This is a genomic window from Vibrio ordalii ATCC 33509, from assembly GCA_000257205.1.
Taxonomy (GTDB): Bacteria; Pseudomonadota; Gammaproteobacteria; order Enterobacterales; family Vibrionaceae; genus Vibrio; species Vibrio ordalii.
In genome coordinates, this window is the sequence record AEZC01000055.1 from 1 (window position 1) to 56,525 (window position 56,525).

Here is a 56,525-nt window from a genome sequence, read left to right on the forward strand (position 1 = left end):
ACGTGAATGTGAGCGTGGCGATTGATAACGATACATGCGCAGTAAGTGATAGAGCTCATCACACAATAAAGTCACTAATTTATGATTACGGCTGGCTTTGATGATGCGGTAATGAAAGTCAAAATCACCGTGTTGATGAAAGTAGGAAGCCCCTTCGACTTGCTCAATATGATTAGAATGTGTCGACAATAATGCCTCTAACCCTTGTAATTCAGAGGGCGAAATGTTGCGCGCCGCTAACCTTGCCGCCATACCCTCTAGCGCTTCGCGTACTGCATAAAGCTCCACCAACTTACCGGGTGACAACTCAATGACTCGCGCGCCCACATGTGAAACACGCTCAATCAACCCCAAGCCTTCCACACGCATTATCGCTTCACGCAGTGGCCCACGGCTGACTTGAAAACGCTTGGCGAGTTCAGGTTCTGAAATTTTGCTGCCTGGAGCTATACGCCCTTCAACAATCGACTCAATCAAATACTCAGTGAGGTTTTCCGATTTGGTATTCTCTTTTTCTCGTTCAACAGCACGTAATTTTATATCGGAACTGTTTAGTGTTAATGCACTATCCATCTTGTCATCGCCCATAATTGTCAACAATCATAAGATACCATCGTTAAAATAGACGATATAAACATCAAAAATCAATCAAATTGTCGACAAATTAGACCAATGTATAAGAAACATAGCGGCTAAGCTTACGCAGTTGAAAATAAAACTCTGTGAGCTTGAAAAGAGAAAAGAGCTGATTTCATAGATAGAATGATCCGTGCAATCCACTACCCGAGACTTGCCGCCACTTATGAATCTTTACAAGAGAATCACTCACTCTCCTTTTGGTTACGCTCTCGCCTGCTCGTTGCTATTATCTGGATGCATTGCTTACAGCAGCAAACCGGAAAATCCACGCAGCTACCCATTATTGAGTGAGGCGACCTATTCTGAAGATGCGCTTTCATTAGCAGACAGCCCAAATATTATCCGCACGGCGATAGAGCAGAATCAATCGGTTACGATCAATGACCTCAACGCGCTAACAAGCCAGTTGCCTATCGTTTTTCCTGAATTAAATTTACACCTTGCGCAAGAACACTCATTTGATGTTCGTTTATTTCAAAGCGCAGTGCAGCAACTTGTTAGTCAATTTGCTTGTGAATTGTACAGCAGCCAGCAAATGCCTGATTCGGTTCAAATGTGTGCAAACGATGGCCGTATAACACCGAACAACTTGGGTTATTTGCCTTTCCAGCAAGGCAAGTATTTGGGGGAGCGTTTGACTGTTCACCGACATTCTCAGTCGCAAGGTGTGGCGTTAGAGCTCTATCTTAAAAGTGCATCGGAACGATCACTAAGCTCAGTATGGGGCGCGGCACATACACTAGGTCGATTCCGTGGATCACATTTTTCATCAGACAGTGTTGTACTCACCGTCTATTTCGAAGGACATGTGTTAGATGAGCGTCATCGATGGCAAGCACAGTACCCTGAACCGCTGATATTTTTCCTGCTACTGCCCAGCATAACGACCTTGACTCAGCAAAGTAATGACGCCTCTGCAGCGCAATTTGCCGTTAATAACAGTCAGTTGTTGCTAGTAAACAGTGAAACAAGACACTAACAGGGACTTATCACACAACGCAAAATAGCGCCGTGAACTTTATGAACATAAACATTTTTATGCCCTATATTGTTTTTATCTACGCATTAGAGACAAACCAGTAACAGGTTATTAACTTAACGTATCTGCATTAGATCATTGATGCAGTCATGATAACAACGATAAGCACCCTATCTCCGCCTGTAGCATTCAGTCACAAACGCTCCAAGGTAAAGATGAAGATGCGCCCTACATAAGGAACGTGAATATGTTTAAGCAGTTCAAACCGACCCTCACTGCATCCATTCTGGCTGCAACCTTTTCTTTTAGCAGCTTCGCCGCTGATATTGAGAAACTTCACATTCTAGTGCCCGGTGGTGCGGGTGGTGGTTGGGACATGACGGCTCGTGGTACAGGTGATGTACTGATGAAAACCGACATTGTCAGCAATGTGTCTTACCAAAACTTATCCGGTGGCGGTGGCGGTAAAGCGATTGCACACTTGATTGAAACAGCAGACCGCCAAGAAGATACCTTGATGGTCAACTCTACACCGATTGTGGTTCGTTCTTTATCCGGTATTTTTCCACAATCCTTCCGTGATTTAACACCGATTGCCGCCACCGTTTCTGATTATGGCGCTATCGTTGCGGCGGGCAATTCAAAATACAAAACGTGGGAAGATGCGGTTGCCGATTTCAAAGACAACCCGCGTAAAGTCAAAGTCGCTGGCGGTTCTGCTCGTGGCAGTATGGATCATTTAGTTGCCGCTGCGGCCTTCAAAGGGCAAGGGTTGAACCCTAAAGAAGTTCGCTACATCGCCTACGATGCAGGTGGTAAAGCCATGGCAGCACTGCTTTCTGGTGAAACACAACTGCTTTCAACAGGCTTAGGTGAAGTGCTTGAAATGTCCAAGTCCGGCCAAGTGAAAATTTTAGCGATAACAGCCCCTAAACGTTTAGAGTCTGCACCAAATATCCCAATTTTAGCCGATTACGGCAATCCAACCGTATTTGCTAACTGGCGCGGGTTTTTCGCAGCACCAGGGATCAGCCAAGAAAAAATTGATCAGTGGAACGCAGCATTAGCGAAAATGTACACCACTGATGAATGGAAAGTGGTCCGCGACCGCAATGGTTGGATCGATAATTATCAATCGGATAAAGAGTTTTACGCCTTCTTAGAAGCTCAAGAAAAAGAGATGGGTGATCTGATGCGTGAACTCGGTTTCCTTAAGTAAGCTCGCTAAGGGGACAGTTCCTTGCCTTGTCCCCGCTAGCAACACTTTTGCCGTGTGCAGTTATGCTCAATACTCCTTTGTTTATCAGGCAAATATGGATAGGAAAACCTTCATACACCTATCCCTTTGCCCTTAGTTAATCAATTCATTAACTTGCTGCTGCACGGCTCTTTCCTCCCCTATTTCTACCATGGAGTTGGATATGTCGGATCTGCCAACCAAATTTTTCAGCAAAGAATATTTACTGTGCCGCGATCGCGTTGGCGCGTTGATCTTCCTTGTTCTTAGCCTTTGTTACGGCTATCAAACGACTCAAATACCGATGTTTCCCGGTGATGAATATGAACCGTTTAACGCCCAAACCTTGCCGACTCTGCTGACTTACGCTGGAATTGGCCTCTCTTTGTTGATGCTGGTGTTAGGGCAGCCCGATAAACAAAGCGGCGCGGTATTGCACTTCAACTGGAAATTGTTGATTGGTTTTTTAGTGTTGATGGCGCTGTACGGACTTGGCCTAACCTATTTAGGCTTCGTACTGGCCACCAGTTTCTTTTTACTCGCTGGCTTTTATATTTTGGGAGAAAGACGCAAATCAGTGTTATTTGGCGCTTCTTTTCCCTTTGTCATCGCGTTTTATCTGCTGCTTACTCAAGGTTTGGACATCTACCTTGAGCCCGGCGTTATTTTCACACTCTGGTAGGAACTGATTATGTTAGATGGAATTTTACAAGGGCTTTCTACCGCCATGATGCCGATGAACATCTTCATGGTGATTGTGGGCTGTTTCGTTGGTACTTTTATCGGCATGTTACCCGGGCTTGGCCCTATTTCGGCCATCGCGTTAATGATCCCGATCACCTATGGCCTTGAGCCATCTTCAGGTTTGATTTTAATGGCCGGCGTTTATTACGGCGCTATTTTTGGCGGCTCCACTTCCTCCATTTTGATTAATGCTCCCGGATGCTCGGCAACCGTGGTCACCGCATTTGATGGCTACCCCATGGCGCAAAAAGGCCAAGCTGGTAAAGCCTTAGCCATCGCTGCTTACGCCTCTTTTACAGGCGGAACCTTGTCAGCGATTATGCTCTTGGTCGCAGCGCCTGCACTGGCCAGCGTGTCACTGAGTTTTCAATCCTCTGACTATTTTGCATTGATGCTACTCGGTCTATCGGCGGTCGCCGCCTTTGCTGGAAAAGGACAAATTCTTAAAGCATGGATGATGGTTGTTCTTGGCTTGATGCTCTCTACCGTTGGTATTGATAAAGGCGTAGGCGTGGAACGTTTTACCTTTGGCTTAACTGATTTAATGGACGGTTTTAGCTTCCTCTTGCTAGCGATGGCGACATTCGCATTAAGCGAGACATTAATGGGAATTTTAAAACCCGATAGTGATACGCGCTCTGATGAACAAAATAAACTCAGTAATTTAGGCAGTATGAAAATCACCAAGGCAGAATTTAAAGAAGCGGCTCCTGTTTCAATTCGTGCTTCTATTTTAGGTTTTTTCACCGGCGTATTACCCGGCGCGGGCGCAACCATCGCCGCGTTTTTGAGTTATGGTATGGAGCGCAGCTTAGCGCCCAAAGATAAAAAAGAAGAGTTCGGTAAAGGGTCTTTGCGTGGGCTTGTTGCGCCAGAGTCAGCCAATAACGCCGCCTCTAGCGGATCTTTTGTTCCGCTGTTGACACTCGGCATTCCCGGCTCTGGCACCACAGCGATCATGCTTGGAGCCCTGCTCTCTTACGGCATCCAACCTGGCCCTCGTTTATTTGTTGATCACCCCGATGTATTTTGGTCTGTCATCATCTCAATGTATCTCGGTAACATTGTACTTATCATCCTTAATTTGCCGCTTATTCCTTATATTTCAAGGCTATTGGCAGTACCCAGAACCGTATTGCTGTCGATGATTTTGTTCTTCTCAATCACCGGTGTTTATTTGGTTTCGTTTAACACTATGGATGTCTACGTGATGCTGCTTGTCGCGATGGGAGCCATTGCTCTGCGGTTAGCCAACTTCCCACTGGCACCGCTGCTGCTTGGCTTTATTTTGGGTGGATTAATGGAAGAGAACCTTCGCCGCGCGTTGATGATCAGCGATGGGGAGTTAAGCTTCTTGTGGGAACGTCCGATCACTTTTGTGTTTACCGTACTTGCCGTAGTGATGTTGACTAGCCCACTGATAGTGATGCTGGCGAAAAAACTTCGCTCCTCACCAACCAAAGTCGTTGAATAACGAGCGATTTGACCACACAATGCTCATCCAACCATACAAAGACCTAGCGAAAATGCTGGGTCTTTGCTTTACTATGCACTTCAAATCTTTCCAATGTCAGCGATTGTCATGTCGTTCATCGTATCTATCTAGGAGTCCCTATGGCTGATCAACACTCTTTAATCATTGTTGAAGATGATTTAAAACTAAGAGAAATGTTAACAGAATACTTTGAAAGTCAAGACATTAGCGTCATTGCCCTTGCTGACGGTGCCAAAGCAAGCGAAGTTATTTTAGAACAACAACCAGACATCGTATTACTCGATTTAATGTTGCCCGGTGAAGATGGGCTGACAATTTGTAGACAGATCCGCCCTACCTACAACGGTAAGATATTGATGCTAACTGCCAGTGACGATGATTTTGATCATGTTGCCGCATTGGAAATTGGTGCCGACGATTTTGTGACTAAGCCGATTAAACCACGCGTCTTGCTTGCAAGAATGCGCATGCTATTGCGCAGAGTCGACAACGAGCCAATTCAAACCGCGAAAACCGTACTTGAATTTGGGGCCTTGTCTCTCAATCGATCTCGACATCTGTGTGAACTGAATGGTGAGGCCGTGGCGATGACCGACAGCGAATTCGATTTGCTGTGGCTACTGGCATCAACACCAGATCAAGTCCTATCACGCGATGTATTAACCAAAGCATTACGTGGGATTGAATACGATGGACTTGACAGAACCGTCGATAACAAGATTGTCATTTTGCGCAAAAAACTTGGCGATGATTCTTCCACACCGAAACGCATTATTACGGTTCGAGGGAAAGGATACCTTTTTGTACCAGACACGTGGTAATGACCACGTCTTTTAGAAGAAACCTGTATGCGTCGTATCTATATTGAATCTTTTGTTGGTTTATTGCTCTTTTTTCTAGCGACACTTATTACCATCGAATTGGTCGTGTACCAACTTGGTACTGATTACGATTATGTACTTGAAGATTATCAAGCCGAAGCATTTCATGACTTGGTCACACATATTTATCAGCGTGAAGGTGAAGTCAGCACCTTAAATGTATTAAAAGAGTATGCCGATAAAACACGTCAAATTATGGGTGCACATACAGAAAAGACATTACCCTCAGATATTCGATCGTTTTTTTTTACCACTGCACCTAACGCACACACCTACTACGATAATGACCGTTTTTTATGGCTACTCCTCACACCTACATCACCAATTTACAGCTTTAAACCCGATGAAGAATCGTCACTGAGACAAGCTATTTTCTTTGCAGATAATCTCTCACTTTTTCTGCTTGTTGTCGGCTTTGCACTGTACTGTGTGTTACTGATCTGGTTCATCAGTCGGCGACTACGCGAATTGGAAAAAGTGACCTTAGCCTTTGCCGCAGGTGACCTAACCGTTCGAGCCTCTATCAAAAGTAGCAATAGCGTTGGCTCGTTAAACAAAAGCTTTAACTACATGGCGAGTAAAATTTCAGCCTTGGTGCTCAGCAATAAAGCGCTGAGTAATGCAGTAGCTCATGAGCTACGCACCCCCATTTTTCGGATCCAATGGCAAGCAGAAATGTTGGCCGATGAATCTCTGACACCCAAACAAGCGGCGAAAGTCGCCAGTATCATCGAAGATACCGAAGAGATGGAAACCATGGTCGATGAACTGCTTTACTACGCTAAAGTTGAAAGGCCAGAAAATGAACTCAATATGCAGACAATTCAGCTCAATTACTGGCTTGAATCGGTCCTAGATAAATGGCGCAGTAACAGTGTAATAGATATAAAACTACTACCATTAGCAAAAGAAGCCAGCTTGCAAGCCGATCCATACCTCCTCAAAAGAGTTCTCGATAATTTATTAGGCAATGCTCAAAAATACGCAAAAGGGAAGATCATCGTTGAAGCCTCAGTGAACAACGCAGGCCAAGCGGTGCAAATTGATATCCATGATGATGGCGAAGGTATAGATTCTGAGCACTGGCCCTTCATTTTTGATGCTTTTTACAGCGCCGACTTCTCACGTGGTGAGCGACAATCAGGCTTCGGATTAGGATTAGGATTAGCTATCGTTAAACAGATCGTTTTGCGCCATAACGGCGAAGTATCGGTGGCTAAAAGTGTGCTCGGGGGCGCTTGCTTTACTCTTGTACTACCCGTAGCGGGCGTTTAAAATCCTGCACTTAAGAGAATCGGTTAACCGACTTCACTGATTCTCTTTTTTAACGTGAGGGTCAAGGTGAAGCGATTTTACTTCTACACGTAATTCACTCATGCCCATTATCATAGTCATTCACTATTAGGTTGTTCATCTTATGAAACCAGGTCGTACCGGTATAAAGCGTCTGTTTTATGCCACAGGTTATTCAATACAAGGGCTGAAAGCCGCGTGGCGAAATGAAGCGGCTATTCGACAAGAAATTATCACTTCAATTTTGTTGATTACCATTACTTTCTTTTTGCCTGTCACTAAAGTTGAGCAAATCATGATGATTGGTTGCTTAGTCTTAGTGGTGATCGTTGAGTTGATGAATTCCGCCGTGGAAGCCGTGGTTGATCGCGTCGGTAGCGAATGGCACGAACTCAGTGGCCGCGCCAAAGACATAGGTTCGGCTGCCGTACTTATCGCGTTGCTATTTTCAGCATTTACCTGGATCTTCATCCTGTCGCCTTATTACTTTTAGCGCACTATCTGACCACAAGATTGAACCGACATCGCCTCTACTACCTCTCTTTTGATAATAAATCTACTGTGTTCAATTCAGATGATTTGACGCCATTGGGTTTGAAGCACGCATACGCCGCTTGACCACAAACACGACGAATTTTTTGGGTCTTGCTATTTTCTTCTCCTAATCATTTAAAAACAGTTTGGTGAACTGATGAACATTCAGCATCCCATACAACATTGACATTGTGAAGTTTATGTGAGAAGCCGAGTAGCCTGAGTGTTACAGCTATTAGTGTGCTGGCTTAGTGTAAACTTCGGTTGAGTCACGCTTTCATCCTCCTTATACTCACTCATCATTTCTTTATTATCTTTCGTTATGAAAATTATCGCAGTAACCGCTTGTCCAACAGGCATCGCGCACACCTATATGGCCGCAGACTCACTCAAAAAAGAAGCGAATAAGCGTAATATCTCAATTAAAGTCGAAACCCAAGGCGCAATGGGTGTCGAGAACCCACTGACGGTGGCAGATATTGTCAACGCGGATCTGATCCTCATCGCTTAAGATATCGACATTGAACAGCGTGAACGTTTTGTTGGTTGTAAAACGGTTCAGGTGTCCATTGAACGTTTCTTAGACGCCAAAACAGAGCAAGCAGCGCTAGATTTGTTGCTACAAAAAACCGAAAAAACAACCGATGTTGAAGCAAATAAAGGCTTTTTGATTGGCGTAACGGGCTGCCAAGCGGGTGTTGCACACACTTATCTTGCCGCTGAAGCGCTGGAAAAAGCGGCCGCCGCGATGGGTTATCAAATAAAAGTCGAAACCAACGGTTCGATTGGGGTGAAAAATAGCCCAACGGGTGAAGATATCGCTAAAGCTGATGCGATCATCGTGGCTTGCGACAAGCAAGTTGACATGGTGCGCTTTGCGGGTAAAAAACTGATTGAAACTGGCGTTAAAGCGCCGATTCGTGATGCAAAAGGGTTGATTGAAAAAGCCCTCAGCGCAGCAAAATATCAAGCCGATGCCAGTACCAAGACTTTAGATGGGAAAGGCAAAGCGGCGCAAGCTCGCTCCGATTTATACCGCTATTTGATGAATGGTGTATCGCATATGATCCCATTCGTTGTTACTGGCGGCTTGTTGATTGCTTTAGCACTCGCTATTGGCGGCGAGCCAACCGAAGCGGGCATGGCCATTCCTGACGGCAGTATGTGGAACCAAGTGCTGAACGTCGGTGTGGTTGCTTTTACATTGATGATCCCCATTCTTGCGGGTTACATCGCGTATGCGATCGCCGATCGCCCTGCTCTGACTCCTGGCTTAATTGGTGGTTGGATCGCTAACAACGGGTCATTCTACGGCGCAGATGCCGGTACAGGTTTTATCGGTGCCATTATTGCTGGCCTTTTAGTCGGTTATTTCATCAAATGGTTAACAAGCATCCATTTTCACAAGTTTATTCAACCACTTGTGCCTATCATGATTGCACCCATCGCAGGCTCACTCTTTATCTCTGGGCTCTTTATTTTTATTATCGGCGCGCCGATTGCAAGCTTGATGGATGGCTTAACCGCACTACTTACTAGCATGAGCTCAGGTAACGTGATACTGCTCGGTATTGTGCTCGGCGGCATGGCTGGCTTTGATATGGGTGGTCCATTTAACAAAGTGGCATTCCTCTTCTCTGTTGGTATGATTGCCAGCGGTCAAACTCAATTTATGGGTGCAATGGCGTGTGCCATTCCAGTCGCGCCACTCGGTATGGCTTTAGCAACCGTTTTGGGCCGTAAACTGAACTTGTTTGAAGCCTCTGAAATTGAAGCAGGGAAAGCTTCCGGTGCAATGGGCTTAGTTGGTATCTCTGAAGGGGCGATTCCATTTGCCGCGCAAGATCCGATGTCAGTCATTCCAGCAAACATCTTGGGGTCGATGGTTGCAGCGGTTATGGCGTTCACTTTTGGCATTACAAACAGTGTTGCCCACGGTGGTCATGTAGTAGCATTGCTCGGTGCCATGAATAAGCCTTTGCTAGCTTTGCTTTGCATGGCAACCGGTGCTGTAGTGACTGGTGTTGTTTGTATCACTCTGAAAAAAATGCGCCAAGCGAAATTACAACAAGCAACGGCTTAATGATCAGGCACTCTCCCCCGAGAGTGCTTGATGTTCATCAACGCTGAGCTTCTGACTTTATGTTGTACTCCCGCTTTAATTCGGGAGTTTTTTATTTCGCTTACTCGATACCCTTCCCACTTGAAGCTGCAGCGGTGTTGGCTACGTTCGCTCACCCCAATCACATAGTTTATCTATGCTCATGGGGATGAACTTACTTGCCGCCTACCTGCAACTTCAAGTTGTTTGGGTATATGTACTGCTGCTTTGTTTTTATTTTGATTTTTTGTGAGATGTACTATGACCAATAACAAACAACCTTTCTTTTTGATGGACAATGTCATCCAAAACTATGCGTGGGGAAGCACGACTTCGATTCAGCACTTGTTTGATATTGCTAACCCAACCAAGGCTCCACAAGCAGAAATTTGGATGGGAGCACACCCAAATGGATGCTCACAAATTCATGTGAATGGAGAACCTGTTTCGTTGCTTGAGATGATCAACCAAGATAAAACCGCGTTTCTTTCTGCGGCTACTGCAACAACCTTTGGTGAGTTACCTTATCTTTTCAAAGTACTTGCCGCAGCGAACGCCCTTTCGATTCAAGTTCACCCAAGTAAGCAAGAAGCAGAAATTGGCTTTGAGAAAGAAAACCAAGCAGGGATCCCACTCAACGCCGGACATCGCAACTATAAAGATCCTAACCACAAGCCGGAATTGGTTTACGCCCTTACCCCTTATCAAGCGATGAATGGGTTTCGCCCAATCACAGAGATTGTTGAACAATTTCAAACGCTGAATATCAATGCGATTTCAACCCTGGTCGATGCTTTTGCACACAACCCAACATCACAAGGTTTAAAAAGCTTTTTTAGTGCATTGCTATCATTAACTGGCGAGCAAAAAGAACATGCAGTGAATGCATTATTAGCGTATGCCCATCATCATTCAGATGATGATCTTTTTGAGCTCATTTTAGAGCTGGCACAACAGTACCCCGGTGATATTGGTCTATTTTCTCCGTTAATGCTCAATGTACTTACTTTAGCTCCGAGTGAGGCCATGTTTTTAGACGCCAGAACGCCACACGCCTATTTGAAAGGTACCTGGCTTGAAATCATGGCCAACTCAGACAACGTGTTGCGCGCTGGCCTAACACCCAAACATATGGATATTGAAGAGCTCGCATCATGCACGCTATTTGAAGAAAAACCCGCTTCAAGTCTTTTATTGAAACCAATTGAAGAAAATGGAGCGTTATTGTTCCCGGTCCCAGTCCGCGATTTTAAGTTTGCGATTTACCTCAATGCCACGCAAGTTAAGGTGAAAATCAACAGTGCCGAAATTATCTTTGCCATTGATGCTGATACGACCTTAACCCATGACAATGGTGAGTCTCTAACCGTGAAAAAAGGCCACTCAATCTTCATTCCCGCTTACGCTGAACATTATCAACTGTCATCACTTGGACGTGTCGCACGCGCGTACAATTAACAGCCGACGTAATAAACAAAAAAGCCAGCATCTGTTCTGCTGGCTTTTTTGTTTAGGATTGTTACGAAAATTTACGCTAATCAATCTGTGGGAAATTAGGTATTCTGCGACTGTTTCCAAACCGCCAGTTCAACCCACATTTGTGCTAGCTGTTGCAGCTCTTCTTCTGTTAACAGCGCTAAGGTCGTTTGAGATTCAGATGTCGGACCGTCTTTGAGAGAGCGAATCTGCGCATAAAAATCCTTCTTTAATTGCGATATCACAGGGTCCACAACCGATTCCTATAAAAATACTAAAATTCTCAAAAATAATACCATTTTTCATAGACATGTCTTATGCCGTGTTAAGTTATGGAATAGTTATCACATTTCTAGTATCTAAGCCTAAAGTATCAAAATTACAATTTAAAATTATTCACTAGGTTATCGAGTTGCTTGGAAACTTTTTTCAAATGTTCACTACTGGCAGTAAGCTCCTCAGCCACTGTTGTTGTTTCCATGGTGAGATGATTGATATCTTCAACGGTGCGATTGATCTCACTAACCACACTTGATTGTTCTTCCGTTGCCGTCGCGACTTGAATATTTTGATCGCTAATATTCTCTATATAAACGCAGATCTGTTTTAGCGAGCTATTGGCATTTTCAGCTTGTTCAACCACCAACAACCCCTGCTCGCGCCCTTGAGACATCGCCCCAACCGCCCGTTTCGATTCTTCTTGTAAGTTATTAATGACTCTTTGAATTTCTTCAGTTGATGCAGCAGAACGGCTTGCTAAATTTCGCACCTCATCAGCAACGACCGCAAAACCTCGACCTTGCTCTCCCGCTCGCGCCGCCTCAATCGCTGCGTTCAATGCAAGTAAGTTCGTTTGCTCGGAAATGCTACGAATAGTCTCAAGTATCGAGCTGATGTTAACCACTTGACCAGCCAAAGAGCCTACGACTTGTGCAGCTTGCTCTAATTCAGTGATCAAATCTGCAATTTGCACTTGTGCTTTCTCTACTACAGTGGTGCCATTTTCCGCCTGATGAGTGGCCTGTTTCGCAACGTCGGCAGCTTGAGCTGCGTTGTTTGCAATTTCGCCCACCGTTGCACCTAGCTCGTGAATAGCAGTGGCCACTTGGACTGTTCTATCACGCTGCGAAGTGCAGTTGTTTTTGGTTAATAGTGCCCGTGCTGAAACTTGGTTAGCCGTATTCGCTAATTCATAAGAACTCGAAGCCACTTGCTTGATCGCTACATGTACTTTCTCAATGAAGTCGTTAAAACTGTCGCTAATTTTCGATAACTCATCTTGACCACCTAAATCAATGCGAGCATCTAGCGCCATGTTTTCAGCTGCCAAAGCAATCGATTTTTGTAGGCTGGCCACTCGCGTTTTTAGGCCGATAACAATAAAGAATGAAGTGACAAACGAAATTAGCACACCAATACCAATAATGATAAACATGTGATTTTGCCCTTGGGCATAACTCTTTTGGCTATTGATGTTCTGCTGTTTGGCCTGCTCTAGTAGCGAATCGAGGATCACATTGGCTTTTTTACGCAGTTCACCATAGGTAAGCGCGTATTGATCTCGGTATATGTTGCGCGCCGTATCTAGATCGCCCTTTTCAAATGCCGCCAACATAGGATTAAGTTGAGTACTGACCATTTTTTCAAAGTCAGTCAACAGTTGCTGAACTTGTCTACGCTGTTCTGGATCCACTTGTGACTGAACCGCGTGCTCGACAGACTGCCTCATTTCAGGAATATCTTCGGCACGAGTCTCTTTCACGCGTGTGAGCACACCCTTTTTATCTCTTAACGACGTCTCTTGAAGTAACATCATATCGATACCAACTCGCATACGGGGAATTCGAGAGGCAACTTCAGCCATTGAACGCATTGGCGCGGCTGTATTGAGATAGAGCTGCTCTGCCTGTCGTTGAATCGTCGACATGCTATTGAAGCTCGCCATTCCAACAATAATCAACGCAACGCAAGGTAATAACACCGCAAAAATTAATCGCGATTGCAAGGTAAACCGATTAGCAAACATCTTTTATATCCTTTTTAGTTGTAGCGCTATTATGTTATGGAGACAAATCTTAACCAATGAATGGTTTCTTATTTATTAAAAAGTTATCTTTTCTAGAACGTTTTAAATTAAATTAATGACTTTTATGAAGTTAACTCAATCACTGAGTATAGGCAATTTTAGGTTGAATGGGAGAGGTGAAGTAGGCCGTATTTGTGGCACAGATGACCTTTTCAAAAAGGCCACCACGATTTCAACGCTGAATGAAAATCCTTCACTTGTCAGATGGGCTGCTCGCTAGAAGTAAAAAGCCGAAGCAATCAATGCTCCGGCTTTTATTCTTTATCAGCTTAGAATAAAGGTGGATATGTGAAACGATTACTCGTCTTCAGAATCGCTGCTCGGTTCAGAGTCAGTCTCTTCTGCGTCACTTTGTACTTCTAAAATTGCAACGCTCGCTTCACCTTCTGGCAATTCCTCACCTTCTGGTAACTCAACATCTTCAATTTCTTCAATACGTTGTAAACCTACGACGTTTTCATCTTCAGCGGTGCGAATCAAGGTCACACCTTGAGTATTGCGTCCCACTTGGCTCACTTCCGCGACGCGAGTACGAACGAGCGTACCGGCATCGGTGATCATCATGAACTCATCGCCTTCTTCAGTTTGCACTGCGCCGACAACTTGACCATTACGCTCAGACACCTTGATTGAAACAACGCCTTGAGTTGCACGACCTTTAGTTGGATATTCCCCTAAGGTTGTACGTTTACCATAGCCGTTTTGTGTCACTGTTAAGATGTCGCCGTCATTTGAAGGAACAATCAGCGATACCACTTGGTCGCCTTCTGCTAGCTTCATACCACGAACACCGGACGCGGTGCGTCCCATGGCGCGAACACCTTTGAACTTAATTTCTGGCTGGCCATGTTCATCAAGAACAGGCTGACCATTTTCATCCAATACTGGCGTTTCTTCTGATTCTTTAAAGCGAACCACCTTACCAAATTTAGAAAACAGCATAATTTCACTGTTGCCATCGGTAATGTCCACACCAATCAAAGAGTCATCTTCACGCAAGTTAACCGCGATCAAACCGTTAGAACGCACATTGGCAAAGCTTGAAAGTGATGTTTTCTTCACTGTACCGTCACCGGTCGCCATAAAGATAAACTTATCATCACTAAACTCAGTGACTGGTAAAATCGCAGTAATACGTTCCCCTTCTTCCAGAGGAAGAATATTAACGATAGGTTTACCACGCGCTGTACGGCTCGCTAGCGGTAATTGATAGACTTTCAAACGGTATGTCTTACCACGAGTCGAGAAGCAAAGAATGTGGTCATGAGTATTCGCCACAAGAAGACGCTCAATGTAGTCTTCTTCTTTCATCTTCGTCGCGCTCTTACCTTTACCACCACGGCGTTGTGCTTCGTAATCGCTGAGGATCTGGTATTTCACATAACCAGCATGAGAAAGTGTCACTACCACATCTTCACGAGCAATCAGCTCTTCCATGTCGATATCATGAGTTGCCGCGGTAATTTCAGTGCGTCGTGCGTCACCAAAAGCATCACGAACGGTTTCAAGCTCTTCGCGGATCACTTCCATCAAACGTTCAGTGCTGGCAAGGATATGCATTAGTTCAGCGATTTCTTCCAGAAGAGCTTTGTACTCATCAAGAATTTTTTCGTGCTCTAAACCTGTCAATCTGTGCAGACGAAGCTCAAGAATTGCTTGGGCTTGTTGCTCAGTTAAGAAATATTTGCCATCACGGATACCGTATTCTGGTTCAAGCCATTCAGGACGAGCGGCATCGGTTCCAGCACGTTCAAGCATTGACGCTACGTTGCCAAGATCCCAACCACGAGCAATCAAGCCTTCTTTTGCTTCTGCTGGCGTTGCCGCGCGGCGAATCAATTCGATGATTTCATCAATGTTGGCTAACGCGAGAGCCAGTGCTTCTAGAATATGGGCACGATCACGAGCTTTACGCAGTTCAAAAATAGTACGACGCGTCACCACTTCGCGGCGGTGATCAACAAAGCATTTCAACATTTCTTTCAAGTTGAATAGCTTAGGTTGACCATTATCCAGCGCAACCATGTTGATGCCGAATGTCGTTTGTAACTGTGTTTGAGCGTAAAGGTTGTTCAGAACCACTTCGCCAACCGCATCACGTTTACATTCGATAACAATACGCATGCCGTCTTTATCAGACTCATCACGCAGTGCACTGATGCCTTCGACTTTTTTCTCTTTAACCAATTCAGCAATTTTTTCAATCAAGCGTGCTTTGTTCACTTGATAAGGGATTTCTCTGACGATAATGGTCTCTTTACCATTCTTCTCGACTTCGATATCCGCTTTAGAGCGCATGTAGACTTTACCGCGCCCTGTTTTATAAGCGTCGATAATGCCTTTGCGGCCACTGATTAATGCTGCCGTTGGGAAATCTGGGCCCGGAATGTAGTCCATCAACTCATCAATGGTGATGTCTTCATTATTTATATAGGCCAAGCAACCATCAACCACTTCCGTTAGGTTATGAGGTGGAATGTTGGTTGCCATACCGACGGCAATACCGGATGAGCCATTGACCAGTAGGTTAGGAATTTTGGTAGGAAGAACCGCAGGGATCTGTTCTGTACCATCATAGTTCGGTACATAATCGACCGTTTCTTTGTCGAGATCGGCAAGCAGTTCGTGGGCAATTTTTGACATGCGTACTTCGGTGTAACGCATTGCTGCCGCAGAGTCACCGTCGATCGAGCCAAAGTTACCTTGGCCATCGACCAACATGTAACGCAATGAGAACGGCTGCGCCATACGAACAATCGTATCGTATACAGCACTATCACCATGCGGGTGATATTTACCAATCACATCGCCCACAACACGGGCAGATTTTTTATATGGTTTATTCCAATCGTTACCAAGCACATTCATCGCGAACAGAACGCGACGGTGTACTGGTTTTAGGCCATCACGCACATCTGGAAGAGCACGACCCACGATAACGGACATCGCGTAGTCTAGGTATGAACCTCTTAGCTCATCTTCAATGTTTACGGGCGTGATCTCTCTAGCTAGATCGCTCATAGAGCCATTATCCCTCTATCTTTTGATCGTATATTCGATACGTACAAGGCCGAAAAATATAACACATAATTCACTACTTCGGCATCCCTTTCCCTTTCCTTTTATCAGGTTGTGACCTTTGTTGTGTATCAAGTGCCGAGAAATTGCACATTCATTCCATACCCGGCTGATTAATGGCCAAATTTTAGCCAAAAATTAATGGAATAAAGATAAGCTGTAGCCTGTGATAATCAACTGGTTATAATACCCCACACAACTAAAGATGCCTATTTTGACAGCAAGAGCGAATCTAACATGACTAAAGCACAAAACGTTGATCTTAATGAAATTAAAAAGTTTGAAGAGATGGCGTCACGCTGGTGGGATCTGGATGGTGAATTTAAGCCACTTCATCAAATTAACCCGTTAAGATTGAACTATGTGTTGGCCAATGCCAACGGCCTATTTGGCAAGAAGGTGCTCGATGTCGGATGTGGTGGCGGAATTTTGGCCGAAAGCATGGCGCGAGAAGGTGCGCAAGTGACTGGCTTAGACATGGGCAAAGAACCGCTTGAAGTCGCTCGTTTACATGCTTTAGAAACCGGAACAAAGCTCACTTATATTCAAAGTACGATTGAAGATCACGCCGCTGACAACCCGCATACATATGATGTTGTCACTTGCATGGAAATGCTTGAGCATGTTCCAGACCCATTGTCCGTTGTTCAAGCCTGCTCTGCGTTGGTCAAACCTGGCGGTCATGTTTTCTTTTCTACGCTCAATCGTAATTTTAAGTCTTACCTGTTTGCCATCGTGGGCGCAGAGAAGTTGCTACGCATTGTTCCTGAAGGCACACATGATCATGAAAAATTCATCCGCCCCTCGGAACTGATTAAGATGATCGATAAAACAAACCTGCAAGAGCAAGGAATAACAGGCCTACTTTATAACCCGTTAACCGATACTTACCGTTTAGGGCGTAATGTTGATGTCAATTATATCGTTCATACTCAGCTTTTTTAAAGTCAGTGGTCATCCAATATGCCATTATCGATAATGTATTGCTCACGTTAAAAATTAAGCCAAATAGCTCATTTTTTCTCGGTATCTAGGCTGTTTTTTGTGCGCTAGATTCCATTTTAACCACATCGAAAATCGCTCCCTTTTTTCCTCAAAGATCAAGAAGTTTTTTTTTGATTGTGGTTACATCTAAACCAAACTCAAAACGGTAATTTTCTACAATCAAATCGGCTCTTTGATCATCAGTAAGTGGATACTAACTGTTTTTTTTGTTTTTGCTAGTTATCCACAAGCTGTCCCAGATCTGTAACTTGAAATGAGCTCCAGATAGCACTATCTTGTAACTCGCAAAGCAAAGAACCCCTATATGTTGTGTTTGCACTACAATATATGGATAGACTCAGATCACAAAGCCGCGATGAGATTTACAACAATTCTACAAAAATACGGCCTTAATCAGTTTTGTTAGGGAAATGAAGCAGAATGAACCAAAAACTTACTGTCACCAAGCGTGATGGACGCAAAGAAACGATTGATCTTGAAAAGATCCACCGTGTAATTACATGGGCTGCGGAAGGCCTATACAACGTCTCTGTATCGCAAGTCGAACTGAAGGCTCACATTCAGTTTTACGATGGTATTACGACCTCTGACATTCATGAGACTATCATCAAATCCGCTGCCGATTTGATTTCAGAAGAGACGCCAGATTACCAATATCTCGCGGCTCGTCTTTCGGTGTTCCATTTGCGTAAAAAAGCCTACGGACAATACGAACCACCAACGTTGTACAACCATGTCTCTCGTTTGGTTGAAATGGGCAAATACGATAAGCACCTTATCGAAGATTATACTCGCGCAGAATTTGAAGAACTCGACACTTATATCGATCACGCACGTGACCTTAATTTTTCTTACGCCGCGGTAAAACAGCTTGAAGGTAAGTACTTCGTGCAAAACCGTGTGACGAAGAAAATCTATGAGAGTGCCCAGTTTCTCTACATTTTGGTCGCCGCTTGCTTATTCGCGAAATATCCAAAAGAAAACCGTCTCGATTACATTAAGCGTTTTTACGATGCAACATCAATGTTCAAAATCTCGCTGCCAACGCCAATCATGTCGGGCGTGCGCACGCCTACCCGTCAGTTTAGCTCATGTGTGTTGATTGAATGTGGTGACAGCTTAGATTCAATCAATGCCACAGCAAGCTCTATCGTACGTTATGTATCACAACGTGCGGGTATTGGCATTAACGCGGGCCGCATTCGTGCATTAGGCTCGGAAATTCGTGGTGGTGAGGCATTCCACACGGGTTGTATTCCTTTTTATAAATATTTCCAAACCGCAGTGAAGTGCTGTTCTCAGGGTGGTGTTCGTGGTGGCGCAGCGACTGTCTTCTACCCTTTGTGGCACGGTGAAGTGCAGTCGCTACTGGTATTGAAAAATAACCGCGGCGTTGAGGAAAACCGTGTTCGTCATATGGACTATGGTGTTCAGCTCAATAAGTTGATGTATTCTCGCTTAGTCCAAGGCGGTAATATCACCCTCTTCTCCCCTTCTGATGTGCCTGGATTGTATGACGCATTCTTCGAAAACCAAGACGAATTCGAACGTTTGTATGTTCAATATGAAAATGACGCTTCGATTAAAAAAGAGACGGTGAAAGCGGTAGAACTGTTCTCCCTGTTGATGCAAGAGCGAGCTTCCACTGGCCGTATCTACATCCAGAACGTTGACCACTGCAATACGCACAGCCCATTTGATGCGTCTGTAGCGCCTGTTCGCCAATCCAATCTCTGTTTGGAGATCGCATTGCCGACGAAACCGCTGTCTAACGTTGAAGATAATGAAGGTGAGATTGCGCTATGTACGCTTTCGGCATTCAACTTAGGTTCAATTGAATCACTGGATGATTTCGAAGAGTTATCTGATCTTGTGGTTCGTGCGCTAGATGCACTGTTGGATTACCAAGATTACCCACTGCCTGCCGCTTATAAGTCAACCATGAATCGCCGTACCTTGGGTGTGGGCGTGATTAACTACGCTTACTATCTGGCGAAAAATGGCGTGAAATATTCGGACGGTAGCGCAAATGGTCTGACACATCGCACTTTTGAAGCAATGCAATATTACTTGTTGAAGGCTTCCGTCGCGTTAGCCAAAGAGCAAGGCAAATGTCCGCTATTCCATGAAACAAACTATGCTAAGGGCTTGCTACCTATCGACACCTATAAAAAAGATGTCGACCAAATTTGCGAGGAACCTTTGCATTATGATTGGGATGCGCTACGCGCAGAGATCATGGAATTTGGCTTACGCAATTCAACGTTAACGGCGCTAATGCCTTCAGAAACCTCTTCACAAATTTCCAATGCCACCAACGGTATTGAGCCTCCTCGCGGTTATGTTTCAGTAAAAGCCTCAAAAGATGGCATCTTGAAACAAGTTGTACCGGATTTCATTAATTTGAAAGAGAGCTATGAGTTATTGTGGAATATTGGTTCTAACAACGGTTATCTGCACCTGGTCGGTATCATGCAAAAATTTGTTGACCAAGCGATTTCTGCGAATACCAACTATGACCCAAGCACTTACGAAAGTGGTAAAGTGCCGATGAAACAATTGTTACAAGATCTACTGACGGCGTATAAATTTGGTGTGAAAACCTTGTACTATCACAACACTCGTGATGGCGCAAAAGATGATCAAAAAGACGCAGTACAGGCACAAGATGATGATTGTGCGGGCGGCGGTTGTAAGATCTAACTCTATTTCACTCAACGTATTCAATAATGCTCCCCACGCAGGGGAGCTTAAAAGGGATTGAGGCATTTATGGCTTACAGTACTTTTTCTCAAAAAAAGAATGATCAACTCAAAGAACCGATGTTTCTTGGCCAATCGGTCAACGTAGCTCGTTACGACCAGCAAAAATTTGAAATTTTTGAAAAACTGATAGAAAAACAGCTCTCGTTCTTCTGGCGTCCAGAAGAAGTCGACGTATCGAGTGATCGCATTGATTACAACAAGCTTCCAGATCATGAAAAGCACATTTTCATCTCGAACTTAAAATATCAAACGCTACTGGATTCAATCCAAGGTCGCAGCCCTAACGTGGCACTGCTACCGCTGGTTTCGCTTCCTGAAGTGGAAACATGGATTGAAACCTGGTCATTTTCAGAAACGATCCACTCACGCTCATACACTCATATTATTCGTAATATTGTGAATGATCCGGGTATTGTGTTTGATGACATCGTCGAAAATGAACACATATTGAAACGCGCAAAAGACATCGCGCACTATTACGATGATCTGATCCAACTGTCTAATGACTACCACCGTTTTGGTGAAGGAACTCATCAGATTAATGGTGAGAGCGTCAAAATTAGCTTGGGTGACCTGAAACGCAAACTTTATCTTTGCTTGATGTCAGTCAATGCGTTGGAAGCGATTCGTTTCTATGTCAGCTTCGCCTGCTCATTTGCCTTTGCAGAACGCGAATTGATGGAAGGTAACGCCAAAATCATCAAGTTGATTGCACGTGATGAAGCTTTGCACCTGACTGGTACACAACATATGATCAACTTGCTGCGTAATGGACAAGACGATTTCGCCTTCTTACAAATCGCCGAAGAGTGTAAGCAAGAGTGTTTTGATTTGTTCAAAGCCGCCGCTGAGCAAGAAAAAGAGTGGGCTGAATATCTGTTTAAAGATGGTTCGATGATTGGTTTGAACAAGGATATACTGTGCCAATACGTTGAATACATCACCAACGTTCGTATGCAAGCGGTTGGTTTAGATATCGCCTACCCCGGCGCGACATCAAACCCAATTCCTTGGATTAATGCTTGGCTATCTTCAGACAACGTGCAAGTTGCACCTCAAGAAGCAGAGATCAGCTCCTACCTTGTAGGCCAAATCGATAATGAAGTTCGTGCCAATGACTTCGAGGACTTTGAGCTGTAATGGCGACCATTAAAATCAACAAAGTTACAACCATAGAATCAAACTCTTCCAATACTTTATTGGAAAGTATGGAGAGTGCGGGGCTAGAGCCTGAGTATAACTGTCGCGATGGACACTGCGGTGCCTGTCGCTGCACGCTCGTTAAAGGTGACGTTGAATATGTTGGTTTTGCAATGGCTTACACCGAGCGTAATGAAATATTACCTTGTATTTGTAAAGCCAAAAGCCATGTTGAACTTGCTGGTGTTAATTATCGACCCAAAGCAAGGCGAGCCTAACCTCAACCAGCCAATTGTGCACTGATTAACTCATCACACATTGGCGCGTTAAAAAGATAAAGCCAGAGCTATGCTCTGGCTTTATACATTCCCAGAAGAATGCCATCAGCAGTACCCATTGATACAGATTTGTTAGCGATTTCTCTGCCACCCCCATCAAACAATGAAAGTCTATATCCTTGATAGCTGGGCGTCTCTAAGTCTGATGGTGCGTTGAGCCACAAAGAAACAACATCACTCATTTCATTACTCAATGCCTCACCTAAGATCACTTTTTGACTTGCAACTTTATACCAAACTAAAATTTTCGATTGGTTAAACATGTCAGCCTCCTGCTGAATTTCATCGATCGGACTGACAGTGTACAGCGAAAAGTTGTGCGAAAAAGGTCCAATCTTGAGACAATTTTATCTGTTGCGTGAAATCATCAGCTTAGTCTTTAGACGAAATAATCATAAGCTAAGCACCTCACCGAACCTACGGAATAAGCCAAAGAATCATGCAGTTACCACCCGACACGGTTCTAATATAAAACACTTATCTATCAACAATCTAGACTTAAAAAAACACTAACACATTGAGTTAATTAGCCAATAACGCTCGCAGGTAAAAACATCTCTTTGACTGAGATCAATGCCTCATACTGAGCAAAAACAGGCTTATTCGATAAATAACGACGTAACATGTCAGCCGCGATTGTCCCCATCAGCTCCCTCTGTTCATTGGCGCTGTAGCATCGCTTGAGTTTAAGAATCTGCCCCCACTCTCCCTGCGGAGCCGATAACGCTAGACTAAATTGATCATCATTTAATACGCCAGTCACAAGTGATAACGAAGTGGAACACTTTTCCTTGGTCGCGCCAGCAAGCGCTAATGAGGCCGCGAGTGGATCTTGATCGCCTAAACCCGATTCAACATGGCGGCTCAAAATCCAGCAGTGACCGCTCAACGCTTCCACTTGCTCGTTGCTTAACAACCAACTGGCGAGCCAACCTTTGGTCGCTTGTTCTGCAATAGAGATCGACAATCCTTTGTCCTGCATTAAATGACCGATATGTGTGAGCATAGGTTCATCGACACTCACCACATGTTGCTCCAAATGCTGGTAAATGATCTGTAGTAGTTTCACGCGGCGTTCTAAATCACTTTTCGGACCAAACAATTTCACCTCAATAAAAGGCAGATAAGAGCGATAACCCAGCATATACCCTTCCGGTAAGACTAATTTATCCAACTTATCTGAAATGGCCGATTCCGATGAACCCAGAGTGAATAAACGACTGCATTCTAATCCCATTTGTTGTGGGTATGTTGCTAGCAAGTCGGGTAAAATCTGTTCAGAGACCATCAACTTAAACTCTTTGGGTACTCCGGGGGTGAAATAACAAACACAATCATTAATCTGAACTTTAAAACCGCAAGCCGTCCCTATTGGGTTATCAATGATGTCAGAAAACTCCGGTAACATCGCTTGTTTAAGGTTACTTTCTGGCATCACAACGCCACGTTGCGCAAAAAATTCGTCCAGTTTTTGCTTCCACAGCACAGACAAAACTAACTTTTGGTCCGCCGCTTGAGCCGCTGCCGCCGCACTTAAATCATCAGATGTGGGTCCTAATCCTCCGTTTACGATCAGGACATCGTTATTGAAACTGAGCATCAATAGCTCTTCGACTAAAGCTTGTAAGCTATCACCTACCGTCGAGCGTTTAACTAATGAAAAGCCGCGCTGGAAAAATTCACTGGAGAGCCAAGCAGCATTGGTATCAACAATATCGCCATGGAGCACTTCTTCGCCCGTGCTTAGCATCGCTATTTTCAACATGTCAGGTGTCCTTTTATGCACGCATAAACGTGAGCTATCAATCAATAAGGCAGATAATAAAGTGCAATATATAACGCTTTGAACGTTATTTTTCTCATAAGTTTCTCTATTTATACAATTTGCTGTTTTCATCCCCGCAGCTTTGATAGATAATTGTGATTATGATCATCAAAAAACACACTTTGGAGCCCTCCGTGTCAAAGAAAAGCATCATTGCCTTGATGTTATCGTTTTCAGCTTGCAACAACGCTGCTGCCTACGATTTCAACCAACACATCGAGTTTTCCTATACGGTCGACTGCCATAAAAACGCTTGCTTTAATGACAATTCGAATACTTATCAATCGAACTCCCCATTTTTAACAAGCTTAGCAGAATCGCAACCGCTAAACCTTGAAGAACCGGCACTACCTAAATATCTTACCGTACAAGATACAAAAGACTGGGATTATCTAAAAGGCCAAACCTATACCATATTGGGATTGAGCGTAGCTACTGTTGGCTTAATGACATTTTTACCGTCATCGATTACCAAATGGGATGAAGAGGATCGCAGCTTAAGTGGCATAGGCAGCAAGTGGAAAGATAACGTATCATCTGGCCCCTCTTGGGATAGAGATGAGCATTATCTCAATTATATTATGCATCCCTACTTCGGTGGCGTTTATTATACCGCAGCAAGACATGCTGGTTTTAATGAGTTTGAATCTTTTCTTTACTCTGGTGTTATGTCGACTTTCTTTTGGGAGTATGGCGTAGAATCGTTTGCTGAAATACCCTCATGGCAAGACTTGTTTGTTACGCCCTTTTTCGGTGCAGTCGTCGGTGAGCTGATGTTTGAAGCGGAACAAGATATTGTTACCACGGGTGGTGAAGTGTTGGGTTCATCGACTCTGGGTGATGTCACACTTTTCTTCCTCAACCCTGTTGGACATATCCATGGCTGGGTAACCAATGCTTGGGGAGGCGATGCCGAAGTGGAATTTAATGGTACACCTTGGTTTGGCAACCAAGATGCCGCAAAGTTTGCTTTGGACTCAGGCGCTAGCTACGATTCGCAATTTTATGGCCTTAACCTCAAAGTCAGTTTCTAAGAAACAGGGCTAAACACAAGGCCAGTGTCTAAAGCCAAGGCTATTTTTGTGGCCCAAGTATGAATACTGACAATCAAGAGACTGCGTAAATGTAAAAAATTGACTCTCATCAAGTCTTATCTAAGATAGGCCTCTACACTGAAGTGAAAGGAATTCAAGATCAACGATTTATCTTTCGTTAGCTTGCTATGTGAGGCCTATTATGAACAGTACTTTTATCGTCAATTTCGTCGGCAGTGCAACGCCAGCCACAATTAAACATCTTGCCGCTATCACTCATGAAAATGGTGGTAAATGGTTAATAAGTAAAGTGAACTTTATTGAGAACCAAGTAGCTGCCGTCATTAAAATAGAGTTACCGACCTCAAATGCCGTTATCGTTCAACAAGCGTTTAGAGAGCAACCCGGTCTGCTGGTGCAAATTGTTGATTCAGACGTACATCAACACGAAAAAGAAACGATTTACCAACTGCGGATTGATGCAAACGACCGTGCAGGTATCGTCAACGAAATCACCCACCTTCTTGATAATCAAGGTATCAATATTTTAGATATGGATTGCCAACGAGTTTTTATTGCGGGTGGTGGAGGTGTCAGCTCAAGCTTATTTACCGCTAGCCTCGCCATTAAACTCCCTGCGGCGATACAAATTGAAGACGTAGCCGATGAGCTTGAAGCGCTCAGTGAAGATACGCGCGTGATATTAGAAGTGTAATCCCGTTTACGACCTCGAAAAAGGAAGCTGATGCTTCCTTTTTTATCGATCCCACCATCGATTCAGTAAAATAAAAGGGATGAAAAGCTTTAAACTCTAACGCGTGATTTTACAAAAATAGGCCTCGCCCACTGCATGGTGAGGCCGGCTGTCATCAGTTTATCGACCATTGAGATAATGAACGTTTAAAGTCTTCATAGCCAAATTCATTCAGTTTTTGGAGCTCTCCTGTACTGCGTTGACAATACACGGAAGGCATTTTAAGGCCATTAAACCAATTCAATTTCACCATGGTATAGCCCGCGCTATCCATGATATGCAACCGCTGACCAATCGATAATGGCTGTTCAAATGAAGCCACACAAAATTGATCACCCGCTAAGCAAGAACACGAGCCAATAACATACTCATGTTCACCGTTCGCACTCGCTTCTAAGATAGCCGCAGGCTCTTTGTAAATCAGTGTGTCTAAACGATGCGCTTCAGTTGCCGAATCAACAATCGCTGTTTTCATGCCATTTTCAACGATATCGACGACAGTCACCACTAAATCAGCCGTTTTCGTGATGATCGCCTCACCCGGTTCAAGATAAAGCTGAACCTGATGCTTTTCTGAAAAGGCCTTAAGCGCTAATGCTAATTTTTCTAGCGGATAACCAGGCCAAGTAAAGAACACACCACCGCCTAGGCTGACCCAATCTAACTTATCCAGATATTGACCAAAACGCTCAGAGATCGAATCTAATAACGCAATGAACGCATCAGCATCTTTGTTCTCACAATTCATATGGAACATCACGCCATTGATGGTATCGAACACTGAGTTATCAATATGGTCTGTTTGAACACCTAAACGAGAAAACTGACGTGCTGGATTGGCAAGATCTTGCCCAGCGTAACTCACGCCGGGGTTTAAACGTAAACCCAATGACGCCTTGCCTTCAACTAAATGACGGTAAGCGGCCAACTGGGATTGCGAATTAAAAATCATTTTGTCGCAAATATCGGCCACTTCTTTAACATCAGCTTCACTGTAGCCAACGCTATAGGCGTGTGTTTCACCACCAAACGTTTCGTAACCTAATTTTACTTCAAATGGGCCACTGCTGGTGGTGCCATCTAAGTAAGGTTTGATGATGTCAAACACTCCCCAAGTAGAGAAGCATTTTAAAGCCAAGACGAGTTTGACGCCCGACATATCTTTGAGCTGCTTCGCGATTTCTAGGTTCGCGATCAACTGTGATTCATCAATCATAAAATAGGGCGTTTGGAGTTCGCTTTTTTGCATCTATTTATCACTCTCAAATTGAAGAAAGCCGACACATCTGCATCGGCTTAACTATCGAAAACTCTTATTTTAGAATTTTAATCTCTGGTTGCCCGATATCGAGCTCTTGAACATGCCAATCCAAACCTAATTTCGGCATCGTTTCTAAAAACAGATCAGGGTCAAGCTGCTCTAGGTTAAACACACCCGCTTGTGCCCAATGCCCTTGGAAATACTACAATGCCGCAGTAATGGCAGGAACGCCCGTGGTGTAAGCGATGGCTTGGTGCTCTACATCATGGTATGCCACTTCATGGTCTGCATTATTGTAGATAAAGACACTGCGCTGTTTACCATCCTTCCAACCTTGCACCCAAGTACCAATACAAGTCAGGCCTTTGTAGCCAGGAGCCAAAGAGGTTGGGTCTGGCAGCATCGCTTTAAGCACTTGAAGTGGTTGAACCACAGTACCATCTTGCAGCGTCAATGGGTTTGGACTCAATAAACCAATATCACGCATGCAATTGAAATAGTTGAGGTAACGATCGCCAAAACCCATCCAAAATTCAATTCGTTTGGCCGGAATAAACTCTTTCATAGAACGCACTTCATCGTGCGACATGGAGTACACCTTGTGTGGGCCGCACTGAGGAAAATCAAATTCTAGTATTCGCGAATGGCAAGGAACACACTGCCACTGCCCTTCTTCCCAATAGAAAGAGTCACCTTGAATCTCTAACATATTGGTTTCTGCATCAAAGTTAGTCGCAAATTTCTTGCCGTGATCGCCGGCATTAATGTCCATCACATCAATACTGTCGATTTCGTCAAAGAGGTGTTTCACTGCGTACGCGGCAAACACACTGACCACGCCAGGGTCAAAACCAGCACCGAGGATAGCGGTAATGCCAGCTTGCTTAAATTTTTCACGAAATGCCCATTGAGGATCATACGCTTCAGGTACTTGTTGACCTTCAGAGCAAAGGTCAACAGCAACCGATGTATCTAGATAGGAAACCTTGGCTTGATAACATGCTTCCATGATTGGCACGTTTACCCAAGGAGGACCAGCGTTGATCACAAGATCAGGCTGGACTTCTTTAATTAATGCAACTAACGAGGCTACGTCATCCGCCTTGACGGTGCGTGCCTCAAGTTTTTTAGTTGGATCTTTAAGGTTATTTTTTCCTTTGATCGATTCAATGATCTTCTCGCACTTTTCAAGAGTACGAGAAGCAAGAACAATATCACCGAGTATGTCGTTGTTTTGAGCCGCCTTATGTGCGACAACCCAGCCAACGCCTCCCGCGCCAATTTGTAAAATAGACATGGTTGTTTGTATTCCTTTATGCCTTGGCTAGCTCAGAGGCTAGTACTTCAATCTTATTAAGTAATGCTTTGAAATCTGACAATTGTAAGCATGGGTTTAAAATGGTGAATTTAAGCGCTGTTTTGCCATCCACAATCGTCTCGCCCAACACCGCGACACCACGTGTCAATGCTTCTAAACGCAGCACTTTGTTCAACTCATCAAAATCTACCGCTTGTTTATTCACTGAACGGAATAACACGGTGGAGAGCGCAGGCTCAGCCAAGAGTTCAAAAGCATCGTGATGCTGAACTAAATCTGCCACTTGCAGTGTTTGTTCTAGCAGATGATCGTACATCTCACCCAAAGCCTTAGGGCCTACGTTTTGCATTGTCATAAACACTTTCAATGCATCAAAACGCTTGGTCGTAGAAATAGATTTATCCACCAAATTTGGCAGTTCATCATGTTCACGGTTAAGGTAATCCGCATGATGCAGTAGATACTTGAAGTGACTTTTATCTTTGAGCAACACCGCGCCACAGCTGATCGTTTGGAAGAACAATTTATGGAAGTCGACGCTGACAGAATGCGCACGCTCAACACCTTGCAAACGTGCTTTATGGCTACTTAGAACCAATGCGCCGCCGTATGCTCCATCCACATGCATCCATAGATCATGCTGTTGCGCTACATCCGCGATCGTCGACAGATCATCAATCGCGCCGTGATCCGTTGTGCCTGCTGTTCCAACAATAGCAAAAGGAATAAGACCTTCCGCTTTCGCTTGTGCAACAACCGCTTCCAGTTTGGTGACATCCATTGTGCCGTTTGGATTCGCATCAACCGCCAAAATGGCTTTCTCGCCCAACCCCATCCAAGAGGCCGATTTTTGCACGGTGAAATGCGATTTTTTCGAGCACACAATACGCAGCTTATCGGCATACTCAGGTAAGCCCAGCTTTTGAATAGAATGACCACTTAATTTATCGGCAATCCAGTCACGGGCTAACATTAAACCCATTTGGTTGCTTTGCGTGCCACCACTGGTGAAAATACCATCCGACTGAGCGCCGAGTTCGTATTTTTCACACATCCAATCAATCACTTTCTGTTCAACATAGGTAGCAGAAGACGATTGATCCCATGAGTCCATGGACTGGTTTAATGCACCAATCATCGCTTCAGCCACTACTGATGGCATCAAGGGTGGCGTGTGCAGGTGAGCAATACAATCTGGGTGTTGAACGATAATGGAATTTTTGGCTACCAGATCTGCCATTTCAGAGATCACATCCTTCAATGGCGCATTTTTGTTATCCAAATCTACCGCGTAAATCTCTTCTTCAAGCTGCTTTGGATCCAAACCTGAATAAGGCGCTTTGGCTTGTTCAAAAACAGCTTTCATCGCAGAAGTGGCATGGTTCATCACAGCGGCAAATTCATTACTACCCATTTCACCGGTTTGGATAAAATGCTTCTTCCACGCTTGATTTTCTGGCTCTGGATCTTTCTCGCCGCCACCTGCAGCTAAAATCGCCGCTTCAAGAGTGCGCAGGGCAAAATCGATCTGCTCGAATGAGATGATAATCGGTGGTAAGAAACGAATAACGGATCCTTCACGGCCACCTTTTTCAACCATCAACCCACGCTCAAGTGCTGCGCGTTGGATAGCGAGTGTTAATTGGCCATCGGCCATTGGCTCGCCAAATTTATTTATTTCACCGTTTGGTTTACGAATTTCAAGGCCGAGCATCAAACCTTTACCACGAACTTCAGCAATACAATTCACTCGACGTTGAATGGCTTCAAGACCTTGGCGTAGGTACTGACCCGCGACATTAGCGTGTTCAACGAGGTTATCACGTAAAATAATTTCTAACGCTTTCGCACCAGAAACCATGGCCAATTGGTTACCACGGAACGTGCCTGTGTGCTCACCCGGTTTCCAAGTATCGATCTCTTTCTTGAACACAAGAATAGACATTGGTAGACCACCACCAATGGCTTTAGATAAGCAAAGAATATCAGGACAAATGCCAGACTCTTCAAATGCAAAGCGGTAACCCGATTTACCTACACCACATTGAATTTCATCGAAAACTAATAAAATACCGTGTTCATCGCAGATACGGCGTAGCTCACGCAGCCAGAATGCTGGAGCTGGAATGACGCCACCTTCACCTTGAACAGGTTCAACAATAATGGCCGCCGGTTTCATGATACCTGCTTCGTCATCGTTCAGCAGACGTTCGATGTAGCGAATGCTCGCTTTGGCACCTTCATCGCCCCCTAAACCAAACGGACAGCGCAAGTTGTATGGGAATGGCATAAAATGCACATCCGACATTAATCCTGTGCGACGAGCTTTGGTATTCAGGTTGCCCATCATGCCCATCGTACCGTTGGTCATACCGTGGTAAGCACCGCGAAACGCAAACATGGTGTTACGACCCGTTGTCTGCTTCACTAGCTTGATAGCCGCTTCAACGGCATCCGCACCAGAAGGTCCACAAAATTGAATCGCGGAATTTTTTGCAAACTCTTCAGGCAAAAATGCTTTTACTTGCTTGATGAATTTGTCTTTAGCGTGCGTTGTCATATCCAATGTCTGATATGGCAGACCTGAATCTAACTGCTCTTTCAGTGCTTGGTTGATCTCTGGATGGTTATACCCAAGCGCCAACGTTCCCGCGCCCGCTAAGCAGTCGAGGAAAATTTGTCCGCGCGTATCTTCTACTAACGCACCATAAGCTTGCTTGATGGCAATCGGTAGACGGCGTGGGTATGAACGAACTTCAGATTCATGCTCAATTTGATCGAGTAGAATTTGGTCCGGTGTGAGATCATAAATACCTTCAACAACAGGTACCTGAGATGAAAAAATGTTTGCGATAGTGTTATCGACTTCAAAGGCTGTGCTCATTTCCCTTCCCCTTGAATGTGAAAATTTCCGCCTATTTCCTTGGTTTGGTTTGAATATAAGGAAATATGACATAGCAATAAGCTCCGTATTAGCCAAAAGGCAAAAACGGAAATTGGTTCATCGTCTTCGATGAAAGATTACTAAATCAGAGAATCAAGGTTCGGTGATAGAACTGTCTTCAAGCACAGGGCATAGAGGAAGTACAAAGCTGATTAACGTCAGTGTGTTAAGTGATGATGAGTTCAATGTTGGGTTTCCCATTCACATGCAGCTCCCGCTGCAAGAGTATCCCGTCTATCAACAAAAGGACTTGCTGATACCTACCCTACGTAATGTCACAATCAGCCTGAATGGTCATTACGCGTGTCCCCCAGAAGCTACTGTCCGAGATTGGTGCGAAAAATATCAAAAAATAATTACGCTGGCAATAATTTTCAATAAATCGATAAAAACTTAAGTTTGCTATTGATTAATAATATTGATAAATCAAATAGTTAGTTTGTAAAATGAATCAGCCCTCACATGTCCGAGGGCTGATTATATTCTTATGCGTTTTTTGGCAAAGATAAACGGAGCAATGTATAACCGACAATCGCAGCAGTGGTTGAGCCCATTAATATACCGAGCCGTGCAAACGTATCAAATTCAGCATTGGTTGGTCCAAAAGCTAAAGACGATATAAAAATCGACATTGTAAAACCAATACCACATAGCACTGACACGGCAAAGATATGCTTGAAATTGATCCCTTCAGGCAATTTAGCGACACCGAGTTTCACCGCAGCCCAACTGAAGGTAAAAATACCCAATGGCTTACCAATAAATAAGCCAAGAGCCACACCTAAAGGCAACATTGACGTGAGGCTAGATACGGAGATCCCTTCCAATGAAATCCCGGCATTGGCAAATGCGAACAGTGGCAGAATACCAAAAGCGACGTACGGGTGTAATGCATGCTCTAGATGCTTTAGCGGAGAATATTCGCCTTTATCACCTTTCAGGGGAATAGCAAAACCAATCACTACACCAGCCAAGGTTGCATGAACACCAGATTTAAGTACGGCAAACCATAAAATTGCACCGACAATTAAATAGAGGCTGATTTTAGTAACATGCTTGTTGTTTAGTACAAAAAGCACACCAGTCGTTAAGAACCCGACGGTTAACGCAATGGTCGAAAGATCACCGCTATAAAATAGCGCAATAATGACCACAACCCCTAAGTCATCAATAATCGCGAGCGCCAGTAAGAACACTTTTAAGCTGACCGGAACACGTTTACCTAATAGCGCCATAATACCTAGCGCAAACGCAATATCAGTGGCCGCTGGGATCGCCCAACCTTGAATCGCTTGTGCATCACCAGCCGTAAACAGCACGTAAATTAACGCCGGAGCAAGCATACCGCCGACGGCAGCAATAGCAGGGAAAATAGCCGTTTCTTTGGATTTAAGAGCACCTTCCAACAATTCACGTTTGACTTCTAAACCAATCAACAAAAAGAATACGGCCATTAAGCCATCATTGATCCAATGCGACACTGACATTCCAAACACGTAGGAATGTAAAAAAGATTGGTACACATCATTTAACGGTGAGTTAGCAATCATCATTGCAATTGCAGCAGCAATAACCAGCAAAATACCACCTGCTGATTCCATCTTGAAAAAGTCGCGAATCACATCACTCATGATGTCGTCCTTATAATTATGTATGCTGATAAATACTTAATAAATTAATGTGGTAGAGCCTATACATTATATAGCAGAAGTGAAAATCGCTTGTTCAGATGTTAATTGTCGGGATTCCCGAACAAACTATAACAATATAACGTATATTCCTTACATTTGGTCGTTTTTTATGCTGTTGATTAACTTTCATCGCATTACAATTTTATAACAAAAAAAAAGCAGAGCACAAAAATGTAAAATGCTAAGCTTAATTGAATATTGAAATCCATCAGTACTTATGTTCCGTCCCCAGTGATTTGCATAAACCCTGTCACCTTGTGGCTACCATCTGTAATGATTGGGCCTTCCCAATAAGGGATCAGAAAGGATGACCACAGATCGCGATTCACCGCTGTCGTCACCAGATGAATATTATATTTAGGGATGTTTACCACCCATTGCAACGGGATCTCACGTCTATTCTCCGACGCGACAGGAACCAAATCAATCTCATCAGCAGATAGTGCAATCGTGGTGCCCGAATCTTGCACAATTGCTCCAAACAAATAGGGCTCTTGCTGAAAATAACGATAACGATTAACCAATAAGGTTGTTTTGCTATCGAGTTTAACGAACAGCTTATCCCATCCCTGTTTAGCGTTAGGTAGTAGATTATTACCCCACTCCTTGCTCAGCAATGCATTACCTGTGACTTGAATGGGTTGAGAGTTAACGCCTAAGTTGAGCACACCTTTGACCTGCAAAAAAGGTGCTTGGAGACTATATGAGGCTAAAGAGAGTGAATCATGCTTTTTTTGGTATCCCTGCTGACCAGGCAATAAAAATGGCCCAGAGAGGTTATTTTTCAATGAGAGTGAAAACGTGTCCGTCGCGACATTCAACGCCCCAGGAAGTGGTGTCGTCCCCGGTGCGCGCCAGTTCCAATTATCAATCCACATTTTAAACGGCTTTAACTCTAAGCCGGCTTGACCAATTCCGCCCCGCGCAATCCGCTGTTCACGCCAGACTTCGTTGTTTGAAGAGATCACCACATAAGCAAGATAAAGCTGAGGGCTAAGCCATCCATTGGCATCTCGAGCTTCATTAGCGAGACGAAAATAACTCCACTGGATCCCATATTGCTGTCCATGTTCATCACTAACATTCGCAAAGTAATGCCACCACTCATGTTCAAAACCTTGATGGAAATTGAAATCTTGAGGAAGTCTTACCGGGCGATTAGGGAGCACGGACTCGAACGTATGCTCCTTCGATATTAATGATGTACCAATTTGCTTAGAGGCACGCTTAGCAGCGGTTTCAGAAACGGCATGCTCTGAAACCGTTTGCTGCGTCTGCCAATACTGGTGCCACGAATAGAGACCGAACAATACAGCAATCAACAAAGAGAAAAAAAGTACGAGGTATCGTTTCATCATTTATAACGCGTCTCTAAATGAGCTAATCGGTGGCCTTCTGACCAAACGAATAACCGAGATTGCACCTGCGCACATCAAGGTCACCATCGCCCATGCGACGGTTTTCAAATACTCCCCTGGGATCAACTGCAATTGGATTGACCAACCAAAGGATTGTTTAATCACGATATCCACCACGAGGCGAGCAAGTGCAAGCCCTAACGGCATCGCAATCACAAGCGCTATCGCCCCAAACACACACAACTGCAAGCTGCCAATCACCACCAGCTCTTTACCAGATACGCCCAAACAACGCAGTAGCGAAACGTGTCGCTGGCGAGAAACCTCTCCGGCTAACGTAGCAAAGAAAATACCACACACGGCAATCAACAAAGTAATACGTCCGAGCGTATCGGCGATGGAAAAGGTTCGGTCAAATACTCGCATCGCTTGATTGTGGATGTGGTTGTTATCAAATACTCGTTCATCACCAAGCCTAAATACCGACTCTAAGCGATTTTTCAAGCCTTGATCATTCACACCATCACGCAAAATGACCCCTAGCGCCACATTCCCTTTCCCTGCAAATGCAAATAGCCAATTTTGATGTGACAATAAAACTTGATGGTAAGGGTTACCATAATCGTAATAAACCCCCGCGACTTGCCACTTTTGGCCTAAAGGCTCAGAAAGGTCGATAAAATCACCAGGCTTAATGCCTAATTTAAGCGCCATCGATTCACTGATCATCAAACTCTTTGAATGGTGTAAATCATACCAATAGTTAGGAACAGCGAGTTTAACCGTCAACGAGTCTAACTCACCATCGGAGATACCGGTGCTGACTACTTGCAATGCACCTTTGTCGGTGACGAAATCTTTTTCCCAACGCCACCAAACATCACTGACATCAGGTTGCGCTTTCAACCAACTGCTCATTCTTGATGCAGAGCTATTAGTAGGATAAACATATATGTCCGCGGCCAAACGTTGATTTAACCATTTTTCAGTAGTATCGCGAAAGCTACCAACCATGGTTTCAATGCCAATATTCGCCGCCATAGCAATCATAAATGCCATCGTTGCGACACCGCGATAGCTCATACTGGCAGCTGCATCGGCAAAGAACCACCGCGCTTTTACCCAAGCGAGTGAGTAGGAAAAACTGTTGAACAGCGTCCAAATAAGATAAGGCGTAAACAGCGCAACACTGAGTAACATCAACGCAATAATTGCAAAACCAGAAAGTTGCGTTTGTGGAACTTGATACACGGCAATCGCCGCGACAGTCAATGCGCAAGCAACAAGAGCTTGCAGGCGAAATTCTGTGCCAGCAAATCGAAGCAAAGAGAGACGAGCCGAAAGACGAATAGGTTGCGATTTTAGCAATCGGACGAGGGGCCAAGCACACGCCGCAAATGCACCAATCAACGCCATGGCTAAGCTGTAACTACTCCACTGCCAATTCCAGCTAATCGATAAACCAACATTAGCATCATACAAGTCACCCAAGCTGGCTGAAACCGCTGGAATAAGTTGATTGGCCAATAATAACCCCAATCCGTTACCGCATATCCAGCTAAGCAGGACCATGCCAAACAACTCAATCACCAATGCTTGGGTAAGCTGCCAGCCAGAAACGCCCGCTTGGCGTAATAACCCAACCAAAGGTTGGCGCTGGATTAAAGATAAAGACATGGCTTGGTAGAATATGAATAACCCGACCAAAAATGCCAACATACCCATGGCATTGAGGTTGAGATGAAAAGCACGCGTGAGTGATTCCAGCTCAGTGCGAGAACTACGGACTAGCGTCAAACCATTAGGCAAATTATCTTTTAGTCTTTTCAGTTTCTCTGGTGGCATATCGCCACAAGCAATAACAGATAAGCCCGAATTTTTCTTGAGCATTCGCACCAAGGATAGATCCGCAATAACGCGCGTACCGTTGATCAGATCTTGTTGATCGATCTGAATAGGACCTAACTTTGATTCATCATCAAGTACTATAAAATCACCCGTTTGCCAACCTTGGAGACGGGCGAGGTCGACACTCACCAAAATAGGATACGGCGGATTCATCAATGATAATGTCGAAAATTCTGACAACGCTAGACCACTATCAGTTGGTAACATGGCGATAGGGTCAAGCCCAATCAATGAAATATCCGCGCCATTTTTTGTCGTCAAGCGATAGTTTTCAAAAGGAGCACACTGCGAAAATCCATCACGGCGAAACTGAATATAGAAACCTTGGGGAATTTTATTGGAAATATGCTTGGAGCGAATACGATAAGGTAATGGATTAGAAAACAGCTTTTCGCCATGTTCATAGCTTTGACGAGCATGCTGGTTGATGGCCGTCACTCCCACCAACAATGAAACGCCAAGCGTTAAACCCAGCCATACTAGAATGATTTGTAAAGGATAACGCCGATAATGACCAAGTAGCGCCTTAACTACGGGCCATGACATGCAGCAACCCTCCTTGTAAACGTACGCGACCATCCATATGCTGCGCGACTTTTTCACTGTGGGTCACCAATAATAACGTGCAATCTAACTGGCGAGTTAAGGTCGTCAACAAACGCATCACCGCCTCGGCATTACGTTCATCAAGGCTACCGGTTGGTTCATCTGCTAATAAAATCTTAGGCTCCATATACAAGGAGCGCGCGATCGCAGCACGCTGCTGCTGCCCACCAGAAACCTCTTCAGGGTATCGGCCTAGCAATGGCATTAAATCAAGCGAAGAAAGAATTTGACGCAGTAAACCTTGGTCTTCCGGCATTCCTTTCAACTGACGACAAAAGCGAATATTATCCGCGAGATTGAGGGTGGGAAGAAGATTAAACTGCTGAAAGATATGACCAATGTTATTTCGGCGATAAGCGGTACGCTTATTTTCTGACGTGTCATGCATGGCAAAACTTGGAAACCAAATTTCGCCAGAATCGACAAAATCTAATCCGGCAATGAGGTTGAGTAATGTACTCTTACCCGAACCACTTTCACCCATCAATGCGATTTGGTCACCTCGATTTAATGTTAACTCTGCCCCCTGTAGCACGGGATGAAATTCATCACCATCTAGATAGCCTTTACACAGGTTGGTCAGCTGTAACATCAAATCGCTCGCAATTGACTAAAATTGGATTGTGAATCTACACTAATTCTCCTGCAGTAGAAAGCATTTTGGATACCGGATCACATTATGTGCATCAAATTGCACCACCTAACTGCGTTGTGTCTAATTTTCAATCAAATTTCGCATCCACTTCTTGCTTTTCATTCGATATAGAGAACCGCCCCATTTAATCAACTCTTCAACGAGAAACAATAGATAGATGACTTCAGGCTTAGCACCAAGCACAATCGCACAAAATGCGGCTAACGGAATACCGATCAGCCACTGCGCGACTAAATCTTGATAAAGACAAAACTTTACGTCACCGCCAGCTCGCAACACGCCAACAATCACCGTCATTGGAATGGAGCGTAAAATGATGCCAAGGCTCAGTATAACGATAAACTCTTCAGATAAAGCACGGGTTTCATCCGTCAAGGCAGTAAAAGAGTTCAGGATAGGGATCTGCACCACATACAAAGCGGCAGCGACAACCACGCCCACAAAAAAGCTGATGATCGTTAAACCCAAGGCTTGATAATAAACGGCATCGTACTGCTTAGCGCCAATTTGGTTACCGACTAAAACTGCGGCTTCTTTCGACATCCCAATCAGTAAACTCAATGAAATCGATTCTACTGGCGTCATTACCGATAGCGCCGCTAAGCCTTGCACACCACTCTGCCCCATGATGGCATGGTAGACAAATAAACCACCTGCCCATGCCAGGAAATTAAAGGTGGTTGGCAACGAAAGCTTCAAAAAACGAGAAATGGTAGGCCATTCAATGATGGCTCGGATATCGTCAACGCCAAACGCTAACAGATGTTTCTTGGCATAGAGGTAACCGTATAAACAGGCGACTTCAATAAAACCACTGAGCACGGTAGCAATCGCCGCACCTTCGATTCCCATCGCGGGAAAACCCAATTTGCCAAAAATCAGCACCCAGTTTAAAAACACGTTTGAAACAATACCAATACCGCTAAAAAACGTACTGAGCCCTGGTTTATGCATCGCTCGTAGCCCTACTGCCGTACTACTGACGCAAGCTACAGCAAACATACTGAGTGAGGTAATAACCAAATATTGGCTACCTAGCGCATTAACGGTCTCGGAATCCGTGGTTAGTGCCATGATTTGACTTGGAAACAGTAAAAATAGTGCCACCGTCATGACAGCAAATAGGTTAGCGACTAACCACGTAAGTGCGGTACTTTCTCGAACGCCCTGTCTGTTTCCTGCGCCCCAATACTGAGCCGTTAACAGTGCGCCTCCCGTTGTCACGCCCACTAGCATGATGGTGGTGACAAAAGTTGCTCTAGCGGCAACGCCTACCGCAGCAATTTCCGCCTCACCTAATTGCCCTAGCATCAAAACATCCACTAGACCGCGGCTAGAAAACATAATACTTTGCAAGGTGATCGGCAGAGCGATAGCCATTAAGCGACGAAAAAAATCGCCTCTTGTATGTAGCATGATTTGCGAAAAAACAGACAACCGATCACCTCAAATTCAACACATTGATAGCACAGAAAAAATGAAGTCGCCATTATACGGCTGTGAGCATAATCTAACCATCTTATTTGAAGGGACCGTCATGAAAAAAGTGTTAGTACTCGGCGCATCAGGCTATGTCGGCTCACAATTGTTACCTTTGCTATTAGCGCAAGGTTTTCAAGTAACAGCCGCAGCTAGGCACATTGACTACTTAACCTCACGTGCCATATCTCATTCCAACCTTACCTTGCGTTATTTAGACCTTGCCGATAAAGAGGCAACACTCGCGCTTATCCCACAATTTGAACTGGTTTATTTTTTAGTGCACGGTATGGCGCAAGGACATGATTTCGTCGACTATGAATTGTCGTTAGCGGAAAACGTTAAACAAGCCCTTAAGGGTAGCCAGGTCAAACACCTGATCTACTTAAGTGCGATTCAGCCACAAACCGGAAACTCAGAACACCTCAAAGCGCGGAAAATGACGGGCGATCTACTCAGGAAAAGTCCCGTCCCAGTGACCGAATTAAGAGCTGGTGTCATTCTTGGACCGGGATCAGCCGCATTTGAAATCATGCGTGATTTTGTTTACAACTTACCGATGCTCATCACTCCCAAATGGGTTGATTCCAAAGCAAATCCGATAGCGCTGGAAAACCTCAATCATTATCTACTTGAATTAGCCAAGGAACAGCCCGTTGCCCACCAATTGTTTGAAGTCGGTGGGCCTGACACCCTCTCCTACCGAGAACAATTTGCCATTATTTGTCAGGCAACGCAGAAACCTTTTCGGTTATGGTCTACCCCACTATTAACCCCAAAAATGGCTTCTTACTGGCTAGGTCTTGTCACCTCCGTCCCCTCTAATATTGGCAGAGCACTACTTGCCGGTTTAGATCATGATTACATTGCCGACTCACAAGCCATTGAAGCACGCTATCCTCAAAGCCTGATTTCATATCGTGACGTTGTCACTAATATAATTGAGCATGAAGGGGAATTTACACGCTCGCAAGTGTGGGGATTTGATCCAAGTGCCCTACAGCGTTGGCAACCCGGTTTTGGCTACTATCCTAAACAAGCAGGAGCAACAATTCAGACCAGCGCCTCTGCTGAGGCTTTATGGGATGTTATCCGAACCATAGGCAGCCGCCAAGAAGGCTATTTTTTTGCCAATGCACTATGGCGTACACGCGAATGGCTCGATCTTTTATTCGGTGGTGGCAAACCTGTGCGCCGCTCCCCTTGTGGCCCGGAACTGCAAGTTGGCGATTTTATTGATTCGTGGAAAGTGATCCGCTGCCAACCTCAACAGTTTTTGTCACTTCTTTTTGGGATGAAAGGCCCAGGGTTAGGGCGATTGGAATTTACCATTAAGGATCTAGGCGAAACGCGAGAACTCAATGTAACCGCATGGTGGCACCCCAAAGGATTCTTAGGGTTACTTTACTGGTTCGCGATGATGCCTGCCCACCTTTTTATTTTTAACGGCATGGTCAAAGCCATCGTCAAAAAGGCACAAAAAAAGAGCTAGCGAAATCGCTAGCTCTGCAACTTATTGGGTTTCAATTCCATACTAATCAATAGGAAAGCCTAATGGAATTTCAGCCAATTGCACGCCATGGTTGGTTGGGTATATCAAATACTCACCATTATATTTCACATTCGACTTATAATCGGTACGTTTGTGCACCATAAAGCCAGCATTGCTGGCTTTTTCGACGAAATCGGCATGATGGCCGCGCACAAACCAGTTCATCGGCTTCACGAGCAGTTCACCATCAAAACATGATTCACACTGATTTGCACACAAAGCTAATGAGTTCTGCCCATCGGTAAAAAGCTGTAATTTGCCTTCATTCACCAATGGATCACACGTTGTCACTTCCCAGTGAGCTGCTTCCATGAGTTCTACAAACGCATCAATTTTCTTGTCGGTAATGATGTTATCTGCGCCTTGCGCAAAAAACTTACCGTAAAATGCCGCAATGCGTTTAAAGGTAAACAGTAATTCAGATTGGTTGCCTTTCGAACGCCCAGCTTTCTGCCAACGATTTAAATCATCCACCACACAGCGATGGAATCGTTGTGCTTTCAATGCCTTACTGACCCAATGCACTAAAAAGTGATTATTAGCTAAAGGCGCATTCACCAGCTTATTCGCTTGGTGTTCTGCTGTTAACTCTTGCAGCGCTGTATTCACTACACGTTGAATTTCGAGGTAATACTCTGACATTACGCCTTTCTTCCTAATGTCCAATAAAAAAGAGATGAAAGTACCGAGCACGCCGTCATGACCACAATCATCGGCCACTCAACATCGCTAGGCATCATCGCGACAATTGCTGCAACCACTGAGCCTGTGCCAAAACGCAACGTTCCAGCCAGTGAAGAAGCGGTACCCGCCATTTTTGGATAACCACTTAGCAATAATCCCATCGAATTACTGCCTATCGTTGACAATGTACCAATAAAAAGCACCACAAAAGGCACAATGCCCCATAAGCCAAGGTTGAGTAACCACGCGATAAATAAGCCAATACCAGCGCACAACTGAATCAACAAACCAAAGCGCAGCATCGCGTGGGAACCGACTCGTTTCACCATTCGACCATTCAAGCTGGTCATGATAATCATCGCAACGATATTGAGGCCAAACAGGTAACCAAATTGATCAGGGTCGACTCCATAAATATCAATATAGACAAAGGAGCCTGCGGTCAAAAAGGCAAACATACCAGCAAAAGAGAAAGCACCAGAAAAAACAAGCCCCATCGCGACTGGGTTACGGCTTAACTGCACATAGTTGCGAATGGTATTTCGAAAGCGCAGCGGTTGGCGATTTTCTGCACTGAGTGTTTCTGGAATTTTCCAAACCACGAGAGCAATTACCACCGCGGCAAAAATAGCCAACACCCAAAATATCGAACGCCAACCAAACCAAATGGCTAAATGTCCGCCAATCATCGGCGAAGCTAACGGGGCAACAGTCATCACTAAGGTGACAAAAGACATGGCGCGGGCAAAATCTTCGCGATCAAACATATCACGCACTACCGCTTGAATAACCACAGCGGCCGCTGCTCCAGCAAAACCTTGCGCAGCGCGAACATACGTTAACGCTTCAATACCCTGGGTAGTCGCACTCACAATGGCAGCAATACCAAACAGTAATACGCCGATCAGCAGCACTGGGCGACGGCCATAACTGTCGGCCAGCGGGCCATGCAATAGTTGGCCTATCGCAAAACCAGCGGTATAGGCAGTCAGCGTCATTTGTACCGATCCAGCACTCACACCGAGATCTTTAGCAATCGCTGGCATGGCTGGCAGATACATATCAATCGCCAGCGGCGTTAATGCGCCAATCGCGCCTAATACTAAGAAGAGTAAAAAACTGATGTGCGGCGTATTATTCGCTGTAACAGGCTGAGATGAAGTCATAGTTCTCCAAATAAATAAGGAATGAAGTTGCAGTAAAACTAGGCCGTTCAAGCCCCAATCGAAGCCACTTCTTGGTCAGTCAAATAACGGTATTCACCGGGCTCTAGTGCCTCATCTAGCACAATATGACCAATGCGCTCACGGTGAAGGCCAACCACTTTATTGCCTAAAGCAGCAAACATGCGTTTAACTTGATGGTATTTGCCTTCATGAATGGTCAGTAAACATTCATTCTCACCGACAACTTCCAATTGCGCAGGCAAGGTTAGCTCACGCTCATTACGCAGTTCAATACCCGTTAAGAATTGTTCGACATAGTTCGTTTCAATAGGGTCGGCAAGCCAGACACGGTAGGTTTTGTCGCATTTGTGTTTTGGCGAGGTAATGCGATGAGACCATTGGCCGTCATCGGTGATCAGAACCAAACCTGTGGTATCGACATCCAAACGTCCTGCAAAATGCAAGTCTTGAACATTCACTTCATCGAGCAAAATAAATGCCGTATGATTGAAGCCGTCTTCATGTGAGCAAACGTAGCCAGCGGGTTTGTGTAACATGATATAGCGCGGGCCATGCAAGATTAACTCACGACCTTGCCACTCCACCTCACACTCCTGCGTCACCTGCAATGAACCACTTTTTTGCGTCTTACCATTTACTGCGACATCACCACTTTTGATGATCTTGGTGGCTTCTTTACGTGTCGCACCTAACGCATCACACAAAAATTTATCTAACCGCATGATTACCTCATCTAAATCAAGTCAGGTATTATACGCAGCTAAAATGAAATAGTTGATCTATTTCACTGTTTTTATCCAGCGTTCAACAAGAGACAACGCGAGTTATGTACACACTTCGCCCTTATCAATCGGACTCGGTCAAAGCCGTGATCCACTATTTTCGTCATCACACTACGCCCGCCGTAATTGTACTACCGACGGGTGCAGGAAAAAGCTTGGTCATTGCTGAGCTGGCAAGGCTTGCCAAAGGACGAGTCTTAGTACTAGCGCACGTGAAAGAACTGGTAGAACAAAACCATGCCAAATACGAGGGCTACGGTTTGCAAGGCGCGGTATTTGCGGCAGGTTTAGGACGAAAAGAGACCGATCAACAGGTCGTCTTTGCTTCGGTACAATCCGTGGTGCGCAATTTAGATGCCTTTAAAAATCAATTTTCATTACTGGTGATTGATGAATGCCACCGCGTACCGGATGAGAAAAGTAGTAGCTATCAAAAGGTGATCACCCATTTAAGCGAGCTTAACCCGGGAATTAAAGTGTTGGGGTTAACCGCTACGCCTTATCGTTTAGGCATGGGCTGGATTTATCAATACCACACTCGCGGCCAAGTGCGCAGTGAGGAGCCTCGCTTCTTCCGTGACTGTATTTTTGAGCTACCGATCCGTTATCTGCTCGATGAAGCTTTTTTAACGCCAGCGCGAATGGTTGATGCCCCCGTGCTCAGTTACGATTTTTCGCAGCTAAAACCCGCCAATACCGGGCGCTACAAAGAAGCCGAACTCGACATGGTGATTGAGCAATCGAAACGTGCCACACCACAGATTGTTCAACAAATCATCCAACTAGCACAGCAAAAACAGGGAGTAATGATCTTTGCGGCCACCGTTCGCCACGCTCAAGAAATTGTGCAATTACTGCCCAATAACGAAACTGCCATCGTCATTGGTGACACGCCGCCCCCTGAACGCGACACCATCATCAAGCAGTTTAAACAGCGCCAAATCAAATTCTTAGTTAACGTGTCGGTATTAACCACAGGTTTTGATGCTCCGCATGTTGACCTGATTGCGATTTTACGCCCCACCGAGTCCATCAGTTTATATCAGCAAATTGTCGGACGTGGGCTACGCTTATCTGCAGGAAAAACCGAATGTTTGGTATTGGATTATGCGGGCAATAACTATGATCTTTACCAACCAGAAGTCGGTGAGCCAAAGCCCGATCCCAACAGTGAAATTATTACCATTCCCTGTCCGGCCTGCGGTTTTAATAACAACTTTTGGGGTAAACTCGATGCCGCTGGTTTTTTACTTGAACACTATGGTCGACGTTGCCAAGGCTATTTTACAGACGAAGAAAGTGGCGAACGAGAACACTGTGGTTACCGTTTTAGAGCAAAATATTGCGGTGAGTGTGGGGCTGACAACGATATCGCCGCACGTATCTGCCATGAATGTGACGCAACACTGGTTGACCCTGATAAAAAGCTCAAAGAGGCACTCAACCTCAAAGATGCATTGGTTTTTGAATGTATCGAAATGGATTTGAATGTACATAAAGATGCAAGTGGAAAAGCGCAACTGCGCGTTACCTATCGTGGTGAGAACGATGCGCAAGTCCACGAATTTTGGCCACTAACCACCAAGAAACAGAAACAGGTGTTCCACGACCAATTTGTGCGACCACACCTAGCCGATAAGCATCGCCCTTTTGATCAATCTTCACCAAGCAAAGTGGTAGCTCATCGACACCGTTTTCGTCCACCACAATTTGTCATTGCGCGAAAAGTGGGACGATTTTGGAAAATGCGCGATAAGATCTTTGAAGATGAGCTACAAAACCGATGATTCACTTTCTATTCATGTAAGGTTATTTATACTCTGTTCATCTTATTACAAGGGGGCGCAACATGTTGTTCAAAAAGGGTAAAGCTTTCGCACGCTTACTGCTGCTCTCGTCATTATCCTTACCCACTTTAGCTGCGAGCAGTGATGTACACGATTGGGTTCAAGACACTTATAAGCCAGGAACCAAGGTAGAGATTGATGAGGATCAAGATGAGGTCTACGCGGCAGTTCAAAAAGGTTTAATTCATCCATTGTCTGAGCTGTATGCCACGATAGATAAAGAACTCAATGGCCGAGTTATCAAGGTAGAGTTAGATGAAGATGATGGTGAATGGGTCTACGAACTAAAACTGATGCATGACAACCGAGTTATCCGCGTAGAATATAATGCAAGCACATTAGAACTAATGGCTATTCGTGGCAGGAACCTACGCGACATCATCAAAAAATAGAGAATAACCATGAAAATATTGGTAGTCGAAGACGATCCTCGTCTTGGGGAACAAATTGTAGAAGCGCTTGAACAGACCGGCTGGGTGCCTGAATTATCACAAGATGGCATTGATGCTCTCTATCGCGCCACATCAGAAGAGTGGGATGTGATTGTACTCGACCTCGGTTTACCCAAGCTCGATGGGCTCACCGTATTGAAAGGCATTCGAGATGAAAACATTAATACGCCTATTGTGATCCTCAGTGCAAGAGACGGTTTGACTCAACGAGTCGAGGGCTTAAATGCAGGAGCGGATGATTACCTCACCAAACCATTTGAGATGGTGGAATTAACCGCTCGTATCCGCGCACAACTGCGCCGAGCATCAGGTAACGCTTCCCCTGTGATGCAAATCGGTGACTTAAGCCTTGATACTCGAACCTCTAAAGTGATGTGGCAAGGTCAAGCGGTGAGCTTGACGGCACTGGAATACAAAGTGGTTGCCTACTTCATGCACAATGCCGACAAAGTCATTTCACGGACTGAACTGGTGGAACACATCTACAAACAAGATTTCGATAGAGACTCCAACACCATCGAAGTGTTTATTGGCCGCATCCGTAAAAAAATCAATAACAACATTATCAAAACCGTGAGAGGACTGGGATACCAGCTTAATGCAAAATAGAACCTCGGCCTTAAAGCGCCTCAGTTTAAAAAGTCGTTTACTGCTCGCGGCAACGTTTTGGTTAGGTACCATGATTTTAGCGGCGGGAATTGGCATTCCCACACTGATCAAAGACTACCTAGTCAATGATGTGCAAGGCCAGCTACGTTTAGCGATGGATGAAATCACGGCGAACTTGGAAGCGACACCGCAAGGGAACCTAGTACTGTCGTCGCGCCTTTCCGACCCTCGTTTTAGCCAACCCTACAGCGGCCTTTATTGGACGGCCTCAAGCGATGATCAATCGCTTCGTTCTCGCTCATTGTGGGATAAGCGCCTTCTCAGCGAAAAACATGGCTTGAAAAGTATCATCAAAGGCGCAAGAGATGAAAAACTGATCGTCATTGAACAAATCATCTACTTACCAGACTTTGCTTCTCCTATCATCATTACCATCGGTCTTGATGAAGCGCCATTACAAGACACTTTAAACAGTGTAATTAGCCAATTATGGATGATACTAGGCCTGCTCTTTAGTGGTGTATTGGTGCTGATTGGCTTGCAAGTCAGTTGGTCATTACGGCCGTTAGGGAAAATGCAAAAAGAGCTGGCCGCATTGCGCAAAGGTCAACAAGCCAGTCTCAGTGACGAGTACCCAAAAGAAGTTTTTCCGTTAGTCAATGATTTGAATGCACTGTTATTCCACTATCAAGAATTGCTTGAGCGCGCACGCAATCATGCAGGCAATCTCTCTCACGCTTTAAAAACGCCGATTTCTGTACTGCGTAATGAGATCGATCATCTTGATTTCGCACAACAGCAGACACTCAGAACACCAATTGAACAGTTACAAAAGCAGATTGACTACCATCTAGGGCGCGCGCGCATGGCTGGCTCAATGAATATTCTTGCGGTAAAAGCCAATCCAAGCGAACGGATAGATGCTATTTCTATGGCATTTGACAAAATTTACATACAGCGTGAAATCACGTTAGTTAATGAGTTGGATTCTGATCTAGAGGTTGCCGTTGACCCAGCCGATCTCGACGAGATGCTCGGCAACCTACTGGAAAATAGCTACAAATGGGCAGCTTCTTTGGTTCGAGTTCACGCAAAAAATCGAGCAGAAGGCTGGGTAGAAATCCACATCGAAGACGATGGCCCAGGTATTGCTGAGCAAGATCTGGCTAAAGCGGTACAGCGTGGCGTGCGCTTAGACGAAACAACCTCTGGATCTGGGCTTGGGTTGAATATTGTCAGTGAAATGGCGCACAGTTATCGCGGCACGCTAACCCTATCGACTAGCACCATGGGGGGCTTAAAAGCTGTGCTAACTTTTCGTTCGCTTTAATGGACGAAATCGAACTCGACATTAAGCAATAAAGACTGTCACTGTCCTTCGTAACAAGCTGCAATAAATCGATGCTGCAAGGGATTTTCTATTGCCCCATCTTAGATAGAGTGCTAGTATCCGCGCTCGTTTTGTTAGTAATCATTGATTCACTATCAAAGCTATACCACATCAGCAAGGTCGCATTGCAGATGTGAAGTTTATTTTTACTAATTTGAGTGTAAAAACTATGAAATTCGAAGCAGTAGTACGTACTGAACTAGGTAAAGGTGCGAGCCGCCGCCTACGTCACGCGGGCCAATTCCCAGCAGTTGTTTACGGTGGTGAAGCAGCACCAGTTGCTATCGCACTGGATCATTCTGACGTGATCAACCAAATGGACAAACCAGAATTCTACGAAGCAATTACTCTAGTAATTGATGGCGCAGAAGTAAAAGTTAAGCCACAAGACGTTCAACGTCACGTGTTCAAGCCAAAAGTTGAGCACATGGACTTCATCCGCATCTAATTTCCTACCAAGGAATTAGTTGGATAAAATCCAACCTTTTGCATAAAGATGATCGGCCTTACCATCCGAGAAATCTAAAAATTCGAAACCCCGATAGCTACCAACTATCGGGGTTTCACCGTTTTATAAAACCAAGCAAGCGTTTTATAAAACCAAGATAGTTTTTTGAGCACCGATAGTTTTTGATTTAAGCCGAACGTGATAGTTTTTGATTTAAGCCGAACGTGATAGTTTTTGATTTAAGCCGAACGTGATAGTTTTTGATTTAAGCAGAACGTAAAGACGAGAAGTAAGACGGGTATCTTTGGCAAATATAACGCTGCTCTTCAACCATGTGCTTAAAAGCAGGACCATTGGATAGTTGAACCACCACTTCATCTTGTTGGAAACGCAATACTTGACCCGCAATTTTGACCGTGTTGTTGCTGCGTAGCTGCACCGTACCAGACATTGATAGACCACAATATAAGGTAGTCACTCTCGGCATTGAAATACGAATGCCTTGCTCTGATATTTCACAGACATGGAATAGCTGATCATCAATTTTTACGGTAGGTCTCACCCGCTTTGGATACTTTAAGCGGTAATATTGCCGTTTCTGTACAAAATCTGCATTGTCCATGGGTCTATGCATCCTTTATCAAGGTTAATTACTTCTGCGTCATCATGATGCTACGCAAGTGTTGAGAGTCTACCATTTATTATCGGCTTCTGAAGTAAAAACATAATAGAAAGATAGGCAACCGCTATGAATCACCAATTCATCTCATTTGTGAACTCAAATACAATTGGTCAATGATGTAGGAAATTTATCACTGATCACGATAAACGTGAGATAAATCACTCTAAATCCTATATAGTGCACGGCTAAAATTAACAACTGTAGGCTGTCTGCTTAAGGAACCCGTTAAATGTCATTTTCATCTCAAGGTTTTGCACCTGAACTTGTTAAAGCGCTTACTGAATGCGGCTATGAAAAACTTACCCCCATTCAGCGACAAGCCATTCCCGAGGCTCGTAAAGGGCATGATATTTTTGCAACGGCGCAAACTGGCACAGGAAAAACCGCAGCATTCGCACTGCCCGTTATTCAACATCTGTTAGATAGCGGCAAGCAACCTTCGCCTAAAACAGCGCGAGGCTTAATTTTGGCACCCACGCGTGAATTAGTGGCGCAAATTGCCCAGAACATTAAAGACTACGTCAAGTACACCAAACTCAGTGTCGCTGCTGTTTACGGTGGCAATAAAATGTCTTCTCAAATTCGTCAGCTTGAAATGGGTGTGGACATTTTGGTCGCGACCCCTGGCCGATTAGAAGAGCATTTAAGTGAAGGTAATGTTTCACTCGCCAACCTTGAGTTTTTGGTTTTCGACGAAGCAGATCGAATTTTAGATATGGGGTTCATCAATCCCGTGCGTAAAATCATGCTGGAAGTGGAAACCTCACCACAAATCATGATGTTCTCGGCCACTACATCCACTCAGCTTAACCAACTGGCAGGCGATATTTTACGCAAACCCAAACGCATTAATGCCGATCGTGCTAATACCACGGCCGCAACAGTGGCGCATGTGGTTTACCCTGTCGATCAAGAGCGTAAAACGGAACTGCTGTCTGAACTGATTGGCCGCAAAAATTGGCAACAAGTCTTAGTGTTTGTGAACTATAAAGAGACGGCTAATGAAGTGGTTAAAGAGCTGAAACTGGATGGCATCAAGGCCGTGCTATGTCATGGCGATAAAGCACAAAGTGCACGTCGACGCGCTCTTGAAGAATTTAAAGAAGGCAAAGTGCGTGTCATGGTTGCGACCGATGTGGCTGCACGTGGTTTAGATATCGTCGACCTGCCACACGTGGTTAACTATGACATGCCATTTCTCGCCGAAGATTATGTACACCGCATAGGTCGTACTGGTCGTGCTGGCAAACAGGGACATGCTGTCTCATTTGTCAGCCGCGAAGAAGAGTTGACTGTTGTTCAGGTTGAAAACCTTATCCAGCAACGCATCCGCCGTGTTGAACAGCCTGGTTATGAGCCTAAACAGCGTGATGCCTACATTGAAAATCTTCACACAAAAGCGGCGTACAAAGATCGCCAAGGCCGTCGTAACAACCCAAATGACGAAAAGCCGGATCAAGCCTCAGCAGAACGTCGTTTGAACATGATGAATCGACTAAAAAATCGTAAGAAGTAAGTCATAACAACGAAAGAGCTGCAGCAATGCGGCTTTTTCCATCTCTGTGCACCCTATCTATGCTTCATCATCCCAAACGGTCATCTTTATTGGTTTCAATCCGTAAGTAGCACTGTCGTCAATTGCACAGCAAAGTGAAATAGTGAAGATTGTAATTAATGTGTATGCTAGAGCTCTTGTCTCTCAACACGGATTGATTAATGAGCAGTACTTTACTTCTGGCATTTATACCAACATTCTTTTTTGTTTCGATTACTCCAGGTATGTGCATGACATTAGCACTGAGTCTTGGGATGAGTATTGGTTATCGCCGAACTTTATGGATGATGATGGGAGAGATCGTCGGTGTGGCGTTCGTTTCCATCGCAGCCGTTTTGGGGATGGCTTCGATTATGCTCAATTACCCTTGGCTCTTTACCGGATTCAAAACCATCGGTGCCATCTACCTTGGCTATATAGGCATTCAGATGTGGCGCTCAAAAGGCAAGCTTGCCCTCAGTAGCGACTCACAAGTCACTCCCCATAACAAAGACTGGGATCTTGTCGTGCAAGGTTTTGTGACCGCGATTGCTAACCCTAAAGGCTGGGCGTTTATGGTCTCCCTACTTCCGCCTTTTATTAATAGTGAAGCACCACTTGCACCTCAACTGTTACTGCTGGTGTCGATTATTATGGTCTCAGAATTTGTCTGCATGACACTTTACGCAACAGGTGGCAAAGGGTTAAAACGAGCTCTAGGGCATTCAAAAAATGTGCGTCTAATGAACCGTATTTCAGGCTCATTGATGATGGGCGTTGGATTCTGGTTATTGATGAGTTAAACAGAAAAATCTGGGGAAAATGACTTAATTACACCCATTTTTACAGACAAAATTACGCGATGTGAATAAACGTTTTCACGGTAATCATTTTAATGAGCATGCTGGTGGTTGGGTCAGTGATTTTGGGGAATGAAGTCATTGATTAAAATAGATCGCGCTGCGGATTCGTTTCTGGATCGGAATCTGCTTGGTTTTGTGCTTGTTGTTTCTGTTTTTTCCGCTTATAGCGCTGTTGGCATAACTTTATGACATACAGTTGCTGCGCAGCGTTCATTGAGAGCCAGTTAAAACGCTCTTCCATTTTACGCATACAGCCTTGGCAATAACCTTTGTCATCAACTGAACATACACCGATACAAGGGCTCAGCACTTTAAAAAATTCGAGTTGCTCCATGGTTAATCAATTATTTTTCCAATTTAACGTACGCCACATAAGAGTAACGTGTGTCACTTCCTGATTGCAAACTGTGACGCATATAAAACAATCACTTTATACTGACAAAAACGGTACTCAATTTTATATACTGTACGTGTTTTCCAAATTCTGGGGTCTAATACGATGAAGTTTAGTTCAAAAAAATGGCTAGCCGCAATTTCTCTACCTGTATTGGTGAGTGCCTGTGCAAGTAATGGTGATGTAGAAAGCATCACCGCTCAAGATTTGCAGCATCACAATTGGCAACTGGTGCAAATTGATGGCAAGGACGTGGTCAATAATGACAAACAAAAAGCACCGCGATTAGAAATCAGCGAAAAGATGATGGCTAGCGGTAACGCAGGTTGCAATAACTTTTTTGGGCAAGCCGAGCTAAAAGACAACCAATTCCGCATCGAAAAAATGGGCATGACCATGATGATGTGTATCGGTGATGTCATGGATACCGAGCAGGCGTTTTCTCAAACATTGTCAGATTGGAGCGAGATCAATCTGACCAAAGATAGCCTAACACTTAAAAATGAGGTTCACACGCTCACCTTTACTTTGCGTGATTGGGTAAATTAATTTCAGTCATTCTTCTCATGGCAGTCTGCTCCATCAGGCTGCCATTTCCGTAGACCACCTAACACATCATTCACCTATCTGCAACTTCTGCTTTTTCTCACCAATTCAGATCTTTTGTTTTTTTTCGTTCATAATGAATGAACATGGAAATATCTCCGGTCTATTCACTAAGTCACTGAATAAAGCGATCTTTAAGGATAATTATGAAAAAGCTGATCACCTTTCTCTTAACAGGTGCGTTTGCGTTTTACGCGTCGGCGCAAACTTGGCAACAAACCTCAGATGCAGCCAAAGGACAAACCGTTTACTTTCACGCGTGGGGAGGAAGCCAAGAGATTAATGAGTACATCCGCTGGGCAGGCAACGAGCTTCAAGATCGCTACGGTATCGAGTTAAAACAGGTGAAAGTGACCGATATTGCCGAGACAACAACACGGCTTATTGCAGAAAAGGCGGCCGCTAAAAATAATAATGGCAGTGTCGATCTAGTATGGATTAATGGTGAAAACTTTAAGTCCATGAAAAATAATGGTTTACTGTATGGTCCATTTACGGAGCGTTTACCTAACTGGCAATATGTTGATTCCTCACTGCCGATCGATCAAGATTTTTCAGAGCCGACTCTTGGGCTTGAAGCGCCTTGGGGTGTAGGACAACTGGTGTTTATTTACGATCAGGAAAAGCTCAATAACCCACCCCGTTCATTTTCAGAAATGTTGAGTTACGCAAAAGCGTTTCCGAATCGTGTTAGTTACCCTCGTCCTCCTGAATTTCATGGCACCAGTTTCCTTAAAGCCTTATTGATTGAGCTGACAGATAACGATGTTGCACTGTCTAAGCCTGTGGATGAACAAAATTTTGCCATAGTGACAGCGCCTCTTTGGCGCTATCTTGATGAATTTCATCCTGTGGCCTGGCGTCAAGGCAAGCAGTTTCCCAGCGGCTCTGCTCAAATGCTGCAATTGCTTGATGATAGTCAGCTTGATCTTTCCATCAACTTTAACCCCAATGCTGTTTTTTCCGCTCAAGCAAATGGAACGCTAGCGGCGTCTACCCGCTCCTACGCGTTTGAAACAGGGGCTCTTTCTAACATTCATTTTCTCGCCATTCCCTGGAATGCGAGTGCCAAAGAAGGCGCATTGGTTGCGATCAATTTCTTACTCAGTCCAGAAGCACAATCTCGTAAAGGGGATCTTTCCATTTGGGGAGATCCATCGGTATTACAAAATGAGTTCTTAAGTGGCAGCGCCAAGAAAACTCAGCTGTTTAAATCAATCGCCGAGCCACACCCAAGCTGGCAAACGGCGCTTGAAGCCGAATGGCAAAAACGCTACGGCCACTAAAGAGACTGAGATAAAGCCCGATGTTTAGAGCAAGCTATTTGCTGATTATTGTCATCTGTATTGCCCCAGTTGTTCCCGGCCTACTTGGGGTCATACTCTCCTCATTGGGCTATATTCCTCCCGTTGGCTTGCACCACTTTTCTCTAGATGGCTACATCGCCATCTTACAATGGTCTGGAGTCGGGCAATCTCTACTACTCAGCATAGGTTCTGCGTTAATCAGTACCTATCTCGCCGCGGCGATCTGCTTTGTTATATTGCAATCATTATGGCACAGCCGTCACTGGTCAAAAGTAGAGAACGCTTTGTCACCGCTGCTGGCTATGCCTCACGTCGCTTTTGCCATTGGTTTTGCTTTTTTATTCTCGCCAAGCGGCATGACGGATCGCCTTTTGTATCATCTGTTTGGAACCTCATTCATGGGAGATGGCGCTTCGCTTTTAGTGCGCAACCCTTACGCAGTCGGGTTAACCTTAGCGTTAGCACTTAAAGAAGTTCCTTTTTTACTGCTGATGAGCATCCCCATTTTGCAGCAATTAAACATTGATAAACTGCAACAAGCAGCGGCTTCGCTGGGTTATTCTCAACCCCAACTATGGCTAAAAGTGATCTTCCCACAGTGGTTAAACAAATTGCGGTTTGCCCTCTTTGCCGTGATTGCCTACGGCGTATCCGTTGTCGATTTGGCGCTCATTTTAGGTCCCAATAATCCACCAACGTTTGCAGTATTGGTATGGCAGTGGTTTAGTGACCCTAACTTAGCCTTAATTCCTCGCGCCGCCGCTGGCGCCGTTCTGTTGTTTATACTTGCCAGCGCCATGTTATTGACCGTTCTCTTCATCGAAAAGTGTTCGACGCAACACTACAAACGCTGGCAATACTCAGGCCGCTATGCACTTTCCTTGCCAGGAAAATCACTGTTTTTATTCATCATTACCTTATCTCTGCTGATGTTGCCTTTAATGGTGATTTGGAGTTTTGCACAACGTTGGCGCTTTCCAGACTTATGGCCCAGTCAGTTCAGTGCCCGTTTTTGGGACAACGAATGGTTGAATATCGCACCAACCATATATCAAAGCGTACAATTAGCGCTATTCAGCACTGTGATTGCGCTGGTGTTATCTCTACTCGCTCATGAGTATAAGCTCAAATATCAGCGCCATTTACCCAGTTATTTGATCGCCTTGCCAATGCTCATTCCTCAGCTTTCACTGTTATTTGGCATGCAGATCGCCACACTCTTTTTAGCCAGCGATCAGTATTGGCTTTGGGTTACATGGTCACATGTATTTTTCGCCTTTCCTTTTGTTTACCTTGTGTTGGATGGCCCGTGGAAAAGCTACAATCAAAACCTGACTAAAGCAGCGTTAAGTTTAGGAAAAACGCCGTGGCAAGTATTTTGGCAAATTAAAACGCCGCAACTCTTGCCAGCCATCGTTTACGCGGCAGCAATTGGAATGAGTGTGAGCTTAGCGCAATATTTGCCGACTTTGATGCTCGGCGCAGGAAGGATCGCCACTATTACTACCGAAGCCGTTGCACTCTCAAGTGGCTTTGACCGCAGAGTCACCGCTATCTATGCCATTTGGCAAGCCCTACTGCCTTTGATTTTTTTCACCTTGGCGATTGTGATCAGCCGACTACAAATTCATCGCCGTACCATCAACCCTATCGTTAAAAAAACTGCCCGCAAGGAAGCCATTACTCATGATGTTCTGCCTCGAAAACCTCGCCATCCATAAACAAAATGGTGAAGTTCTCTTATCGGATTTAAATATCACCATCTCCCCTGGTGAAATTGTTAGCTTAATGGGGCCGAGCGGCTGCGGAAAGTCAACGCTACTTAATGCAATTGCGGGTCATTTGGGGAGGGATTTTAGCTTCCAAGGCAGAGTCATACTGGACGATGTCGACATCACTTTTCGGCCTGCACATCAGCGGCAAGTCGGTATTTTATTTCAAGATGATCTGCTCTTCCCACATCTGACGGTTTGGCAAAATTTAGCTTTTGCCTTGCCCAACTCGGTAAAAGGCCATGAACGGCAGTCTCAAGCAGAAAAAGCATTACAGAAAATTTCTCTCGAACATCTTGCCAATGCTTACCCAGAACAGATATCTGGGGGGCAGCGAGCACGTATTAGCTTGGCTCGCATGCTACTGGCTCAACCTAAACTGGCACTATTGGATGAACCATTTAGCAAGTTAGATAAAGCACTGCGGATCCAATTTAGGGATTGGGTGTTCAATCAACTGGTCGCCGAAGGCATTCCGACCTTGATGGTCACGCACGATAAAGACGATGTTCCGCCTAACAGCCGAATTTTAACCTGCTCATGGGAGAGCGCACATGCTTGATCGATTTAGTGTCAAAATCATTCGTTGGCCACTAGAGAAAACAGCTCAAGGGCTTCATCGCTTAGGCATTATAGCGAACCAAACAACACTCTGGGGTTTTGCTTTAGGTTGCTGTGCACTTCCTGCACTTGCTTTCTCGCAGTACACGCTGGCATTAATTTTCATCATACTGAACCGGATAGCAGATGGTCTTGATGGTGCGTTGGCAAGAATTCAAGGGGTCAGCGATGCGGGAGGATTTCTCGATATCAGTTTAGATTTTCTGTTTTACTCGCTCATCCCGTTTGGTTTTGTGCTGGCTTCACCTGAGCACAATGCGGTAGCTGGCGCCTTTTTGATCTTTTCTTTTATCGGTACGGGAAGCAGCTTTCTTGCCTTCGCCGTGATGGCCAGCAAGCGAAACATCCACAGCCCTATCTACAAGAATAAATCACTGTATTACATGTCAGGCTTGACTGAGGGTACGGAAACGATTGCTTGTTTCGTCCTGTTTTGTCTTTTTCCTCAACATTTTGCATTGATAGCTTATCTATTCGGCTGCGCATGCTGGTTCACCACCATTACTCGCATTTATTCTGGATTTCATACACTTTCTACCACTCATTCACGTCAGGAATACAACCATGATTAACGCTATCACTTTTGGCTTCGAACTACGGCTTCAAATCCAACTAATACAATACATTGGGTAATCACATAACTCTTCAAAATTCTCATCCATTGGACCAATGGTATGGTAAACTGCACCATTATTAACACAGCTGCATATCAGTGTTTAAGGCTGCATTTATGACTTTGACCAGACCCGTTAAAATAGCCATCTTACTCTTTCTGATCCCGACTCTTATTTTTTCGTTAGCCATCCCTATATTAATCAATCCTTTAACACGCTATGTGCTGGAAAGTAAACTCGATACCGTCAATCTTTACTTGGCCAATAGAGCCAGCAACTTAAATGCTCTGATTTTAGAGCAAGTCGCTCAAATAAATTATGAATGCCAAGCAAGTGATATGTCATTAATTCGTGATTCCAAGTACTACAATCGATTTATCAGAATGATCGCAGTTGTCAACAAAGATGGGCGTAGCTGCTCGACTGTGGGTTTCCCATTACAACTTTCTGATGAGTTGAAAGCCTATGACCTCTCTTCAGGATTTTACATATCCACCACTCCCGCACTTTTTGATACAGAAAAAGAACTGCTTATTTATTATCAAAAAGAGGGTAAT

At 44.6% G+C, this 56,525-nt stretch carries 45 protein-coding genes and 4 pseudogenes; 30 read left to right on the plus strand and 19 right to left on the minus strand.

Features of this window, described 5'->3' with window-relative positions; translation table 11 throughout:
• Positions 1-573, minus strand: a 573-nt coding sequence (locus VOR_RS0103505) for a GntR family transcriptional regulator (RefSeq protein WP_155815340.1), incomplete at its 3' end; no start/stop codon positions are given.
• Between the two features lie 229 nt (positions 574-802).
• Here VOR_RS0103505 and VOR_RS0103510 point away from each other — a divergent pair.
• From VOR_RS0103510 to manA, 10 genes and pseudogenes are all read left to right on the plus strand, one after another.
• Positions 803-1,618 (plus strand): hypothetical protein, encoded by an 816-nt coding sequence (locus tag VOR_RS0103510; protein ID WP_010318349.1) that lies wholly within the window; start codon positions 803-805, stop codon positions 1,616-1,618.
• Between the two features lie 247 nt (positions 1,619-1,865).
• Positions 1,866-2,837, plus strand: a complete 972-nt coding sequence (locus VOR_RS0103515; RefSeq protein ID WP_010318350.1) for a Bug family tripartite tricarboxylate transporter substrate binding protein — start codon at positions 1,866-1,868, stop codon at positions 2,835-2,837.
• 202 nt (positions 2,838-3,039) lie between these two features.
• A complete protein-coding gene (locus tag VOR_RS0103520) occupies positions 3,040-3,537 on the plus strand; it encodes a tripartite tricarboxylate transporter TctB family protein (RefSeq protein WP_010318351.1) in 498 nt (165 codons plus the stop codon).
• A 9-nt stretch (positions 3,538-3,546) separates the two neighbouring features.
• Positions 3,547-5,073 (plus strand): tripartite tricarboxylate transporter permease, encoded by a 1,527-nt coding sequence (locus VOR_RS0103525; protein WP_010318352.1) that lies wholly within the window; start codon positions 3,547-3,549, stop codon positions 5,071-5,073.
• 140 nt (positions 5,074-5,213) lie between these two features.
• Positions 5,214-5,915, plus strand: a complete 702-nt coding sequence (locus VOR_RS0103530) for a response regulator (RefSeq protein ID WP_010318353.1) — start codon at positions 5,214-5,216, stop codon at positions 5,913-5,915.
• Between the two features lie 27 nt (positions 5,916-5,942).
• Positions 5,943-7,250, plus strand: coding sequence for an ATP-binding protein (locus VOR_RS0103535; protein ID WP_010318354.1), 1,308 nt, complete (start codon positions 5,943-5,945; stop codon positions 7,248-7,250).
• 142 nt (positions 7,251-7,392) lie between these two features.
• Positions 7,393-7,761: a diacylglycerol kinase gene (locus VOR_RS0103540; protein WP_010318355.1), complete on the plus strand. Its 369-nt coding sequence runs from the start codon at positions 7,393-7,395 to the stop codon at positions 7,759-7,761.
• Positions 7,762-8,124: 363 nt separating this feature from the next.
• Positions 8,125-8,385: pseudogene (locus VOR_RS18645) on the plus strand (PTS fructose transporter subunit IIB); the annotation flags it as partial.
• Positions 8,371-9,885 (plus strand): annotated as a pseudogene (locus VOR_RS16690) (PTS fructose transporter subunit IIC); the annotation flags it as partial. The pseudogenes VOR_RS18645 and VOR_RS16690, both read left to right, overlap by 15 nt.
• Before the next feature lie 267 nt (positions 9,886-10,152).
• Positions 10,153-11,361, plus strand: coding sequence for a mannose-6-phosphate isomerase, class I (gene manA, locus VOR_RS0103555; RefSeq protein ID WP_029626865.1), 1,209 nt, complete (start codon positions 10,153-10,155; stop codon positions 11,359-11,361).
• Positions 11,362-11,456: 95 nt separating this feature from the next.
• Here manA and VOR_RS18915 read toward each other — a convergent pair whose 3' ends face one another.
• From VOR_RS18915 to gyrA, 3 genes are all read right to left on the minus strand, one after another.
• Positions 11,457-11,633, minus strand: coding sequence for a hypothetical protein (locus VOR_RS18915; protein ID WP_010318359.1), 177 nt, complete (start codon positions 11,631-11,633; stop codon positions 11,457-11,459).
• A 125-nt stretch (positions 11,634-11,758) separates the two neighbouring features.
• Complete coding sequence (locus VOR_RS0103565; protein ID WP_010318360.1) at positions 11,759-13,405, minus strand: methyl-accepting chemotaxis protein; 1,647 nt, start codon at positions 13,403-13,405, stop codon at positions 11,759-11,761.
• Between the two features lie 357 nt (positions 13,406-13,762).
• On the minus strand, positions 13,763-16,486 hold the full coding sequence (gene gyrA / locus VOR_RS0103570; RefSeq protein ID WP_010318361.1) for a DNA topoisomerase (ATP-hydrolyzing) subunit A: 2,724 nt from the start codon (positions 16,484-16,486) through the stop codon (positions 13,763-13,765).
• A gap of 294 nt (positions 16,487-16,780) precedes the next feature.
• Between gyrA and ubiG the strand changes: the two genes are divergently transcribed.
• The 4 genes from ubiG (at position 16,781) to yfaE (ending at position 21,731) form a co-directional block, all read left to right on the plus strand.
• Positions 16,781-17,488, plus strand: coding sequence for a bifunctional 2-polyprenyl-6-hydroxyphenol methylase/3-demethylubiquinol 3-O-methyltransferase UbiG (ubiG, locus tag VOR_RS0103575; RefSeq protein WP_010318362.1), 708 nt, complete (start codon positions 16,781-16,783; stop codon positions 17,486-17,488).
• 480 nt (positions 17,489-17,968) lie between these two features.
• The gene (gene nrdA, locus VOR_RS0103580) at positions 17,969-20,251 is read left to right on the plus strand and encodes a class 1a ribonucleoside-diphosphate reductase subunit alpha (RefSeq protein WP_010318363.1); all 2,283 of its coding nucleotides are present in this window, start codon (positions 17,969-17,971) and stop codon (positions 20,249-20,251) included.
• A 68-nt stretch (positions 20,252-20,319) separates the two neighbouring features.
• Complete coding sequence (nrdB, locus tag VOR_RS0103585) at positions 20,320-21,453, plus strand: class Ia ribonucleoside-diphosphate reductase subunit beta (RefSeq protein ID WP_010318364.1); 1,134 nt, start codon at positions 20,320-20,322, stop codon at positions 21,451-21,453.
• Positions 21,453-21,731, plus strand: coding sequence for a class I ribonucleotide reductase maintenance protein YfaE (yfaE, locus tag VOR_RS0103590; RefSeq protein WP_010318365.1), 279 nt, complete (start codon positions 21,453-21,455; stop codon positions 21,729-21,731). Before nrdB ends, yfaE begins: the two co-directional genes overlap by 1 nt.
• 68 nt (positions 21,732-21,799) lie before the next feature.
• Here the strand turns inward: yfaE and VOR_RS0103595 are convergent, their stop codons facing one another.
• Both VOR_RS0103595 and VOR_RS0103600 read right to left on the minus strand, forming a co-directional pair.
• Positions 21,800-22,054, minus strand: a complete 255-nt coding sequence (locus VOR_RS0103595; protein ID WP_010318366.1) for a hypothetical protein — start codon at positions 22,052-22,054, stop codon at positions 21,800-21,802.
• 263 nt (positions 22,055-22,317) lie between these two features.
• Positions 22,318-23,556: a CinA family nicotinamide mononucleotide deamidase-related protein gene (locus VOR_RS0103600; protein WP_029626867.1), complete on the minus strand. Its 1,239-nt coding sequence runs from the start codon at positions 23,554-23,556 to the stop codon at positions 22,318-22,320.
• 161 nt (positions 23,557-23,717) lie between these two features.
• Between VOR_RS0103600 and VOR_RS0103605 the strand changes: the two genes are divergently transcribed.
• Together VOR_RS0103605 and VOR_RS0103610 are read left to right on the plus strand one after the other, a co-directional pair.
• Entirely contained in the window at positions 23,718-24,650 is a 933-nt protein-coding gene (locus VOR_RS0103605; protein WP_010318368.1) for a DUF3943 domain-containing protein, read from the plus strand.
• 202 nt (positions 24,651-24,852) lie between these two features.
• Positions 24,853-25,365, plus strand: a complete 513-nt coding sequence (locus VOR_RS0103610; protein ID WP_010318369.1) for a glycine cleavage system transcriptional repressor — start codon at positions 24,853-24,855, stop codon at positions 25,363-25,365.
• 154 nt (positions 25,366-25,519) lie between these two features.
• On the opposite strand, the gene nspC is transcribed toward VOR_RS0103610, so the two are convergent.
• From nspC to VOR_RS0103655, 8 genes and pseudogenes are all read right to left on the minus strand, one after another.
• Complete coding sequence (gene nspC, locus VOR_RS0103615; protein ID WP_010318370.1) at positions 25,520-26,653, minus strand: carboxynorspermidine decarboxylase; 1,134 nt, start codon at positions 26,651-26,653, stop codon at positions 25,520-25,522.
• Between the two features lie 64 nt (positions 26,654-26,717).
• A pseudogene (locus VOR_RS17685) lies at positions 26,718-27,962 on the minus strand (carboxynorspermidine synthase).
• A gap of 16 nt (positions 27,963-27,978) precedes the next feature.
• Positions 27,979-30,867: a pyridoxal phosphate-dependent class III aminotransferase gene (locus VOR_RS0103625; RefSeq protein WP_010318371.1), complete on the minus strand. Its 2,889-nt coding sequence runs from the start codon at positions 30,865-30,867 to the stop codon at positions 27,979-27,981.
• A gap of 545 nt (positions 30,868-31,412) precedes the next feature.
• Positions 31,413-32,558, minus strand: a complete 1,146-nt coding sequence (gene nhaA, locus VOR_RS0103635; protein WP_010318373.1) for a Na+/H+ antiporter NhaA — start codon at positions 32,556-32,558, stop codon at positions 31,413-31,415.
• A 275-nt stretch (positions 32,559-32,833) separates the two neighbouring features.
• Entirely contained in the window at positions 32,834-33,976 is a 1,143-nt protein-coding gene (locus VOR_RS0103640) for a lipocalin-like domain-containing protein (RefSeq protein WP_010318374.1), read from the minus strand.
• Positions 33,977-36,430 (minus strand): FtsX-like permease family protein, encoded by a 2,454-nt coding sequence (locus VOR_RS0103645; RefSeq protein ID WP_010318375.1) that lies wholly within the window; start codon positions 36,428-36,430, stop codon positions 33,977-33,979.
• Complete coding sequence (locus VOR_RS0103650) at positions 36,411-37,082, minus strand: ABC transporter ATP-binding protein (protein ID WP_010318376.1); 672 nt, start codon at positions 37,080-37,082, stop codon at positions 36,411-36,413. The genes VOR_RS0103645 and VOR_RS0103650 overlap by 20 nt, the downstream gene beginning before the upstream one ends.
• A 123-nt stretch (positions 37,083-37,205) precedes the next feature.
• Positions 37,206-38,582, minus strand: coding sequence for an MATE family efflux transporter (locus tag VOR_RS0103655; protein WP_010318377.1), 1,377 nt, complete (start codon positions 38,580-38,582; stop codon positions 37,206-37,208).
• A 40-nt stretch (positions 38,583-38,622) separates the two neighbouring features.
• Here VOR_RS0103655 and VOR_RS0103660 point away from each other — a divergent pair, with 40 nt between their 5' ends.
• The gene (locus VOR_RS0103660) at positions 38,623-40,116 is read left to right on the plus strand and encodes a DUF2867 domain-containing protein (protein WP_029626869.1); all 1,494 of its coding nucleotides are present in this window, start codon (positions 38,623-38,625) and stop codon (positions 40,114-40,116) included.
• 42 nt (positions 40,117-40,158) lie between these two features.
• On the opposite strand, the gene VOR_RS0103665 is transcribed toward VOR_RS0103660, so the two are convergent.
• Genes VOR_RS0103665 through rsuA form a run of 3 tightly spaced genes read right to left on the minus strand, consistent with a single transcriptional unit; the run spans position 40,159 to position 42,769 of the window.
• On the minus strand, positions 40,159-40,818 hold the full coding sequence (locus VOR_RS0103665; RefSeq protein ID WP_010318379.1) for a DUF2913 family protein: 660 nt from the start codon (positions 40,816-40,818) through the stop codon (positions 40,159-40,161).
• Entirely contained in the window at positions 40,818-42,026 is a 1,209-nt protein-coding gene (locus VOR_RS0103670) for a Bcr/CflA family multidrug efflux MFS transporter (protein WP_010318380.1), read from the minus strand. Before VOR_RS0103670 ends, VOR_RS0103665 begins: the two co-directional genes overlap by 1 nt.
• 47 nt (positions 42,027-42,073) lie before the next feature.
• On the minus strand, positions 42,074-42,769 hold the full coding sequence (gene rsuA, locus VOR_RS0103675) for a 16S rRNA pseudouridine(516) synthase RsuA (protein WP_010318381.1): 696 nt from the start codon (positions 42,767-42,769) through the stop codon (positions 42,074-42,076).
• A 104-nt stretch (positions 42,770-42,873) separates the two neighbouring features.
• Here rsuA and radD point away from each other — a divergent pair, with 104 nt between their 5' ends.
• The 5 genes from radD (at position 42,874) to rplY (ending at position 47,575) form a co-directional block, all read left to right on the plus strand.
• Positions 42,874-44,616, plus strand: coding sequence for a DNA repair helicase RadD (gene radD / locus VOR_RS0103680; RefSeq protein ID WP_010318382.1), 1,743 nt, complete (start codon positions 42,874-42,876; stop codon positions 44,614-44,616).
• 62 nt (positions 44,617-44,678) lie between these two features.
• The gene (locus VOR_RS0103685) at positions 44,679-45,068 is read left to right on the plus strand and encodes a PepSY domain-containing protein (protein ID WP_010318383.1); all 390 of its coding nucleotides are present in this window, start codon (positions 44,679-44,681) and stop codon (positions 45,066-45,068) included.
• A gap of 9 nt (positions 45,069-45,077) precedes the next feature.
• On the plus strand, positions 45,078-45,737 hold the full coding sequence (locus VOR_RS0103690; protein ID WP_010318384.1) for a response regulator transcription factor: 660 nt from the start codon (positions 45,078-45,080) through the stop codon (positions 45,735-45,737).
• On the plus strand, positions 45,727-47,067 hold the full coding sequence (locus VOR_RS0103695) for an ATP-binding protein (protein ID WP_010318385.1): 1,341 nt from the start codon (positions 45,727-45,729) through the stop codon (positions 47,065-47,067). Before VOR_RS0103690 ends, VOR_RS0103695 begins: the two co-directional genes overlap by 11 nt.
• 229 nt (positions 47,068-47,296) lie before the next feature.
• Entirely contained in the window at positions 47,297-47,575 is a 279-nt protein-coding gene (gene rplY / locus VOR_RS0103700; RefSeq protein ID WP_010318386.1) for a 50S ribosomal protein L25, read from the plus strand.
• 265 nt (positions 47,576-47,840) lie between these two features.
• Here rplY and VOR_RS0103705 read toward each other — a convergent pair whose 3' ends face one another.
• Positions 47,841-48,197, minus strand: a complete 357-nt coding sequence (locus VOR_RS0103705; RefSeq protein WP_010318387.1) for a PilZ domain-containing protein — start codon at positions 48,195-48,197, stop codon at positions 47,841-47,843.
• Positions 48,198-48,486: 289 nt separating this feature from the next.
• Between VOR_RS0103705 and VOR_RS0103710 the strand changes: the two genes are divergently transcribed.
• A complete protein-coding gene (locus tag VOR_RS0103710; protein ID WP_010318388.1) occupies positions 48,487-49,773 on the plus strand; it encodes a DEAD/DEAH box helicase in 1,287 nt (428 codons plus the stop codon).
• A 200-nt stretch (positions 49,774-49,973) separates the two neighbouring features.
• Positions 49,974-50,594 (plus strand): LysE family translocator, encoded by a 621-nt coding sequence (locus tag VOR_RS0103715; protein ID WP_010318389.1) that lies wholly within the window; start codon positions 49,974-49,976, stop codon positions 50,592-50,594.
• A gap of 142 nt (positions 50,595-50,736) precedes the next feature.
• On the opposite strand, the gene VOR_RS0103720 is transcribed toward VOR_RS0103715, so the two are convergent.
• Positions 50,737-50,988, minus strand: coding sequence for a DUF1289 domain-containing protein (locus VOR_RS0103720; protein ID WP_010318390.1), 252 nt, complete (start codon positions 50,986-50,988; stop codon positions 50,737-50,739).
• A 165-nt stretch (positions 50,989-51,153) separates the two neighbouring features.
• On the opposite strand from VOR_RS0103720, the gene VOR_RS0103725 reads away from it, so the two are divergent.
• From VOR_RS0103725 to VOR_RS0103750, 6 genes and pseudogenes are all read left to right on the plus strand, one after another.
• Positions 51,154-51,597 carry an META domain-containing protein gene (locus tag VOR_RS0103725; protein ID WP_010318391.1) on the plus strand — a complete coding sequence of 148 codons (444 nt, stop codon included), beginning with the start codon at positions 51,154-51,156 and terminating at the stop codon, positions 51,595-51,597.
• A 203-nt stretch (positions 51,598-51,800) separates the two neighbouring features.
• Positions 51,801-52,940 carry an ABC transporter substrate-binding protein gene (locus VOR_RS0103730; RefSeq protein ID WP_010318392.1) on the plus strand — a complete coding sequence of 380 codons (1,140 nt, stop codon included), beginning with the start codon at positions 51,801-51,803 and terminating at the stop codon, positions 52,938-52,940.
• Between the two features lie 20 nt (positions 52,941-52,960).
• Positions 52,961-54,682: an ABC transporter permease gene (locus tag VOR_RS0103735; RefSeq protein WP_010318393.1), complete on the plus strand. Its 1,722-nt coding sequence runs from the start codon at positions 52,961-52,963 to the stop codon at positions 54,680-54,682.
• Entirely contained in the window at positions 54,648-55,295 is a 648-nt protein-coding gene (locus tag VOR_RS0103740) for an ATP-binding cassette domain-containing protein (RefSeq protein ID WP_010318394.1), read from the plus strand. The genes VOR_RS0103735 and VOR_RS0103740 overlap by 35 nt, the downstream gene beginning before the upstream one ends.
• Positions 55,288-55,926 carry a CDP-alcohol phosphatidyltransferase family protein gene (locus VOR_RS0103745; protein WP_010318395.1) on the plus strand — a complete coding sequence of 213 codons (639 nt, stop codon included), beginning with the start codon at positions 55,288-55,290 and terminating at the stop codon, positions 55,924-55,926. The genes VOR_RS0103740 and VOR_RS0103745 overlap by 8 nt, the downstream gene beginning before the upstream one ends.
• A gap of 158 nt (positions 55,927-56,084) precedes the next feature.
• Positions 56,085-56,525: pseudogene (locus VOR_RS0103750) on the plus strand (EAL domain-containing protein); the annotation flags it as partial.

Coding starts and splice junctions, on each gene's coding strand:
- VOR_RS0103735 (WP_010318393.1), top strand. CDS start 52,961: ATGTTTAGAGCAAGCTATTTGCTGATTATTGTCATCTGTATTGCCCCA.
- VOR_RS0103670 (WP_010318380.1), bottom strand. CDS start 42,026: ATGACTTCATCTCAGCCTGTTACAGCGAATAATACGCCGCACATCAGT.
- VOR_RS0103525 (WP_010318352.1), top strand. CDS start 3,547: ATGTTAGATGGAATTTTACAAGGGCTTTCTACCGCCATGATGCCGATG.
- VOR_RS0103730 (WP_010318392.1), top strand. CDS start 51,801: ATGAAAAAGCTGATCACCTTTCTCTTAACAGGTGCGTTTGCGTTTTAC.
- VOR_RS0103715 (WP_010318389.1), top strand. CDS start 49,974: ATGAGCAGTACTTTACTTCTGGCATTTATACCAACATTCTTTTTTGTT.
- VOR_RS0103650 (WP_010318376.1), bottom strand. CDS start 37,082: ATGTTACAGCTGACCAACCTGTGTAAAGGCTATCTAGATGGTGATGAA.
- VOR_RS0103605 (WP_010318368.1), top strand. CDS start 23,718: ATGATCATCAAAAAACACACTTTGGAGCCCTCCGTGTCAAAGAAAAGC.
- nspC (WP_010318370.1), bottom strand. CDS start 26,653: ATGCAAAAAAGCGAACTCCAAACGCCCTATTTTATGATTGATGAATCA.
- VOR_RS0103565 (WP_010318360.1), bottom strand. CDS start 13,405: ATGTTTGCTAATCGGTTTACCTTGCAATCGCGATTAATTTTTGCGGTG.
- VOR_RS0103530 (WP_010318353.1), top strand. CDS start 5,214: ATGGCTGATCAACACTCTTTAATCATTGTTGAAGATGATTTAAAACTA.
- VOR_RS0103685 (WP_010318383.1), top strand. CDS start 44,679: ATGTTGTTCAAAAAGGGTAAAGCTTTCGCACGCTTACTGCTGCTCTCG.
- VOR_RS0103595 (WP_010318366.1), bottom strand. CDS start 22,054: ATGTTTAACCAATCGAAAATTTTAGTTTGGTATAAAGTTGCAAGTCAA.
- VOR_RS0103540 (WP_010318355.1), top strand. CDS start 7,393: ATGAAACCAGGTCGTACCGGTATAAAGCGTCTGTTTTATGCCACAGGT.
- rsuA (WP_010318381.1), bottom strand. CDS start 42,769: ATGCGGTTAGATAAATTTTTGTGTGATGCGTTAGGTGCGACACGTAAA.
- VOR_RS0103720 (WP_010318390.1), bottom strand. CDS start 50,988: ATGGAGCAACTCGAATTTTTTAAAGTGCTGAGCCCTTGTATCGGTGTA.
- VOR_RS0103520 (WP_010318351.1), top strand. CDS start 3,040: ATGTCGGATCTGCCAACCAAATTTTTCAGCAAAGAATATTTACTGTGC.
- ubiG (WP_010318362.1), top strand. CDS start 16,781: ATGACTAAAGCACAAAACGTTGATCTTAATGAAATTAAAAAGTTTGAA.
- VOR_RS0103515 (WP_010318350.1), top strand. CDS start 1,866: ATGTTTAAGCAGTTCAAACCGACCCTCACTGCATCCATTCTGGCTGCA.
- VOR_RS0103665 (WP_010318379.1), bottom strand. CDS start 40,818: ATGTCAGAGTATTACCTCGAAATTCAACGTGTAGTGAATACAGCGCTG.
- rplY (WP_010318386.1), top strand. CDS start 47,297: ATGAAATTCGAAGCAGTAGTACGTACTGAACTAGGTAAAGGTGCGAGC.
- VOR_RS0103745 (WP_010318395.1), top strand. CDS start 55,288: ATGCTTGATCGATTTAGTGTCAAAATCATTCGTTGGCCACTAGAGAAA.
- VOR_RS0103600 (WP_029626867.1), bottom strand. CDS start 23,556: ATGTTGAAAATAGCGATGCTAAGCACGGGCGAAGAAGTGCTCCATGGC.
- VOR_RS0103640 (WP_010318374.1), bottom strand. CDS start 33,976: ATGATGAAACGATACCTCGTACTTTTTTTCTCTTTGTTGATTGCTGTA.
- radD (WP_010318382.1), top strand. CDS start 42,874: ATGTACACACTTCGCCCTTATCAATCGGACTCGGTCAAAGCCGTGATC.
- VOR_RS0103725 (WP_010318391.1), top strand. CDS start 51,154: ATGAAGTTTAGTTCAAAAAAATGGCTAGCCGCAATTTCTCTACCTGTA.
- VOR_RS0103535 (WP_010318354.1), top strand. CDS start 5,943: ATGCGTCGTATCTATATTGAATCTTTTGTTGGTTTATTGCTCTTTTTT.
- VOR_RS0103705 (WP_010318387.1), bottom strand. CDS start 48,197: ATGGACAATGCAGATTTTGTACAGAAACGGCAATATTACCGCTTAAAG.
- nhaA (WP_010318373.1), bottom strand. CDS start 32,558: ATGAGTGATGTGATTCGCGACTTTTTCAAGATGGAATCAGCAGGTGGT.
- yfaE (WP_010318365.1), top strand. CDS start 21,453: ATGGCGACCATTAAAATCAACAAAGTTACAACCATAGAATCAAACTCT.
- gyrA (WP_010318361.1), bottom strand. CDS start 16,486: ATGAGCGATCTAGCTAGAGAGATCACGCCCGTAAACATTGAAGATGAG.
- VOR_RS0103710 (WP_010318388.1), top strand. CDS start 48,487: ATGTCATTTTCATCTCAAGGTTTTGCACCTGAACTTGTTAAAGCGCTT.
- VOR_RS0103690 (WP_010318384.1), top strand. CDS start 45,078: ATGAAAATATTGGTAGTCGAAGACGATCCTCGTCTTGGGGAACAAATT.
- nrdA (WP_010318363.1), top strand. CDS start 17,969: ATGAACCAAAAACTTACTGTCACCAAGCGTGATGGACGCAAAGAAACG.
- VOR_RS0103740 (WP_010318394.1), top strand. CDS start 54,648: ATGATGTTCTGCCTCGAAAACCTCGCCATCCATAAACAAAATGGTGAA.
- VOR_RS0103660 (WP_029626869.1), top strand. CDS start 38,623: ATGAAGTCGCCATTATACGGCTGTGAGCATAATCTAACCATCTTATTT.
- VOR_RS0103645 (WP_010318375.1), bottom strand. CDS start 36,430: ATGTCATGGCCCGTAGTTAAGGCGCTACTTGGTCATTATCGGCGTTAT.
- VOR_RS0103695 (WP_010318385.1), top strand. CDS start 45,727: ATGCAAAATAGAACCTCGGCCTTAAAGCGCCTCAGTTTAAAAAGTCGT.
- nrdB (WP_010318364.1), top strand. CDS start 20,320: ATGGCTTACAGTACTTTTTCTCAAAAAAAGAATGATCAACTCAAAGAA.
- VOR_RS0103625 (WP_010318371.1), bottom strand. CDS start 30,867: ATGAGCACAGCCTTTGAAGTCGATAACACTATCGCAAACATTTTTTCA.
- VOR_RS0103610 (WP_010318369.1), top strand. CDS start 24,853: ATGAACAGTACTTTTATCGTCAATTTCGTCGGCAGTGCAACGCCAGCC.
- VOR_RS0103510 (WP_010318349.1), top strand. CDS start 803: ATGAATCTTTACAAGAGAATCACTCACTCTCCTTTTGGTTACGCTCTC.